Here is a 56,846-nt window from a genome sequence, read left to right on the forward strand (position 1 = left end):
TTCCGATTTCCCCCCGCCGGGTCATGACCTTCAAGGCATCGAACGTGCTGAAGACGCGCATCCTCAAGTCGCATGTTGCTCGCAAGATCAAGCTGAAGCCGCAGAATCCGGCTCCCTGATAATTGGCTTCCCGTTTCGGAAACGGCTTTTTTTCTCCCTCGCACTCTCCATCCTTGTGCGCAACGTCAAGACATGACTTGAATTGTCGGCGCCAAACCGTTGAAATATGATGAGTCGCCGTAGGATCGAGCCGCGAGGTCGCGTAACAGCATGACGTTGGACAAGAGCCCCGATGCCTTTCGCACCATCAGCGAAGTCGCAGACGATCTTGATCTGCCGCAGCATGTGCTGCGCTTCTGGGAGACGCGTTTTCCCCAGATAAAGCCGATGAAGCGCGGCGGCGGCCGTCGCTACTATCGGCCGGAAGATGTCGACCTCCTCAAGGGCATCCGGCATTTGCTCTATGATCACGGCTATACGATCAAGGGTGTGCAGAAGCTTCTGAAGACCAACGGCAACAAGTTCGTCATATCGGTCGGTCATGGCGACCTCGCCAGCGTCGAGGCGCTAGCGTCGGGCGTGCAGGACACGGGTGCCGGGGAACCGCGCGTCGGCTTGGCCGACGAAGACCAGATCGTCGGCCGCGCCAAGCCGCCGATCACCCGCCGGTTCTTCAATTTCGTCGCCGGAGACGACGAGCAGGAAGTCTCGATCGGCAAATCGAGCGTTGGCAAGGAAGACAGGGCGCTGCTGCAGGAGGCGCTCTATGACCTCCTGGAATGCAAGCGTCTGCTCGATCAGGTGCGCTGAACAGGAACGTCAGGCTTCGGTAAGCCGCTTCATCGCCTGTTCGAGTTCGCTGAGCTGGAAGGGTTTTTGCAGCACAGGCAGCGTGCTTGGGCTGCTGCCTTCAGGTGCGGTACCGTATCCCGTCGCATAGAGATAGGGTTTTCCGCGTTCATCGAGCAGCTTTGCGACCGGCAGCGAACTCTGCCCTGCAAGCGAAACGTCGAGAATTGCAGCGTCGAACTCCGTATCCCTGGCGGTTGTCAGCGCCCGTTCCAGATCGGGCGCGCTCGCGCACACCCGGTAGCCCAGATCGGCGAGCATGTCCTCGAGCAGCATGGCAATCAGCGTGTCGTCTTCGACGATGAATATGTCTTTCATGATCCGGTTCACCCATTGCCCCCTTGCTAAAGCATGTCGCGCAAATTGTGAGCGGTTTTGCGATAACGACATGCCTAAAAACAAAGACCTAAAGCGCAAGGAGCGAATCTGAAAGATTGCGACACGCTTAGGCATGGAGGTTTATGTGGACTGCTTGCACGGCTCGTCAAGACGCCGTGGTCGGCAGTGCGAGAAACAGCATATTGCCGGTTGAAATTCGATGTGCAAAAGCTGGATGCCGTCTTTGCAACGGCTCCTGCATAATTCCTTAAATCGGAATCGATTTATGGAGAAAATTATGCAGCAATTCAAAGTATTGCAGCGTCTTTTGCGGCTCTCGAAAGACGCGCGGCGCTGTAAGAAGGGGTGTCGGATGGATTTGCTGAGTGCCACGGATTGGCTGCGTCACAGGCCGGGTTATACATATCCGCTGGCCATTGCCTTCGTTGGCCTGACGTTTCTTCTGAGGCTTGCCGCCAGCGACTCTCTTTCCGGATTTCCCTTCCTGAGCTTCCTTCCGGCGATATTGCTCGCGAGTTTCATAGGCGGCGCCGGGCCGGGCTTTGTCGCGACATTGGTTGCCGGTTTCATTGTCCAGCAGTTTTTCGTCGAGCCGCATAATGTTTTCTGGCCGGCCAGCGCCGGCCAATGGGTCGGCCTTTCCACCTATCTTATCAATGCCGTGATCATCGTTGGCCTGATGGAGATGATCATCATCGCCCATGGCAGGCAAAGCCGCCTTCGCAGTGAACTGAACAGCTTCAACACGCGCCTCGAACAGACAGTGGTCCAGCGCACTGCCGAGCTCAGGCACGAGATGGAAGAGAATGCTGCCGCTCAGGCGCAGGTCCGCCAGTTGCAGAAGATGGAGACGATCGGCCAGCTGACCGGCGGCGTCGCCCATGATTTCAACAACATGCTGGCAATCATCATCGGCAATCTCGATCTCGCCCAGCGGCGCCTGACCGGCAGCGAGGATCCTCGCCTGCCATACTCCATCCAGAATGCCAGAGACGGGGCGCAGAGAGCGGCGGTGCTGACTGCGCGTCTTCTCGCCTTCTCGCGCCAGCAGCCGCTCGCCCCTGAGATGATCGACCTCAACAAGCTAGTCGGCGGCATGTCGGAGCTGCTGCGTCGCACGCTCGGCGAGCACATTCGGATCGAGACTGTGCTTGCCGGCGGCCTTTGGCCGAGCTTTGCCGATTTGAGCCAGCTCGAGAATGCCATCCTGAACCTTGCCGTCAACGCTCGCGATGCCATGCCGGGCGGCGGAAATCTGACGATCGAGACCGCCAATACCGAACTCGACGAGCGATATTCGCGCATGCATTCGGAGGTCGAGGCAGGCCAATATGTGATGATCAGCATCACCGACACCGGCACCGGCATGTCGCCGGAAGTGATCGAACGAGCCTTCGACCCGTTCTACACGACCAAAGGACCCGGTAAAGGCACCGGTCTCGGCCTCAGCCAAGTTTACGGCTACGTCAAGCAGAGCGGCGGCCACATCAAGATCTATTCAGAGATCGACAGGGGCACGACGTTGAAGATCTATCTTCCCCGTCATGTCGGCGCGGCGGACGCCCGGTTGAATGTCGCCGGCGCCCAGCCGCTTCCTCAGGGCAGCGTCAAAGATACGATCCTGGTAGTGGAGGACGATGAGAACGTCCGCACCATGACCGCCGAAAGCCTGCATGAACTCGGTTACACCGTATTGCAGGCGGCTAGCGGCATGGAAGCGCTTATGCTTCTGGAGCAAAATGCGGCAGTCGACCTGATCTTCACCGATATCGTCATGCCGCAGATGAGCGGACGTCAGCTTGCCGATATCGTCCGGGAAAAATGGCCGGCGATCCGGATCCTCTATACGACCGGCTACACCCGCAATGCCATCGTTCACAACGGGGTGCTCGATCACGGCGTTTCCCTGCTTGCCAAGCCCTTCAGCCTCGAGCAGCTCGCCCACAAGATCCGCGAACTTCTGAATGTACCGGCGAGGATGGAAGATGAGAGGACGTGAAGCCGAAATACGGCCGCACGTCCATAGTTCAAGATCGGGTTATTCCAGGACCTGGATGATGCGATGCGTCTTCGGCTCGACGATCACGCGTCGCTCGTTGACGACGGTATAACCGTAGCCGTCAATATCAGGCACGGTATGCACTTCGACGGTATCGGGCAGCGTCGTGCCGACCGCGATGTCGCCTTCATAGACGACGGAAGGTGTGTTTTGCTCCATCACATAGGTGCGCACCTCGCCGGGCAATACGACTGAGCCGGTCGGTGCGGGATCGGTGACGATGACGGTGCTCTGCGCGAAGGCGGCAGAGCTGATGGTCAGCATGGCGGCCGCAGCCAGCATGGTCTTGCGCATTGGATTTCTCCTTTTCCTACCTAAGACATCAAGGCAACGCTGGCCATGCGGCATAGTTCCCCGCGGCCTTTCGCAACAGCAGTGACAGACGCAATGAGAGCATTTAAGTTGTTACTAAATTAATTTTTGCATCATACGGTTGATCTGCCTGAACAGCGTTCGAAAAGAGCCCAGATGGTGATGTTAGAGCTCGCTTGTTTACTTTTCGCTAACCATGTTGGACGTTTATTCTGAACGGACGACCAACCGGTCGTTGATTCGACGATCCGTCGCGTTTCGGCTTGCGAATGGATCTCTAGAAAGACGATTGCGGCGGCTCGAGACATGCGCTTGCGGAAAACAATATTGCTGGTGGCCGTGGCGGGCATGATGGCCGGCTGCACATCGACAGGCGGTGTGCGCCAGCCTTCCGCGCCGGAAACCGTGGCGCCTGAAAAGGCGCTCGTCCTGCCGCCGCCGGGCGGCCCGTCGATCGTCAGCGTCGTCGAGCGCAAGCGCGGCAACGGCGTCGAGCAGACGATCTCGCTGTTTACCTCATCCTCCGTGCCCGGTCAGAATTCCCTGAAGGTCCAGTTCTTCGGCGCTTCCGGGGCCAATCCCGGCGCCGGCAATGCCGGCTTCAGCAAGATCAATGAGAGCGGCATTGCCCGCGAGGTGGCCCGTTCGGCCCCCGGCGTGCCGATGGCGACGTCGGCGACCTTCCTGCAGAACGCCTATGGCCCCTTCGGTTATGCCTCCGGCCGCAGCCGTGCCGGCGACACCTGCGTCTATGCCTGGCAGCAGATCCGCTCGAGCACCAACGCCAATACCCAGGCGCGTAATTTCGGCATGATCCAGCTGCGCCTGCGCCTTTGCGATGCGAGAGCGAGCGAGCGCCAGTTGCTCGGCATCGTCTATGGCTACACCGTCACCGGCACCTTCGACGGCGAGGTCTGGAACCCTTACGGCAATCCGCCGCCCGCCGACGTGGCGCTCGGGCGCACCGGCGCACCGATCTATCCCGACGAAGGCGGTTATCGCGCCAGCCCGATGCCGATCGGCTACGAGCCGGCGCCTGCCGTTGTCGGCCGGCCGCGGGCCGCTGCCGTTCGCAGCGCCTCGACCGCGCAACCAGCTCAAGGCGTCGCAGCGGTGCCGGCGCCTATCGGCCCGCGCGTGCCGCTGCCGGGAGAGGCGCCACTGACGAGCGCAAGGCCGGATGCGGCCGCCGCGCCAATCGAACAATCGGTAAGGGCGATCGGCGTCACCGTGCCTTCGCCGGACTGCATAGGCGACGCGGCCATGACGGCCGCCTGCCAGAGATAATGAGCATGCCCGCGGGCGCCAGATGATGCCCCGGTTGAGCAATTTCGAAGGAACGTCCATGCGCAAAGCCCGCAGTGTCATCATATGGGCCGTGGTTTCGCTCTGCATGATCGTGCTGATCACGCTGCCGGTCAACCTGCAGACCCAGCTCATCACCAGCATCACCGTCGTGACAGTCATGGCGCTGATCAAGGTGCTGAAGGGCGAGGGGACCTGGCGCCTGGTGGCGCTCGCCTTCGGTACGTCGATCGTGCTGCGCTATGTCTACTGGCGCACTACCAATACGCTGCCACCTGTGAATCAGCTGGCAAATTTCATTCCCGGCCTGCTGCTCTATCTTGCCGAAATGTATAGCGTTGCGATGCTGGCGCTCAGCCTCTTCATCGTTGCCACACCTTTGCCGTCACGCCCTTCGCGTGCCGCCAAGAATGAGCGTTTCCCTCATGTCGACGTCTTCGTACCATCCTATAACGAGGATGCCGGCCTGTTGGGAAACACGCTGGCCGCCGCCAAGGCCATGGATTATCCGGCCGAGAAGTTGCATGTCTGGCTGCTCGACGACGGCGGCACCCTGCAGAAGCGCAATTCCGGCAAGCTGCTCGAAGCCCAGGCGGCTGCCGCCCGCCATATCGAGCTGAAGCAGCTCTGCGACGATCTCGATGTCCACTACCTCACGCGCGACCGCAACGAGCACGCCAAGGCCGGCAATCTCAACAACGGCATGAAACATTCGACCGGCGAACTCATCGCCGTCTTCGATGCGGACCACGCGCCGGCCCGCGATTTCCTGCTGGAGACGGTGGGTTACTTCGAAGACGATCCGAAGCTCTTCCTTGTCCAGACCCCGCACTTCTTTATCAATCCCGATCCGCTGGAACGCAACCTGCGCACCTTCGACAAGATGCCGAGCGAGAACGAGATGTTCTACGGCATCATCCAGCGCGGCCTCGATAAATGGAACGCCGCCTTCTTCTGCGGCTCGGCCGCGGTTCTGAGCCGCAGGGCGCTCGAATCCCAGAACGGCTTTTCCGGCATCAGCATCACCGAGGATTGCGAGACGGCGTTGGCGCTCCATGGCAGCGGCTGGAACAGCATCTATGTCGACAAGCCGCTGATCGCCGGCCTGCAGCCAGCCACCTTCGCAAGCTTCATCGGCCAGCGCAGCCGCTGGGCTCAGGGGATGATGCAGATCCTGCGCTTCCGCTTTCCGCTTCTGAAGCGCGGCCTGACGATCCCGCAGCGCTTCTGCTACATGTCCTCCACGCTTTTCTGGCTCTTCCCATTCCCGCGCACGATCTTCCTGTTTGCGCCGCTCTTCTACCTGTTCTTCGATCTGGAAATCTTCACCGCTTCGGGCGGTGAGTTCCTCGCCTATACGCTTGCCTATATGCTGGTGAATCTGATGATGCAGAACTACCTCTACGGGTCGTTCCGCTGGCCCTGGATTTCCGAGCTCTACGAATATGTCCAGACTGTGCATCTGCTGCCGGCCGTCGTCTCCGTCATGCTCAATCCGAGGAAACCGACCTTCAAGGTCACTGCCAAGGACGAATCGATCGCCGTCAGCCGTCTGTCGGAAATCAGCCGTCCGTTCTTCGTCATCTTTGCGGTGCAGATCGTCGCGCTCATCATCACCATCTACAAGATTTATGCCGAGCCCTATAAGGCCGACGTCACGCTCGTCGTCGGTGGATGGAATGTCATCAACCTGATCATGGCCGGCTGCGCGCTGGGTGTCGTGTCGGAGCGCGGCGAGCGCGCCTCGTCCCGTCGCGTCAGGGTCAACCGGCGCTGCGAATTCGGCGCCAACGGCAAGTGGTACACGGCTTCGATCGAGGACGTCTCCGTCCACGGCGCAAGGCTTCACATCTTCAACAAGCAGCTCGACGAGATGCTGGTCGGCGCCGTCGGCGAAATTCGCTTCCGGCCCTATAGCGGCGCGGATCTGGAAACCCTGCCGCTCATCGTCCGCAATATCGAGCCGTCGGGCGACATCAGCAATGTCGGCTGTCAGTACGTCCCGAAAAGCGCGCTCGACCATCGCCTGATCGCCGACCTGATGTTTGCCAATTCCGGCCAGTGGACAGAGTTCCAGGCCTCGCGCCGGCGCAATCCTGGCCTGATCCGCGGCACTATCTGGTTTCTCGGCATGTCGTTCTACCAGACGAGCCGCGGCCTCGTTTACTTCTTCCGCAGCATGCGGCCGGAGCGAGAAGCCCAGCAGCAGGCGGCAAAGGTCAACGCCGGATGAGAAGCATCGTAGCCGCCTCGCTTCTCCTGCTGAATGCCTCCGCCTTCGCCCAGGCGCAGACGGCACCCTTCGACATGTCCGGCGAGCGGCCGCCCGGTGCGTCCGTTACCCCGAGATTGACGTCGCCCACGCCGCCCGCAGCAGCCACTGCGCCGGTTCCCGTCACGCCTCCGGTTTCCGTCATACCCGCACCTGCAAGCCCGGCTGCTCCTGCTCCCGTTCCTCCGCCGATCGCCGCCCAGCCACCGCAGTCGCCGTCGCCCGCGCCACAGCCTGCCGCCACGGCAAATAGCGTTGCGCCGCCGCGTGCCGGCGACGTCCGTCGCTTCGTCGTGCCCTTTTCGAAACTCGGCCTCGGCGGTGAATACGACCGTCGGTCATGGTCGGTCTATCTGACGCCGGAGCAGGCGGCGGCCAAGGCAAGCTTCACCTTCGCCTACCAGAATTCCATCGTCGTCGCGCCAGAGGCCTCCGCGCTGACCGTCTATCTCAACAACCGCCCGATCGGCCAGCAGCGCGTCGGCTCGCCGGATGGCTCTTCGGCCGTCACCTTCGAGGTTCCGCCCGGTCTGTTGCAGCCGGGCGCCAACCTCGTCACCTTCGAAGCCAATCAGCGCCACCGCACCGATTGCAGCATCCAATCGACTTATGAACTGTGGTCGAATATCGATCCGGCCGGAACCTATCTGAGTTTTGCCGGCAGGGATGCCACCCAGCTATCGAGCGCCGACGCAATCCGCGCCATCGGCGTCGACGGCGCTGGCAAGACGGAGTTCGACATCGTTGTCCCGGCGCTGGAGCAGCCGGGAACCACCAAGCCGCTGCTACGGCTGGCGCAGGGCCTGTCGGTGTTGAGCAGCATGCCGAACCAGATATTCGCCTTCAACACCGCTTCGCTTCCGGCTGGCGGGCCCGGCAAGCTCAGCGTGCTCGTCGGCACCGCGGCGGAGCTGCGGCCGCTCTTTCCCGGCCTGCCGCCCGGCGCCGAAAGTGCGGCACTCGCCGCCTTTGTCACCGATCCGCGCAGCGGCTCGCCGGTGCTTCTGATCAGCGGCCCCTCCTGGCAGGCGGTCTCGTCGGCGATCGATACCATCGTCTCCCCGACGGACCGGTCCTCGGATGTTCGTCGCGACGTGCTGACCACCGAGCGCTGGAGCGCGCCGAACGCGCCGCTGGTGTTTTCCGACACGAACATCGCTTTGTCTCAGCTCGGTGTGAAGACCACAGAATTCTCCGGCCGGCGGTTGCGCACCAGCTTCAATATCGCCGTGCCGGCCGATTTTTATGCCAATGCCTATGGCGAGGCGAAGGTGCTGCTCGACGCCGCCTATACCGATAACGTGATGCCCGGCAGCCACATCGATATCTACGTCAACGACAACATCGCCTCCACCGTGCCGATCACCACAACATCAGGCGGCATTCTCCGTCATCTGCCGATCCGCGTGACCATGCGTCACTTCAAGCCAGGTCTCAATTCGGTGGCGATCGAGGCGATCCTGATGACCAAGGACGATGCCGTCTGCGCGCCGGGCTCGACCGCCGGCGCCACCCCGCGTTTTGCCCTGTTCGATACCTCCGAGCTGCAGATTCCGGATTTCGCCCGCGTCGGTCAGCGTCCGAATCTGGCCGCAATGGCCGGCACTGCCTATCCCTATGGTCGGGCCACGGAGCCGACGCCGCTCTTCATCGATCGCATCGATGCCGATACGCTTTCGGCCGCCGCCACGCTGCTCGGCCAGATGGCGATCACCGCCGGCCATCCGATCGCCGTCGAAACCGTCGCCTCGCCGAATACGATCGGCGATCGTGACGCAATCTTCATCGGCTCCATCTCGCAGATGCCGGCAACCGCGCTGTCGCAGACCAATATCGCCACGGCGAGCCAAGCCTCATGGCGTCCCGTGCCGGATACGCAGGTGGGCGTCGTCGATACCGGTACTGCCTTCGAGGAGTGGAATTCCAAGGTCAGCGGCGGTGTCTTGCGCAACCGGGTCACTGCCTTCCGCGAGTGGCTGTCGCGCAATTTCGATATCTCCCGCAGCTCGCTGCAATTCATCCCCGGCGCCGAGCAGATTTTCACGCCGGCCAACGCCGACACGCTGCTGGTCGCCCAAGGCTCCAGCCCCGCGGGAGCCGGCGCCTGGACCGTGGTGGCGGCGCCATCGGCGAAGGACCTGCGCGAAGGGCTCGAGGTTCTGACCGCGCAACTGAACTGGCCGCAGATATCAGGCCACATCACAACCTATTCGAGTAAGACAGGCAAGATCGAAACCGTGCCCGTCACCCGTTTCGATTTCGTGCCGTCCACCCCCTGGTCGATCGCCAATTACCGCCTGATCGCCGCCAACTGGCTATCGACGAATATCCTCTCCTACGCCTTCCTGCTGGTCGTCTTCGTGCTGCTGATCGGGATCACCACCTCGAGCATGCTCAGAAAACTGGGCCGGTCCAAATGAGGCGGTGGCGCGCGCTCCTGCTGGCGGCAACGGTCGCGCTCGCGGCGGCGAGCCCGCCTGCCGTTGCCCAGCAGGCGATGATCAATGCCGGCGCATGGGCGGCCTACAAGGCGAAGTTTCTCGATGCGACCGGCCGCATTATCGATAACGGCAACGGCAATATCAGCCATAGCGAAGGGCAGGGTTATGGCATGCTGCTCGCCTATCTCTCAGCCAGTCCCGCCGATTTCGAACAGATCTGGTATTTTACCCGCACCGAGCTGCTGCTGCGCGACGATGGCCTGGCCGTGTGGAAATGGGATCCGAACGTCAGGCCGCACGTCACCGACACAAACAATGCCTCGGATGGCGACATGCTGATCGCCTATGCGCTGGCGCTTGCCGGCACGGCGTGGAAACGCAACGACTATATCTTCGCGGCCTCCCGCATGGCGCAGGCGCTGCTTGCCGAAACCGTTGTGCACGCGGCCGGCCACACGCTCCTGTTGCCGGGGAGCCAGGGTTTTGCCGCTGCCGACCGTAAGGACGGTCCCGTCGTCAACCCGTCCTACTGGATTTACGAGGCGATCCCGGTGATGGCGGCGCTCGCTCCGTCGGATGCCTGGCAAAAACTGTCGGATGATGGCCTAACGCTGTTGAAGACGATGCAGTTCGGCCCGCGCAAGCTTCCCGCCGAATGGGTGAGTCTCAGCGGCCAGCCGCAGCCGGCGCAGGGTTTCGACGCTGAATTTGCCTATAACGCCATCCGCATCCCGCTCTATCTCGTTCGCGGCGGCGTCACCGACAAGGCGCTGCTGATCCGTCTGCAGCAGGGGATGTCGCAAGACGGCGTTCCAGCCACCATCGATCTGACCACCGGCCGGACGAAGACCGTGTTGCCGGACGCAGGTTATCGAATTGTTAACGATGTTGTGGCCTGTGTAGTCGATGGGACCAAGTTGCCGGTCTCGGCCCTGCAATTTGCGCCCGCACTCTATTATCCGTCCACGCTTCAGTTGCTGGGGCTGGCCTATATTGGGGAGAAGCATCCGGAGTGTCTGTGAAGTCTTCTCTCGTGGCGGTTTCAGCGGCAGTCGTGGTGGCAACCCTCGTCACCGGGCTGAAAGATCGTGCCGCTCTGCAGGAAAAGTTCGGCCTTGGGTCTGCCGGCAAGCCGGCGCCGGAGCTGATGATGATGGGCCGCATCAAGCCGGAGGTTCCTGCCGGCAATTCCGAATTCAATGCGCAGCTCGTCGCCGACAAGATCGAGGCGATCACTTCGCCGTCGCCGTCAGCACCGGACACGTCCGATTCGGATGCCGCTGAATCGCAGCCTGCGGCACCTCAGACGGCTGCTCCGCCGGCTCAGACCGTCGCCCAGCCGGCACCAGTGACACCCCCAATCGTTTCCGCGCCGCCGGCTCCGCAACAGGCGGCCGCGGCGCCGCAGCCTGCCGTCGATGAAAGTGCGCTTCGTTATTTCGCCAGCCGCGGCGACAAGGTGCGCCTGCAGGCCGAGATCTCCCGCCTTCAGGCGCTCTATCCGAACTGGGTCCCGCCGGCCGATCCGCTCGCCGTGCCGCAGAATGGCGACAAGCAGCTCGAGGCCATGTGGCAGCTCTATTCGGATGGCCGCTATGCGGAGCTGCGCAAGGCCGTCGCCGACCGCCAGGCAGCCGATGCCGGATGGCAGCCGCCGGCCGATCTGCTCGACCGGCTTGACGTCGCCGAGGCCCGCGCCCGCCTCGTCAATGCTTCGGACCTCAAGCAACATGCGACTGTGGTCGATATCGCTGCTGCAACACCGAGCCTGCTCACCTGCAGCGAGATCGATGTCCTCTGGCGCGTCGCCGAAGCCTTCATCCAGACGGAGAGGGCGCAGCGCGGCCAGGACGCCTACGCTTATATCCTGAAGAACTGCACCAATCCGGCCGAGCGGCAGGCGACGGTCGAGAAGGCCTCGACGCTGCTTGCCTACCAGCCGATGCAGGCGCTGCTCGCGCTGGAGAGGCCTGCTGCCGACGGCAGCAAGGAATTCAATGCGATTCGCGACAACCTCGCCCGACGCTTCATGGCCGAGGGCGATGACGATCCGAATCTCGCCATCGCGCCCGATTATATCGCCCGCCTCGAAAAACTCGCCGGGACGGAGGGGCTTGCCTCCGATGCGCTGCTGCTCGGCTGGTACCAGCTTCGCCGCAACAATGATGCCGATGCCGAGAAATGGTTCCGTGCCGCTCGAGCCAAGCAAGATTCGGCGACCGCTTCGCAGGGGCTGGCGCTGGCGCTGATCGCCCGCAAGGCGCCTGAGGAAGCCGAGGACGTGATGTTCCGCTGGCGCGCCGATTCCGATGACGCGACATCAACCTATCTCGCCGCCACCGCCAACCTGATGGCGTTGCAGCCGCCGGCCGATCTGGCCGAAGACGTGCTGCACCGCATCGCTACCGAGGTCATCGCCCGGAAATATGTGCCGACGGCGCAGCAGTTCGGCTGGTATGCCCGCTCCCTTAACCAGTTCCAGACCGCCGCACGCTGGTTCGAGACGGCGCTTGCCTGGAAACCCGATGACGAACCGTCCGCCTATGGCCTTGTCATCACCCGCGAGCAACTGAGCGACCGCAAGGGCGTGCTCGACCTCCAGCGTGCCTGGACCGGCCGGTCGAGCCGGATCACCAATCTCGAAGACACGTCGTCCCTGATGCCGAATGCCGTCACGCAGCCGCCGGAGAAGGGGGGGCTTGCCGCACAGCAACCGGCTCAGCCGACGCAGCGTCCCCCGGCCGAGCCGCTTCCGGCCGAGCGCCGCGTCACCCTGCAGCCGGGGTCGGAAGTAGTCGTTCGCGCGGCAGGGCCATCTATGGAGACGGTCAACGTCCCACGCGGTCCGCGCCAGACGCGCGGCTGCTCGACGACAATCGATGCGGGGCAGCTTAAGCCGGCCGACGCGCTGTCGCGCGGCTGGTGCCTGATGGATATCAACCGGCCGATGGAGGCGATCTCGGCCTTCGAGGCGGCATTGCAGAGTCCAGCCCGCAAGGTCCGCGAAGACGCAGCCTATGGCCAAAGCCTTGCCTATCTGCGCGCCGGCCTCTCCGGCAATGCCGCCGTTGCAGCCACCAAAGCACCGCAGAACCGCCAGCGCGCCGCCGAGCTTCAGGTGGCGATCCTCGCCGACCGTGCGCTTTCAGCCTTCGACGCCGGCCGTTACCGCGAAACCCTCATCTATCTTGATCAGCGTGCCCAGCTGCAGCAGGAGCGCATCGACCTGATGGTTCTGCGCGGCTACTGCTACCTCAATCTCAAAATGTACGGCGATGCGACCCGTATCTTCGAAGCCGCTGCCGCGACCGGCAGCCGCGACGCCGCCCGCGGTCTTGCCGACGTCCGTAACGTCACCCACCCAGACACCAACAACTGACGTTGACGCCGTTTCCGCTCTCCGCTAGTCGCTTGCGTAGCTTCTAAATACCACAGCGTCCCTTTGCACGTCTTCAAAGACGCGCGGCGCTGTGACCCGCAAGGAAACGCCCCGTGCCCGCTCTCCATGACATCCTCAACAGATCCTATGACGCCTTCCTTTTCGACATGGACGGAACGCTGCTGAATTCTATTGCGGTCGTCGAACGCGTCTGGAGTGAATGGGCAAGACGCCATGGCTTCGAGCCGGCGGTCTTCTTGAAGACGATCCATGGCATCCGCGCCTCCGATGTGATCCGCGGACTCGGCCTGCCCGGCGTCGATCCGGCCCATGAGGCGGATCTGCTGCTCGCCGAGGAAATGGAGGATGTCTCCGGCATCGTCGAGATCCCCGGCGCCGTCCGCTTCCTCTCCGCCATCGCCGAGGGCCGATGGGCAATCGTCACTTCGGCGCCGATCGAGCTCGCCAGGCGCCGCATGGAAGCCGCCGGCATTCCGATGCCGAAGGTCATCGTCAGCGGTCAAGAGGTCAAATCAGGCAAGCCCAGCCCCGAAGGATATCTGCTCGGCGCAAGCCGCCTCGGCGTCGATCCGAAAAGATGCCTGGTCTTCGAAGATGCCGTCGCCGGCATTCTCGCCGGCGAAGCCGCCGGCGCCGACGTTACCGTCATCACCGAAACGCACGCCACGCCCTTCGAAACACCGCATTTTTCTATCGCCACCTACCAGGCATGGCAGCCCATCCAAACCGCCGAAGGTCGGCTGAAGCTCGCCGCGATCTGAGCATTGCGGCAAACTACTCCCTTTTTGTTGGAGGCAAGGTTTTTCCGCTTGCATTGCACGCGCTGAAAAACTAAACGAAACAAGCCGTTTCGGCAGGTCGGGGCGTAGCGCAGCCCGGTAGCGCACTTGACTGGGGGTCAAGGGGTCGCTGGTTCGAGTCCAGTCGCCCCGACCATTTATCCCCTTGAAATCCCAGTCAGAATGTCACTTTTTCGTCCCGCTGCCGGCGGAGAAGGGGACGAGGCATTGGCAGAAATGCTAAAACGGGAGCCGAACGCCCCGAACGAAAATGTCATTTGTTCATGTTGTAGACGAGCTGTAGCGCCGCCATTGCAAACGGCGGCGGGGCTTCGACCACTTTCAGTGCGGTTTTTGAGCGATTGCGATCATCGATTTGGCGAGCAGCGGAATCCTCCCGACATATTCGAAGTCGACGGCTTCGAAGCCTGTTTCGACCAGGAGTGTGCTGAGCGTTCCGGGAGACCAGAATTTGATATGGCCATGGTCCTTCAGAGGCATGAAATGGTCGTCCATCTTTCCGCTGACGGCCAATGCCAGATTTTTCCAGTAGCCGTGAAAAGGCGTCGACATAACCGCGATGCCGCCAGGCTTTACCAGATCATACATGGTGGCCGAGAAAGCCTTAGGATCATAAACATGCTCCACCACCTCGAGGCTTATCACCGCATCGAAGGTCCCATACCGGCTGGAAAGATCTTCGTATCCGGAGCCGATTTCCAGCGGAAGATCGGGGTGGGCCGTTCTCGCTTTTGCGATGCCGTCCTGGGAGGGATCGACGCCGACGACGTCATAGCCTTTTTCCGCAAGCACGGCTGCAGCACCGCCGGTGCCGCAACCGAGGTCGAAGACCGCTGTTTCTTTTGCCTCCTGGAAACTGTTCTCGAGAACATCGACAACGGCCGGCAGAATATAGGAATGGGCGGTCGCCGGTTTGGCGTGTATATAGGTAGTAGCGTCCAGTTCGATAGACATTTTACCTCCTGAAAACCTGAAGAAGTGAGCCGCCAAGGGTACGGCGGACTTTGACGGGAGTGTGGTGTCGTTGTGGTATTACGGTGATTAACGCCGAAGGCGTTCGTGGCGACTAAGCGTCACTGCCGATTGGCAGCACCGACAGCGCGAGACATTCTCCAGCACGCCCGACGCTCGCCCGCCGGATCCCGAAGCTGATTGACAGGGTGCCCTGAAGATGCTGAAAACGGCCCGCGTTCAGCTTTGCCGCATTTTCGTGGTTCAAAGCGCCGCTGCATCCGGCTCCGCCCGCTTCGACCATTTAAACTAAATAATGTGATGAAATACCCTTTGAAGGCGCATCGCAAATAAATCCTTTAGTTCTTTTTGGTACTGCCTCAGTTGGGAGAGGTGGTATTTGTTGCCTTTTGTTAAGATTATACCCAGTTTTGAAGTTAACAACCCAATTTTGGATTGAAAAAAACCTGAAGCCTCTTCGCATTCTCGGGAATATGTGTAGATTAACATTGTCCCTGTCACAGATAGCCTAGTCGAGCATGACGGATATGAAGCACAATCTAACTTGCAGGCAGAGCCTCGCCAGCGCGTTCCAGGCTCTGTCGGACGAGGCCGTCAAAGCCGGCTGGTCGGAAGGCGATGTCGCCCTCGCGCTTGCCGAGCTCGCCGAGGAGCGGGTAGTCGAGATTACCGCCAGGGTGATCATGGAGGGCTCCATCCATCCCCAGTTGGTCGCCGCTGGCGGCCGTAACGGCTAACCGCTCTTACACCAGCAGTCCCGCCGTCTTCGCTGCCGTGATGAAGGAAGCCTGTGCTGCGTCTGGGCTGCGCAGTCCATCGAGCGCATCCAGGCAGTGCTGGCGCGCAACGCGATAATCGCGCCCGCGCTTGCTCGGCCACCGTTTCAGATATTCGACGGCCTCCCAGACGGTGGAAACGATCAGGCTGCTGTTTGGAGAAACGACCCGGACGGGGGAGGGAAAGCGCTTTTCACTCACGTCTGCACTCACTGATTCCTGCTACCAAACGCGGCCAGAACGCGCGGGATAAAATTTTGTTCCATGATTTTGTTCCACAAGAATTTGCGTAGTTGCTAAAGTTCAGACCCTCGCGCATAATCACTTTATGGTCGGTTGCGGAGGGCGGCCGGCGATGCAAGCGTGGATGCGTTTGCCCTCGGAGGAGATGCGGCGTGATGTTACGATCATCAATTCATCCGCATGATTTGCCGTTATTTTCGGAAGATCTCGATCTGCTTTCGCAAGTGCTCGACAAGGTCTGCGACGAACGCGGCCTCGCCAGGACGACGCCGGAGGCCGAGCGGATCGGTGCGGTCATCATCCAGCTCTACAGGCAGGGCGTGAAAGACGGCGGCAAACTCGCCGACCTTGCAAAAACCTATCTCTAAAGATCAGTTCTGCTCGATCGAGACACCGTTCTTACCGATGCTCATCTCGATGCCTTGAGGCTTGCTTTCCTCGTGGAAGATATAGGCGCCGAGGCCGATGACGGCGACGACAAGAACACCGATGATGACGTAGAGACCATTGCTGCGGTTCAAGAAACTGCCCCCGATATGTTATAGGCCCCGATATGTTGTGGGACAGCGAAACGCGCGGGCGTCCGATTGGTTCCGTCAGTCGTCGTTGGCGGCGTTGAGATTTTCCGGCCGGATGCCGTCATCGCTGGAGGTACGTGCTCGTAACCGGATACCGGGGCCGCCTTCATCCTGATTGCCGCTCGACAGGAAGATGATGCCGTTCGCCTCGAGCGTGCTGCGCACGTCGAACAGCGCGTGCGGCTCACCCGCGAATTCGCCGTTTTCCAGCGCCATCACGGTCTCGACCGGCAGGCCGCTGGCGGCGGCGAGCTCTTCGATGCTCATTCCGATCATGGCGCGGGCGCCGCGTATCTGCGTTGCTGTTATCATGATAGAAAATCTAGCGCATTTCCAGCGCTTCTCAAGTGGCGGCGCTGCACGTTGGCTCTCAGGCACGCGCTCTTCAAACTTCCCTCAATTTTACACCAAATAGATCGTCATGCATGCGCTCAACCGCGATCCCCATTCCTCCCATCAGGGCGGCGCGGTTCCCAAAGCGACTGATCTCGATGCGCGGCGGATAAGGCGTACAACGCGGCAGGAAACCGCGGATGGCGTTGACGAGTTCCGGTCTTGCGCCGATGCTGCCGCCGGTGATCACCAGTTCAGGATCGAGAGCCGCTCCGATTGCAGCAATAGCGACTGCGACCAGCCGTGCCGTCTCTTCGATGGCAGCCGCAGCACTCGTTTCTCCTGCATTAAACGCAGCGAAGAGATCGGCCACGGTGGATGCGTTACGCCCGCCGAAACCGACGTAGCGGCGCAACATCGCGACGCTGCCGACCGCACTCTCAAAGGTTCCAAGCGTAAATCCGCCAGGATCAAAAGCGTCTCCGCCGATCGGAAGATAGGCGATTTCACCGGCCGCCCCACGCGCGCCGCGCAATAGCGTTCCGTTGGCGATGATGCCCATGCCGACGCCCGTTCCGAGAGCAACGAAAGCAAAATTGCTGGTTTCGATACCGTGTCCCCGCCATCTCTCCCCTTGCGCGGCCAGATTGACGTCATTTTCAACGATCACCGGTATCCCCATTCTGTCGCTGAAGACTTGCCGCAGATTTATGGCATCGATGCCGGGGATGCTTGGTGCTACGTTGATATGCCCGGTGGCCGGATCGAGCACACCGGGACTGCCCAGAACGACGAGGCGGAGTTTGTCGGCAGTCGTCCCCGCCGCAAACGCGAGTTCTACGATAAGATCGCTGAACTGATTGACGAGATGCATTCCGCCGCGCGGGTCGGTGGATATTTTGGTTTCAGCAACCACGTTCCCTAACAGATCGCAAATAGCCGCAGCAATCTTTGTGCTCCCCAGATCGATAGAAACCGCCAGTCCCGCTCTGGCATTGATTTCATAGGTGATCGCATTTCGGCCCGGGCGACCATCAGTCTGCCCGACTGGTTTCAGCCATCCGTCATCCTCAAGGTCGCGCACGACATCGGAAATCGTCTGTTTTGACAAGCCGGTTAGCTTGGCAATATCGGCGCGAGAGATCGACCCGTTCGCGAACACGGTTCGGATGACGGCATTGGTTGAAATTTTTCGTGCGATCGGAGTCTGTGCGACAGAAGATGTCATTGCCATCCGGCTAGCTCAGTCCAATTAGTTCGGAGCGCATACTTAATGGGGGCGATATTGGATCACAACTATCGCGACTAACCAAAATTCAATACATCGAAGCAGGCAATTTGTCTATGTCCTTGACAAATGAGGGGCCAACTGTAGGCTTGAATTAACGTGCGATGAAAATGCGCGATGAAATAAAGAGGGTCGATGAGAAGTATGCGCCATACGTATCGTCTGATTAGACGTGCGCCCGCCAAGATCGTCCAAAGAGGAACTGGCCTGGGCTTATCTGGCTATTTCCGTTTTCGCGTGCCGCCGACCCCTTAAACCCGGCTTCCGAGGATTTGCTCATGATGAAGCCCTCGACTGATGGACAGCTTTTCGCCGAGCAGCCAGTTTTACTGCCGATGATGGTGTCATGCCTTCAGGCCGACGTTCATCCGGATGGGCACGCTGACGTCACCGTGTGGGGAGCAGGCAGCTTTGGGCGTGTGAGATTTTCTCCAATCAAGGGTGCTCACATCCATGAGACGGGGCCTTTCTGTGCTTCGGAGAAGCCAGGAAATGCTTCAACCCAATCCTGCATCGATCCGCATTGCGAAGGCGACCGAGCCATCCTGCTCGAATTCGGAAAAACCGAGGTGACGGTAGAAACCCCTGGCGCGTTCGTTGTTTGGGTCGACCCCGAGATGCACGCCGCCGACCCCGTGATTTCGAAGCGCCTGAAGCTCCGTGCCGATCATCCTGCGCCCCCAACCGCTCGCCTGGCGTCCGGGAAGGATGTTGATGTGAAGATGCGCCGGGTACTGGTCTTGAAGCCACGCCGTTCCGCTACGCGGATTTTGAATTCGTTCCATCACGTCGGCGTCGCGCGGACGGGTGGGTGCCAGTCCCGCAATCTGCTGGCGGACGAACGGCCACCAGTTTGTCTGCAAGTCTCTGTCGAACCTGCTGGTGTCCGGCACCCCTACGACATAGCCGGCCGGCCGGCCGTCCTGAACGAGAACAAAGGCAAAGTCCTTGGCGAATTTGAGGTAGGGTACCGACCAGATGTAGCCGGGCAGATGCGGGTCGCTGTAAAGCGCGCCGGCATCCTCACCGCCATTCGCGGTTTTCAGGCAGATGTCGAAAAAGGCATCGATATCCGCTTCAATCGCGGGGCGGATGAAGCAGCTGGTGTCCATCACTTTGCCACCTCCTGCGTGGCGCTTTGTCATTTTGGGTCGCGAGAGGAGCGGATGCATTGACGATTACCCCAGATTCGCCAGCCAGGCAAAGCTCTGGGGGAAGAAAACGTTCGGCCGCTGCTTGGCGCAAGGCCTGAGCGGGGAGTGGAAAATAAACCAGATGAGGTGGAGCAGATGACAAGAACCGTGAAATCGATCAGCATACTGCCGGCATACGGATTGAAAGCAGCTGTCGCGCTTGCTGGCGCGGCGCTTTTGAGTTTTGGCCTTTCGACAGCCGCGCGCGCCGACGACCTGGCCGTGTGGGATGACCAAACCTATGAAGGTCAGAGTGCGGTCATAGAGCAGCTCAACAAGGAGTTTGAAGCTGCCCATCCCGGCGTCACGATCAGGCGCACCGCCCGCACCTTTGATGACATGAAGTTGACGCTGAAGCTTGCGGTTTCGGCAGGTGATGGCCCTGTCATCACGAAAGTCAATCAGGGTGCCGGTGACATGGGGGCGATGGTCAAGGAGGGATTGCTTCTGCCGGTCGACGACGACATCAAAAAATATGGCTGGGATAAACTCCAGTCGGATTCCGTGCTTGCTCGAGACCGCTGGGAGGATGGAAAATTTGGGGTCGGTAAGACCTACGGCATATCAGGTCTCGCCGAGATCGTTGGCCTCTACTACAATAAAAAAATCCTCGCCGATGCGGGAGTAGCGCTGCCGCAAACCTTCGAGGAGCTGTTGGCCGGTCTCGACAAGCTGAAGGAAAAGGGCGTTCCGCCCTTCATGATGGGCTCGGCAAAGCAACATCTGGCCCTGCACATGATCGGCGCCATCGACCAAGCGCATATCGACGCCAGCAATCGCGCCGAGCTTGACGATCTGATTTACGGCCGTGGCGGCTCCTGGAACACCAAGGGGAACATCGAATCCGCCAAACTCGTGCAGCAATGGGCACAGGGCGGTTATTTTTTCCCCGGTTTCGAAGGCATCTCGGGTGACGACGCCGTCCAGCTTTTCATTTCCGGGCAGGGCGCCTTCCTGATCTCCGGGACCTGGTATTTCGGTGACATGCAACACAATCCGGATATCGGCTTCATGGCAATTCCCGCCCCGAAGGGTGTTTCCAAACCCATGAGTGTCGGGGGCGTGGATCTTGCCTGGGCGATAACGAGCCTTGCCAAAACCAAGCCAACACAGGACCTAGCCGGCGCATATATCGATTATATGGTCTCAGAAAAGGCTGCTGAAACCTGGGCCAGTGCTGGCTATCTTCCGGCAACTTCGCTCGCGGCTGACGCAAAGCCAAAGCTCACGCCGCTCCTCACTTCCGGCATCGAAATGTGGAAGACACTCAACGCAAACGACGCTCTCGGCCATTACCCCGATTGGTCGAGCCCAACGATGCTGAAGACAATAGACGACAACACGCCGCTTCTTCTGTCCGGCAATATCACGCCCGAAGCCTTTGTCGATGCTATGGACAAGGATTATCAGGCGTACCTGAAGGACAAGAAATAAAGATTGCGGGTGCTGGTCACGACCGTCCCTGGCGGTCGTGGCCTCAGTCTGGTCGATCCAAATAAATGAGCACTGCGATCGGCTTGCTGCGCGATGACCACAGCTTTGGCTTTATGGGGTAATGGATGAAACGCTCCGCACTTGACGGCTCCCAACAGACCAATTTTATCTATTTATTGCCTGGGTTGTTGTTCTACGCGGCTTTTGTCCTTGGACCGATCGTCGCGGCTTTGGGTTTGAGCCTGACCAGATGGGACGGCTTGAGCATGCCCAAGTGGGTTGGCCTCGGCAATTACGTCGATCTCTTTTCTGACAGCCGTTTTTACATTGCCTTGCGCAACAATGCCGAGCTTATGATCTTCTATTGTGTCCTGCCGCTCGTGCTCGGCATAACTCTCGCCGCTTGCGTCTGGAATCTGAAGCAGCGCGAACAACTCGCACTGCGCACCTTCCTGTTCCTGCCTTACATCATGCCGACTGCCGTGTTGGGCATTATCTGGGCATGGCTCTACAATCCCGCATTTGGCCCGTTTAATCAGTTTCTGAGAGCGGTGGGGTTGGGCGCCTTCGCGCTCCCGTGGTTGGGCGATTTCAATTTTGTGCTTCCCGCGGTCGGGATCGTTGCCACTTGGTATTTCTTCGGTTTTTGCATGGTCATCTTCCTGACCGGAATTCAGCGCATCGACCCGTCTCTTTTCGACGCTGCCAAGGTCGATGGCGCTTCGGGGCGAAAAACCTTTTTCTGGATAACGCTGCCGCTTCTCTTGCCTGAAATAAGGGTGGTTTTGCTGCTGACGGTCATCGCGTCAATCAAAAGCTTCGACCTAATTTTTACAATGACCCGGGGCGGACCCGCCAACGCGACGCTCGTCCCGAACATCTACATGTATCAGCTTGGCTTCGAGCTTAATCGGTTCGGCGCTGCGGCGGCCATCGCCATTGTCGGCGCTATACTCACATTCGTCATCAACTACGCAATTCACCGGCTGGTGGGCTCGCAGAACAAAGGACGGGCTTGATGAGCCGTTGGTCTAACATCCCCGCCGGTACGCTATTCCTCCGCATTGTCCTCTGGCTTCTTGCTTTCGTGACGATCACGCCGTTCCTGCTGCTGCTTCTAACCTCAATAAAGAGCAAGGCCGACGTTCTGCAGGGTGCGTTCGCGCTGCCGGCATATCCGCATTTCGAAAATTACGTCGATGCCTGGAATGCCGGACATTTCAATATCTACTTCTGGAATTCGATCATCGTTGTCATACCCGTCGTTGCTGCAAGCGTCTTTCTAGGCCTGCTGACCGGTTTTGCCTTCGCCTACCTGTCATTTCCGCTCCGGCGTACGCTGTTCGCTATTCTGACGCTCGGCATGATGGTGCCGGCGGAAGCCTTCATCATCCCGCTTTATTATGAAATGAGGTATCTGGGATTAATCAATACCTATGCGGCTGTGATTTTGCCGCAGATCGCGATGTCGATACCGTTCTCGACGATCTTCCTCGCCAGCGCGATGCAGCAACTGCCGGAAGAAGTTCTCGAAGCGGCGGTTCTCGATGGCGCCGGACGCTTCTATATCCTCCGCAAGATCGTTATCCCACTCATGGTGCCGGCAATGTCGACACTGGCGCTGTTCCTGTTCATATGGACCTGGAACGAGTTTCTCATTCCGTTCATTCTGGTCAATGACGACGCCTATCGGACGCTGCCCCTCGGCATGTTGTTTTTCCAGGGACGTTACACCGTCAACACGCCGGTTCTGACCGCCGGCGCGGTGATTGTCATTTTCCCGCTCATCGTGACTTATCTGGTTTTCCAGCGACGGTTCATTGCCGGCCTGACGGCAGGAGCGACGAAATAGACAGCCGATTCGGTCGGCGGCAAGACCCTACGCCGCTCCCCTCATTCTTCGTTCGCGCTTGTGGCGCACTTCCAGCGCCGCGCAGCCCCAGACCGTGCCAAGCAGCAGATAGACATGGCGCCAGTGGTCGATATCGATGACGTTGCCGATTGTCGCATGGCCGAGAACCGAGATCCAGGCGATCATCAGGAACGGCTGCCACGGCCGGTCGAGCAGCAGGTTTCGGAAGCCGAGAGCCAGCGTCCAGACAAGCATGCCGACATAGCTGACGAAGCCGAGCCAGCCATAGGAGGTGAGCGATTTCAGCCAGATATTGTGCTCGTCCTCGGGAAACATCGTGCCGAACACCAGCGGGCCGATGCCGAGCGGCCGCTCCATCATCATCGTGAAGCCGATCCGGTGGCGCTCGAAGCGACCGAGATGTTCGCCGTCATATTGCTGTACCAGCTGGGCGCGCGCCGAAAACAGTTCGGCGACCTTCGGGATCTGCAGCGCCACCAGCAGCGACGCGATCAGCATGATGATCGCCGCCAGCGACAGGACCAAGACGCGCAAGCGAAAGGCGCCGCTGCGCTCCTTCAACAGCATGATGAAGATCAGCAGCACCACGCCGAGCGCAAAGAGCCCCCAGGCGGCGCGAGAAAAGGAGAGGAAAATGCCGAGCGCAAGCACCAGCAGGGCGGCGGCCTTCAGCGGCGATTTCTTCAGGTCGCCGACCAGGATGCCGTGGACGAGATAGAGCGATGGCGGCACCAGGAAGGGGCCGAAGACGTTGGGGTCCTGGAAGGCGCCCTTGGCACGGTCGTAGAGCGTGAAGATTTCCGCGCCCGGAAAGGCGTGGAAATAGCCGAGTATGCCGAGCGCGGAGGTGGCGACGGCGGCAAAGGTCCAGGCATTGAAGATCAGCGGCAACCGCTTGTGGCTGTCCTCGATGATTGCCGCGTAGAAGACCGCCGTCAGCGCCAGGAAGGTCGACACCGCGATATACATCGGCGCGGTTGCCAGGTCCTTCATCTGCGTCAGCGACAGCATGCCGCCGATATTGAAGGTCAGCAGCAGGGCCAGCAGCGGCGCCACGCCGCGCGAAATCCTGAGGCCCAGGATGAACCAGAGGCCGATCAGCCCCGCCATCCAGAGTTCATAAGGTGCCGGCTCGTCGATCACGAAACCGGAAAGGAAGACGCCGAAGGCGACGAAGGCCGAGCCGATCAGGCGCAGCGTCATCCGCTGCGGTTGGGCGACACGGGGATATGTCGCCTCGATCGCGGTCAATAGGCGTTTTCCGTGTTGAGCAGCCGGATCGGTGTCAGGAACAGGATCTTGAGATCGAACCAGAGCGACCAGTTCTCGATGTAATAGAGGTCGTAGGCCGTGCGGAACTTGATCTTCTCGTCATTGTCGACTTCGCCGCGCCAGCCGTTGATCTGCGCCCAGCCGGTGACGCCCGGCTTGACGCGATGGCGGGCGAAATAACCCTCGACGACATCGCCGAAGGCGCGGTCGCGCGCCTGAGCGAGAACGGCGTGCGGACGCGGGCCGACGAGCGAGAGATCTCCCCTCAGCACGTTGAAAAGCTGCGGCAGTTCATCGATCGAGGTCTTGCGGATGAAGCGGCCGACGCGGGTGACACGCGGATCGCCCTTGGTCACCGCTGCCTTGCCGGTGGGGTCGGCCATGTTGGTGTACATCGAGCGGAACTTGAAGACGTTGATGATTTCATTGTTGAAGCCGTGGCGCTTCTGCATGAAGAAGATCGGGCCTTCCGACGTTGCCTTGATGGCGATCGCGGTCGCGACCATGATCGGCCAGAGCAGCGCAAGTGCGACGATCGTGAAGAAGATGTCGAAACCGCGCTTGGCGACGGAATCCCAGTCGCGGATCGGCTTCTTGAAAATATCGAGCATCGGCACCGAGCCGACATGCGAATAGGCGCGAGGCCGGAAGCGCAGCCGGTTGGCATGCGCGGCAAGGCGGATATCGACCGGCAGAACCCAAAGCTTCTTCAAAAGGTCGTAGATACGGGCCTCGGCCGACAGCGGCAGGGCGATGATCAGCATGTCGATGCGCGTTAGCCGCACGAATTCGACGAGTTCGGCGACGGTGCCGAGCTTCGGATAACCGGCGACCATGATCGGCGAGCGTTTCTCGCCGCGGTCGTCGAAGATGCCGCAGATGCGGATGTCGTTGTCGGCCTGCTGTTCGAGGACGCGGATCAGATCCTTGGCCGGCTCGCCGCCGCCGACGATGACGGCACGGCGTTCCATGATGCCGTTGCGCGCCCAGTTGCGGATGCCGTAGGCGACGAGGAAGCGCTCGGCCGCGAGGAAGAGAGCGCCCGCAGCAAACCAGACGATATAGGCATCGACCATCGCCGATGTCGTGCCGCGAAGAAGTGCGAACAGGCCGGTGGTGAGGACAAACGCGATCGTCCACGCAACGAGGATGCGCGGTATCAGACGCAGCTTGGAGCGAAGTGCCGGAATTGTGTAAGTATCGGCAAGCTGCAGGCTGATGACGGTCAAGGCCGAGGCAATCGCCGCCATGCCCGCCCGCATCAACGGGGAATCGCCGCCGTCGCCTGGGCTGAAATAATAGGTGATCAGAGCTATCGCAAAGAGCGCCAGGAATTCGAGCAGCCGCAATTGCCCGATGATGATCGTTGGCGAACGGGTTCCGTCACGGAACTGTTCGGCGATCTGCCGGGCATAGGGGTTGATCTCAGTCTCGGATCGGAAGGCTTCTCCTGACCCGCTTCGCCGCGCACCTCGATGTCGGAAACCTGCTTGCGCAGTGCGTCCACGTCGAATTGATCGCCTTTTTCCAGCTTGTTCATGGGGTTTCATCGCTCGTTGTTACCCAAGCGAAATAGCAGAAAGCCCCTAAGAAACATTTACGAGGCCACAGGCAATACTTGGCCGGCAGCGGGATTGACGAGCTCTTGGTACAATTTCAGGACATCACGCGCCATGACGGCGGAGGAAAACACCGCCTTCACCGCCTCGGGCTTCGGCATCGTCCTGGCGTGCCAGTCGGGCGTGCTCAGCGTTTCAGCCATGACGCGGGCGAGATCGTCGGAATTGCCGGGCTCCACCAGTGCTGCGCTTTCGGCGCCGAGCACCTCTGGAATGCCGCCGACACGGCTTGCGATGATCGTCTTGCCGGCGCCTAGCCCCTCGAGCACAATATAGGGCATGGCTTCGGCGCGCGAGGGAACGACGAGGTTCTGCGCCATGGAGAAGGCTTCGTGGACCCGCATTGCCGGCAGCATGCCGATGCGTTTGCCAAGGCCGCGTTCGACCATCATCTCACGGTAGCGGTCGCGATCCGGCCCGTCGCCGATCATCAGCGCCGACAGTGGCCTGCCGAGCAGCCGTTCGGTCTTGGCGAAGGCATCGACAAACAGATCGGGACCTTTGAGGTCCCGCAGCATTCCCACATAGATGAAATGCACGGCATCCGAGCGGGTCGGGATCGGCTCGAAATCGCGCTCGCCAATGCCGTTGTAGATCAGTCTCGTCTTCGTCCGCGGCTTACCCACCTTGCGCGCATAGATGTCGCGCTCATATTCGCAGATGAAGACCAGCGCATCGGTGAAATATTCCTGCAGGCGCTCCATCCTGAGGACGAACTGTCCGCTGAGCGAGGAGCGCGAATAATGCAGGCTTCCGCCATGCGCGGTATAGAGGCGGGCTACGCGATACCTGTTCACCCGCAACGCTGAGCCGGCAAGTCGCGCGAGCACACCGCCCTTGGCGCCGTGCCCGTGCAGCACATCCGGCCGCAAACTTTTGATTTTCTTGTATGTATCCCACATCGTCGCAATATCGGACGGGCTGATCGACCGCCGGATCGGCACGCGTGTCAGGCCGAGCGAGAGATAGGGACGGATATCGTCGAACAGGCTGTCCTCGTACTCGCCGCCGGTCGAGCTGTCGCAGAGGATGCCGATTTCATGGCCGGCCTTGCTGTGTTCCTCGACGAGATCGCGGACATGGCGGAAAATTCCGCCGACCGGCGACCTGAAGCAATGGAGGATGCGGAGCGGCTGCTGTTCTGCCATCGCTCAGAAAAGCCGTTCGCGAACGTAGATCGTGTCACCTGCGATGATCGGTCCCGATATGTTGATGCGGCCTGTCAGCACCTGTCCGTTGATCTTGCGGGTAACATCGACCATGCGCTGGTTGGCGCGGCTGGTGAAGCCGCCGGCAATCGCGATCGCATTCTGCACCGTCATGCCGGGAACATAGGCATACTGGCCGGGCTGGCCGACTTCACCCATGATGAAGACCGAACGGTAGCGATCGACATCGATGGTGACGTCGGGATCGCGAAGATAGCCTTGCTGTAGTTTCTGGGCAATCTGGCCTGAGAGTTGCTGCAGGGTTCGGCCGCGGGCAGGGACCTGGCCGATGAGCGGGAAGGCGACATAGCCGGCCTGATCCACCGTATAGGTGTTGGTCAGGCTTTGCTGGTCGAAGACGGTGATGCGCAGCCGATCGCCGCTATCCAGTGTATAGGGCTGGATGGTGGCCTCGTTGAAGGCCTTCGGCGCCGGCTTGTACGTCGTGCAGCCGCCCAATGCTGCCGTCATGGCTGCAAGGCTTAGGGCCAAAAGGATCTTGGGCTGGACGACAGACATCCGCTTGTGCTCACAAAAATGAACTCGGTGCAGTCGTTATCGATCCGTTAGGGTTAATGCCCGGTAAAGGGTGCGTGCAATTTCCCGGTTTCCTTCATCGATCATCGCTCTTTGCCGGTGAGATCGCCATTAACCGTTGAGTTACCATGGTCGTTTACGCTTACGGCACCTTTGTTGTGGAGTAAGAGCATGTCCGGCGTAGCTCGTGATCAGGATGTGGACATCGACCTCGGCCAGTTGGTCCGTGCGGTCTGGGCGCGCCGTCTGCGGATTTTGACAATCACCCTCGTGGGGGCGGGCGTCGCCTTTGCCGGCGCCAAGATCATGTCGCCGCAATATCGCACCGAAACACGTATCCTCATCGAACCTCGGGCGCCGGCCTTCGCCAGCACGCAGCAGATCAACGACGCCAGCGCCGGCCCTCTGATGGATGAGCTGAACATCGCTAGCCAGGTGCAGCTTCTGCAATCGGCCGATCTCCTCAAGAAGGTCATCAACGATCTGAAGCTCTATAACCTGCCGGAATTCGACGATGCCGCCAGCGGTTCAGCCATGAGCAGCATCCTGGTGAAGCTGCATCTGAAGAAGAACCCGCTGGAAAATCCGCCGGAAGAGCGCGTCATCGACGCCTTCGTCGAACGCCTGCAGGTCTATCAGGTGCCGGGTTCACGCGTCATCGGCATCAATTTCACCTCCAAGGACCCGAAGCTCGCCGCCGCCATCCCGAACGCGATGGCGAATGTCTATCTTTCGACCCAGAGCGGCGCCAAGCTCGATTCCAACTCCGAGGCGACCCGCTGGCTGGAGCCGGAGATCGAAGGCCTGCGCCGGAAGGTCAGTGAAGCCGAGAAGAAGGTCGCCGAATACCGTACCGCGCACGGGCTGTTGCAGACGAACGGCACGACCACTTTTCCGGCCCAGCAACTGAACGATATCTCCGCCGAACTGACACGCGTGCGGGGCGACAAGGCCAATGCCGAGGCGAGGGCGCAGGCGGTGCGCAATGCGTTGTCTTCGGGCGAAGCCTCCGATACGCTGCCCGACATCATGTCCTCCCAGGCGATCCAGCGGCTGAAGGGGACGGAATCCGGCCTGCAGTCGCAGATCTCCGATCTGCAGACCAGCCTTCTCAACAACCATCCGCGGCTGAAAAGCCTGCGCGCCCAGCTCTCCGATATCCGTACCCAGATCCGCCAGGAGACGCAGAAGATCCTGGCGAGCATCGAAAACGAGTCCAAGGTCGCGGATCTCCGCGCGAGCGAACTCGAGCGCCAATCGGACACGGTGCAGGCCACCAGCGCCCGCGCCGGTGAGGACGAGGTCGGTCTCAACGCGCTGGAGCGTGAGGCGAACGCCCAGCGCCAACTGCTCGAAACCTATCTGGTGCGCTACCGCGAGGCCGCCTCCCGCGCCGACAGCAATTCGAGCCCAGCCGATGCCCGGATCGTTTCCAAGGCCGTCGAGCCGGTCGATCCTTATTTCCCGAAGGTGGTGCCGATCGTCGTCGTCGCTGCCGTCGCGACGCTGATCATGAGCGCCATCGTCATCATGCTAGCCGAACTCTTCAGCGGCCGGGCGCTCCGCCCTACAGATCTGGCTTCAGAGACAATCGAGGCAGAAGCGGTCGTCGAGGAAAAACATATACCGCAGGCCACTCCGATCGCCGCTACCGCCGGAAAACCCGTTCAGCCGAGTATGCTCGCCGTCGTCGCGGAGGAAGAGGATACGATCGAGGACGTGAAGGTTGCCGATGAGGCGCCAGAGGACGAGCCGGAGGATGACAACGAATTCTCCGTCGCCTCAGTTGCGGATTATCTCACCGGCAGCCGCGCGCCGCTGGCAATCGCCATATCTCCGACTGGTGACAGCGGCTCGGCGGCGACGGTTTCGCTGACCCGCATGCTCGCCGATGCCGGTCACCGCGTCATCCTGATCGATATGACCGGCTCCGGCTACCCCACGGAACTGATGGCCGAGGACCCGGCCGCCCTTGGTGTCACCGATCTGCTTTGCGGCGAGGCTGCCTTCGGCGATACGATCCACGGCGACCGCCTTTCCGATGCCCATCTCATTCCCCAGGGCCAGAGCGACGTGCGCCGCGCCATGCGTGGTGTCGACCGACTGTCGTTGCTGCTCGATGCACTCGCCGCCGCCTATGACCTCGTGGTGGTCGAATGCGGTTCGGCCGATGTCGCCGGCGTCTCGCGGCTGACGCGCAGCCGGGACGTCGAGATCATTCTCTCGCTGCCTGAGGTCGAGGAGACCATTTTCGTTGCACTGATGACGGAATTCCAGGCTGCCGGCTATGAGCGCGTCGTGCTGATGTCGGGCGGCGAAGCGGCCGAACAGACCCTCGGCCGGGCTGCTTGAACGGCTAGCCGATCCGTGCCCGGATGCCTTGGGCGAATTTATAGAGCTTCGGGCGCGCCTTGATGTGCGCCTTGCCGTGGGTGACGATCCGGTGAGCGGCGCCGGCGACGACGCCGAACGGCGATACCGGCAGCACCACGTCATAATGCGCGGTCTCGACCGGCGCCCAGGAACGCTTGTAGGTCTGGTCGCCGAGGCCGAAATCGAACAGTGCGACACCCTTGCCATGCAGTCCCGAGATGGTCTGCCAATAGAGGAATTCGCCGGGGCTAGTATCCGGCACGAGCTCTTCGTCGATCGCGCCGAACTGGCAGATGATATGGTCACCCTTGCGCGAGATGCCTGATATCGCGGCGATCTTACCCTCAAGTTCGCCCTTGAGCCGGAGCATATGCATCTGCAGCCCGAAATACTGCCTGGTGTCGTCCCGCTTGTCGATGAGACCGTGCAGGAAGGTCTGCGTCTCCCTATCGGCAAAGACGTCGGGCAGGCCAAGGCTGGCGAAACGGGCGCTTTTCAGGCGGAAGAAGATATCGAGCAGGCCGTGCTGTTCTTCCGATGTCCGAGGAATGAGGTATTCGAAGCCGCCGGCCGCCTCGAGCCGCTTCGACTGAACACGGAATTTCTTGCGCCGGTTCTTGGCGTTGAGCTGCTTCAGCGTGTCCTCGAAAGCGGGAAGGAACGGCAGCTGATAGGCGTGATTCTGGTTCTGCACCACCGGCAGCCCGGCGAGCGGGCTCTCGCGCCCACGCCATTCCAGCGGAATGTTCTGCAGCAGCAGCAGATCGGCGCGGCCCTTCAGCGCATGCCGGAGCCGGCCGGCGAACTCATGGGGGGCGATGGTCCTGCCGGCTTCGGCAAAGCTCTCTGCGAATAGGCCGGTATTGATATTGCTGTGATCGGCGGCGATGAATTTCGCCGTCGTGAGCCCGCGAGACTTGACGATCTCGGCCGGCAGAATGAAGGCGGTCTGACCCGCATAAGTGCCTTTGAGGATCGCAAGCGGCCGCTGGAAGGCGCTCACCCAGGCGGCGCACCAGTCGTAGCTCTGATGCAGGGACTGGAGATTGTCGCGCTCCAGCGCCCGCCACTCATCCTCCAGCGGCTGCATCGTATCGAAGACTTCGATGTCGATTTCAGCCATGGCGAGTTTCATGCTCAGCTGGCGCAGGCGCGAAATGGCCGTATCGGCCAGCGCCACGTCGTCGGACGGCTGTTCATGGACATCGAGCTTTTGCGTCTGCACGATTTTCTCCGGTCAAGAATGCTGAACGGGAAGGTAGGTATGCCAGACGTATATTTGGTTTAACCGCACGCGCTGGGCGAGGTTTTCCGCGGATCACGGTTATTCGGCCGTTAATGGCCCTAAAGCATGTCGCGCAAAAGTGTGCCGCGGTTTTGCGACAACGACATGCGTAAAAACAAAGACCTAAAGCGCGACAAGCGAATCTGAAAGATCGCGACGCGCTTTAGCGCAGCGGGGGGCCGGCCATCCATTTGATGATAACCATCGCCGGCAACACCCAGAGCAGGCCGGTGAGCAGGAAATAGAGCAGATGTCCCCACCAGGGCGCGTTGCCGAGCGTCGCCACCGCGATCGTATTCGCCACCAGCGCATAAACGAGCACGAGCACGATGATCAGGATCGTGCCGATGAATTTGCGGAGGCGGACGGGCATCGGTTATCTCTCGGCATGGAGGGGCGAACCGGCGCGACGGCATGCCGCAAAGGTTCGGGGCTTGTTTTGCATGAGCCGGTGGGGCAAATCAACTGCCGGATAGAAGGAGACATCATGGCCGTCGCAAACCTGACCACGGAACAGGCGATCCTGAGCGAAATGCGCAGGCAGAATCGCGACCGCCGCGCCCTGCGCTTCTGGCTGGGCTTCGTGCTTTTGGCGCTCTTCTGTCTCGTGCTCGTCGGCGGCGCCACGCGGCTGACCAATTCCGGCCTGTCGATTACCGAGTGGAAACCGATCCACGGCGTCATCCCACCGCTGTCGGCTGCCGAATGGGAGGAGGAATTCCGCCTCTATCAGCGCATCCCCGAATTTCAGCAGTTGAACAGTTCCATGACCGTCGATGAGTTCAAAGGCATCTTCTGGTGGGAGTGGGCGCATCGGCTGATCGCCCGCGGCATCGGCGTGATCTTCGCGCTGCCGCTGATCTATTTCTGGCTGACGGGGCGGATCGAAAAGCGTCTGCGCTGGCCGCTCGTCGGCATCCTGGCGCTCGGCGGCCTGCAGGGTTTTATCGGTTGGTGGATGGTGTCCTCGGGCCTTTCCGTCCGCACCGACGTCAGCCAGTACAGGCTGGCGACGCATCTCGTCATGGCCTGCCTGATCTTTGCCGGCTGCATGTGGATCATGCGCGGTCTCTCCAGACATTCCTACGATCCGGCGCCGACCGGAAGCTCGCGCGGTTTTGCCGCGGCGATCGCCATTTTCGCGCTATTCCAGATCTATCTTGGCGCGCTGGTGGCGGGGCTCGACGCCGGTTTCTCCTACAATACCTGGCCGCTGATGGATGGTGCCGTCATCCCCTCCGATCTGCTGATCCAGCAGCCCTTCTGGATCAATGCCTTCGAGAACCCGAAGACGGTGCAGTTCATCCACCGCATCGGCGCCTATACGCTCTTCGCATTGACGCTGATCAACATGCTGATCGCCCTTCGCGCAGCACCTTGGACCACCCACGCACGCCGCGCCATCGTGCTTTTCGCGCTGGTGACGTTGCAGGCGGCAATCGGCATCGCCACGCTGCTGATGCAGGTGCCGCTTCACTGGGGCCTGCTGCATCAGGCCGGTGCGCTGGTAGTTTTCGGTTTCGCCGTCGCCAACTGGCGCGGTTTTTACGGCGAATATCCGCGTGGGACGATGATCGCCGAGCGCGATTGAGGCGAGTGGCCGTAGCTCGGGGGATCTACCGCAGTACGCTGTCGAGCAGCGGCATGCCGATGATGGCGGCGGCGGCGATCAGGACGTAGCAGGCGATGCGGAAGGTCCGTTCTTCGGCAAGCCCGAACAATTTCGAGCCGCCATAGAGCCCGACCGCATAACTCGGCAGAATGACGGCGGTGAGCGCGAAGACGGCAGGCACGAACAGTCCGCCGAAATAATAGCTGATGGCGCTGAAGACGGACGAAATCGAGAAATAGAGCACCACATTCGCCCGGACGCGGGTGAAATTACTCTTGCCGCCGAGCCAATAGGCGACAACCGGCGGCCCGCCGAGCTGCGCAGCGCCGCTGAAAAGCCCGGCAATCAGCCCGACGCCGCTGGTGAGTGGTGCGGACGCCTCCCCGTGATAGCGCCATCCCGATACCAGCAGCGCAAGCAGGCAGATGGCGATGATCGTGATACTCCAGCGCAAGAGCAGCGGATCGAGCAACGTCAGGATCGCCGTGCCGGCTGGGATGCCGAGCGCAGCACCTGCCGCCATGACGAAAACCTCGGGTCGGTTGGCGCCGCGCCAGGCCGGCGGGATCATCCCGAGTGACGCAATGCCGTCGATGACGAGCAGGATCGGTGAGATCAGCTTCGGGCCGACGATCGCGCCGCCGAGCGGAACGAAGATCAGCGCGGCGCCAAAGCCAGAAAAGCCGCGGGCAAGCCCGGCGATGAAAGCAAAGGCCATCAGCGCATAGATGCCGTGGTCGGGCAGGGCAGCCGTAAACCATGCGTGCACGCCATCGACCAGCGCATCGAGCGTCATGACATCAGGCTCCGTGATTCGGGAATGGCGGGCAAGGAAGGTCTGCTCTCATAGCCCAATCGTCGCCGATGATCGAGCCGAAAGCGATGCTGCGGCCGCCGAGGGAGGCGGCCGCGGGAAAGATCATGATGAAGACATCGACACAAAGCTCGAGCGGCATCACGTCGATGCCGTCGTCTGCGCCTTACGAGGCGAGCATCAGGTCCATGTTCTGGACGGCGGCGCCCGATGCGCCCTTGCCGAGATTGTCGAGCAGCGCCACGAGGTTCACCTGCGAAGCGCCTGCGGTGCCGAAGACGAAGAGCTTCATCGTGTCCTTGCCTTCGAGCTCGATGGCATTGACGCGGGGCAGAGCCCTGCTTTCTGTCAGCGGCACGACACTGACGATATCCTGGCCGGCATAATGGGCAACGAGGGCCGCATGGATGCTTTCCATCGTCGTGCCTTCGGCGAGATCGTCGAGATGCAGTGGCACCTGCACGATCATACCTTGAGCAAACTTGCCGACGGACGGCGAGAAGATCGGCGCGCGGTCGAGCAGGCCGTGCACGGTCATTTCGGGCACATGTTTGTGGGTGAGCGGCAGGCCGTAGAGGAAATGCGGCGCGGTGATCGCATCCGGGTGATCCGGGTTTTCCATCTGCGCAATCATCTGCTTGCCGCCGCCGGTATAACCGGAGACTGCGTTGACCGTAACCGGATAGCCGTCCGGCAGGATGCTGGCGGCGCGCAGCGGCCGGATGAGGCCGATCGCTCCGGTGGGATAGCAGCCAGGATTGGCGACGAAACGGGCGGCCCTGATCCTGTCGGCCTGGGCGCTGTCCATTTCGGCAAAACCATAGGCCCAGCCGGGATTGATGCGGAAGGCGGTCGAGGTGTCGATGACGCGCACATTGTTGTTGGCCGAAACCATCTGCACCGCTTCCTTCGACGCATCGTCGGGCAGGCAGAGAATGGCGATGTCGGCGCCGTTCAGCATATCCTCGCGCAAGGCGGCGTTGCGCCGCTCGGCTTCGGGTATGGACAGAAGTTCGACATCGCGGCGGCCGGCCATGCGCGTGCGGATCTGCAGACCCGTCGTGCCGTGTTCGCCGTCGATGAAGATTTTCGGTGCCATGTTAAACCTGCGCTTTCAATGGGTTCTGAAGGTTTCCGGATTCAGTTTGAGGATGATAGGTCAGCCTTGTGACACGGCGATGGCGCGTCGCTCGGCATGAAGCCCCAGCATATACATCGCCACCGTTGCCCCCGCAATGGCGGTGATATCGGCGTGATCGTAGGGCGGCGATACCTCGACGACGTCGGCGCCGCGAATATCGAGCTGGTGCAGACGCTGCAGCACCGAGAGGATCTTGGCGCTCGAAGGTCCGCCTGAAACCGGCGTGCCGGTGCCCGGCGCAAAGGCCGGATCGAGGCAATCGATATCGAAGGTGAGATAGGCCGGCGCCCCGCGCGTATGGGAGATGATCGCCGAGGCGATATCGCTGGCGCTCATCTCCTCGACCTGATGACCGTAGAGAATATTGACGCCGCAATCCTCTGGCGCATGGGTGCGGATGCCGATCTGGATCGACCGGTCTGGATCGATGATGCCTTCGCGGGCGGCTCGCGCCACGAAAGAGCCATGGTCGATGCGCCGTTCCTCGTCGAACCAGGTGTCCTGATGGGCGTCGAACTGCACGAGCGCGAGAGGGCCATGTTTTGCCACATGGGCTTTCAGCAGCGGCCAAGTGACGTAATGATCGCCGCCAAGCGTCAGCAGGAAGGCGCCGCTATCGAGGATGACATTCGCCTGGTGTTCGATAGCGGCTGGCGTGTCCTGATGATTGCCATAGTCGAGCAGGCAATCGCCGTAGTCGATCACCGCCATGTCGGCGAAGAGCTCGCGGTTGAAGGGGTATTGCGCATCATTGTCGAAGATCGCCGAGGCGCGCCGGATCGCCTGCGGCCCGAAGCGTGTGCCCGGCCTGTTCGATGTCGCGGCATCGAAGGGAATGCCCCAGACGGCGACGTCGACGCCGGCGAGCTCCTTGGTGAAGCGGCGGCGCATGAAGGACAGGGCGCCGGCAAAGGTCGGGTCGCTGGCAGCGGAGGTGAGGCTGGTCGCCGTAAAGGCGTGGTCAATCGATCTGTTCGCCAAATCATGCTCCTTTTTCGGTCGCAAAATCATAGTCGCGTTCGATACGGACGCTGCATTGCAGGATCGCCGTTCGACGCCAGAGCGTCGGGTCTCTTGCGAAGGAATTGGCCGATCCCCCGCGCGCAGAAAGGCGTAGGCGAGGTGCGGACGGATTTCAAGCAATCGTTCGGACGACGGCCGCTCGTTATCGTCGAGCGACCGTCATTCGCTCGCTGCCTATCGGACCGGCTCCCGCAGGCACCACAATCCAGCCAGCGTCGTCAGCGCGGTCGCTGAGACATAGCCCACGAGTGGCCAGGCGCTGTCGCCGCCCGTATAAACCCAGAAGGGAAGACTTGTAAGGATCGCGCGGAGAGCGATCTTGGCGGTGACGGCAGGGCGGGTTTCGTGCCATCGCATACCGGCGTTGAAAAGCGCGGCAACCGAAAGGAGGCCGATGACGAGGAAGATGGCGCGCCAGCCGAAGCGATCCGCGATCGCGGCTCCGATGATCGGGCCGAGTGCGGGCACGAAAGAGAGGATGGAGCCGAGAAGGCTATAGATCGTGCTGCTTTCGGGACGCCCGGCGTAGACGTCACGCACGGTTGCGAAAGTTGCGACGAGGGTCGCCGACGCGCCGACTGCTTGCAGCAATCTCAAGACCACGAAGATCGGGGCTGACGAGGAGCCGGCAAGCAGGAAGGATGACGCGGCAAAGAGTGCAGCACCGCCAAGCAGGACAGGCCGTCGTCCGATAATATCGGAAATTGGGCCGAAGACGATCTGGCCGACACCGAGCACGAGCATGTAGAGGCTGAGGGTCAGTTGGATGACCGCCGGCGAAGTGCCGAGCGCCTCCGGCATGACCGGCACGATCGGCAGATAGATATCCATGGCGAGCGAAGCCAGGATGTCGAAAGGTGCCATAAGCAGCAAGGCTGCCGGCAGGGAATAGGTCCATTGCTGGATTTTGGGACAAGACATGGGAAAGAACCCGCTCAAATGATTTCATTCGGCGGCGATCTGTCTCTTCATCAGTATCGGGATTGACCGGACAGACGCCGCAACAACAGGGCAGAGTTGTTGCGGCTTATTTGTCTGCGGACTTGGTTGTTCCCATGATTCGACCCTGACTGCGGCTTCGCTCATTTCCGAAGCACTTTGCCAAGTTTCTACCAGCGGAGCTGGAATGCGACAATGGCATGCCGGCACGCTTCCGATTGGTTTAAACAGCGCAAAACAAAAAGGCCGGGTTGCCCCGGCCTTCGTAAATTCCGTCTGTCCGAAGCGATTAACGCTTGGAGAACTGGAACGAGCGGCGGGCCTTTGCCTTGCCGTACTTCTTGCGTTCGACGACGCGGCTGTCGCGGGTCAGGAAGCCGCCCTTCTTCAGTACCGCGCGCAGGCCCGGTTCGAAGTAGGTGAGCGCCTTGGACACGCCATGGCGAACCGCACCGGCCTGGCCGGAGAGGCCGCCGCCGGCAACGGTTGCGACGATGTCGAACTGGCCGTCACGGGCAGCCGCAACGATCGGCTGGCGCAGGATCATCTGCAGCACCGGACGTGCGAAATATTCCGCGAATTCCTTGCCGTTGACGGTGATCTTGCCGGAGCCCGGCTTGACCCAGACGCGGGCGACGGCGTTCTTGCGCTTGCCGGTCGCATAGGAGCGGCCGAGCGAATCGACCTTGCGGACGTGGGCCGGAGCAGCAGCTTCGGAAACCGTGCCGAGATCCTTCAGGGAGGAGAGGTCAGCCATATCAGGCGCTCCTTACGTTCTTTTTGTTGAGCGCGGCAACGTCGAGGGCGACCGGCTGCTGGGCTTCATGGGGATGGTTGGAGCCGGCGTAAACGCGCAGGTTCTTCATCTGGCGACGGCCGAGCGGGCCACGCGGAACCATGCGTTCGACGGCCTTTTCGAGGACGCGCTCCGGGAAGCGGCCTTCGATGATCTGGCGTGCGCTACGTTCCTTGATGCCACCGGCATAACCGGTGTGCCAGTAGTAGACCTTGTCGGAATACTTCTTGCCGGTGAAAACGACCTTTTCGGCATTGATGACGATGACGTTGTCGCCGTCGTCAACGTGAGGCGTGAAGGTTGCCTTGTGCTTGCCGCGCAGGCGCATAGCGATGATGGAAGCGAGACGGCCAACGACCAGCCCTTCGGCGTCGATGATCACCCACTTCTTCTCCACCTCTGCAGGCTTCTGGGAGAAGGTTGCCATAGTGAATACTCTCTTTTGGGACCCTTGGCCCGAAGGCTTGAAGGGCGTTTCTTGTTGCTTGGATTGGCAGGCACGAGGCATGCCAAAAAGAAAGCAGCCCGGATAGGCTGCGTTCTGGCGCGGTGTATAAAGGGAATGTGATATCGGGTCAATATCGATTTCCCGAAGGTTTAGAAAAATTTTGTAGCAAAAACAGATACTTAGATATGTGGTATTTTGATACCTCACATTTCCGCGGTCGCGGACTGCTGCGCTTGACGTTTTTCACGTCGTCTCTGCCGGTTTGAAATAGCATCCGACGGTCGAAAGCGGCTCTTAACCTTTGAACGCGCGCAGACACTTCATCATTTCGCGAAGGCCGCGTGTCAGATGTTTGTCCCGGCGCAGCACCATGCCGAGGCGGCGCGTGAGCCGCGGGTTCAGCGATGAAGTCGTCACCAGGCCGGCGCGGTCGCGCTTCAGCGCCAGCCCCGGCAGGATCGACCAGCCGAGCCCCACGGCGACCAGCTCTTTGATCGCCTCGATGCTGCCGAACTCCATCGCAGGCCGGATCCTGGTATCCGGTGCAGCCAGCCACGCGTCGATTGCGCGCCTGGTATTGCCGCCCTCATAAAGCAGCAGCGTCCTGTCGCGCATGAAGGCGGCGTCCGGTCCGTTTTCGGGCATCAGGCTGCCCGCGGGGGCGACGGCCAGCAACTCCTCCTCGTAGAACGGCTCGATCTCGAAGTTCCGTCCCGATGCCGGCAGGGCGACGACGGCGATGTCGAGGCTGTTGGCCTCCAGATCGCGCAGAATGTCGTCGGCATCGCCGATGCGCACGGTGATTTCGAGGCCGGGCATGGATTTTCTGGCGACGGCGATGGCGCGAGGAAGCAGATGGATCGACGCCGTGCCGCCGCTGCCGATGCGCACGTGGCCGCTGGCGCCATCTCTATACGGCATCATCGCTTCTTCCGCGGCAGCCGATTCCTGGAGCAGGCGCCTTGCATGCACGAGCAGGTCGAGGCCTGCCGCGGTCGGCTGCGCCCGCCGCCCGACGCGCTCGATCAGCCGGACGCCTAGCCGCTGTTCGAGCCCCTTGACCTGCAGGCTGACGGCCGGCTGAGTCAGGCCTTCCTTGTCGGCCGCAGCCGTAAAGCTTCCGAGATCGGCGACATTGACGAAGGCGGCAAGCTGATCGAGATGGAGAGGCATACAAAAGAAATCCTTATGCATATCATAATATCCATAAGCTTCTTTTGCTGCATCTTCCAGCGCATCTTTCACCCGCTGAAGAAAGGAAGAAAGACATGGCCCTGGAATTAAGCGGGATCCCTGACACACCTCGCAATATCGTTCGGTCGAGACTTCGCGGGATGGCGCGATGGAGCCGGCGGCTGCTGATGACGGTCGAACATCACCTCGAAAAGCGCCGCAGCCGTCGCACGCTTTCGGAACTCACCGACGACGAGCTTTGCGATGTCGGTCTGACCCGTACGCAGGCGAAGGCCGAGACATCGAAATCGTGGTTCTGGTCCTGACGGCGGTGGTCTGTGCGGAAGAAGGATCCCGCTCGAAATTGCCGGCGCCTTGTGGCAGAAAGGCGATCTGGAATCGAGCGCAGGGAGCAGCACATGGCCGAAATCGTATCCTTCCGGAAGGACGCCGGAGCGGAAGAGGGCGGCTTGCTGACCCGCTCGCTGCGCGACGGCGTGCTGCGGCTCGTGCTCAACAACCCGCCGGCCAATGTGCTTTCGATCGCGCTTCTCGAAGCGCTGCTGGAAGAGCTGGAGACGGCCGGGACGGAGCCGGGTGTACGCGTCGTCGTCATCGCCTCGACCGGCAATGTCTTTTCCGCCGGGCATGATCTCAAGGAACTCAAGGCCCATCGCGCCGATGAAGACCAGGGCGCCGGTTTCTTCGAAAAAACCTTCCGGCTCGCTGCCGATCTGATGCTGAAGATCGCGCATCTGCCCAAGCCTGTCATCGCCGAGATCGACGGGCTTGCAACGGCTGCGGGCTGCCAGCTCGTTGCTTCCTGCGATCTGGCGATCTGCACGGACAGTTCGACATTCTGCACCCCGGGCGTCAACATCGGCCTGTTCTGTTCGACGCCGATGGTGGCCGTTTCCCGTGCCGCGCACCGCAAGCAGGCGATGGAGATGTTGCTGACCGGCGAGACGATCGACGCCTCGACCGCCAAGGATTTCGGCCTCGTCAACCGTATCGTGCCGAAGCAGTATCTGGCGCAGGTGGTTTCCAAATATGCGGCCGTGATCGCCAGCAAGTCGCCGCTGACGCTGAAGATCGGCAAGGAAGCCTTCCACCGGCAGCTCGAACTGCCCGTGGAGGCGGCATATGATTATACCGCCAGGGTGATGGTCGAGAACATGCTGACTGAGGATGCGCAGGAAGGGATCGGCGCCTTCCTTGGCAAGCGCAAGGCCGAATGGACAGGCGAGTGATCACGCCAGTCTCAGAAGCAGCCCGCCGATCGCGATGACGACGCCGGCGACGTAGCGCCAGATGCTGGCTTTTTCCTTGAAGACGGTGATCGAGATCACCAGCGCAAACAGGATTGCGGTTTCGCGCAAGGCTGCGACGGTCGCGACCGGGGCTTTCGTCATCGCCCAGAGTGCCAGCCCGTAGGAAGCGATCGAGCCGGCGCCGCCGATAAGGCCGCGCCACCAGTTGCGACGAACGTGACGCATCACAGCGAAAGCGCCGCGCTGGGACGCTGCCCAGGAAAACAGCAGCACCGGCGGCAGCAGCGACATCCACAAAGTGTAGGAAATCGCATTGCCGGAGATGCGCGCGCCGATTCCGTCGACATAGGTGTAGCTGGCGATGACGCAGGCATTGGCAAGCGAGAGGATGACGGCCCGGCTGCCGCCGCGCCGCGCCTCCAGGGCGAGTGTCAGCACGCCGGCCGAGATCGTCATCGTGCCGGCAAGGGCGCCGCCGGAAAGATTTTCCTTCAGGATGAAACCGCTTGTCGCGGCGATCAGGAGTGGCGCGCAGCCACGCATCAGCGGATAGACAAGGCCGATATCGCCAGCCCGGTAGGCGGCGGCGACCAGTTGAAAATAGGCAAACTGCAGGATGGCAGAGGCGCCGATGAACGGCCAGGCCGAGGCGTCCGGCAACGGCAGGAATGGCAGGAACGGCAGTGCCGAAACCGCGCCGCCGGCCGAGATCAGCGCCGCATCGAGGGACTTATCGCTCCCCGCCTTGATGATGGCGTTCCATGTCGCGTGCAGCAGTGCGCCGAAGAGAACGAGCAGGATGACGTCGAGAGGCAAGGGAGTAATCCGGAAAGGATGAGAGGAAGAGGAACACACCTCGCCTTCGGCGTTTCAAATTCCTGAAAAGACAACTTGGATTTGCACGAAAATGCGCGGCGGCGGTCGCTTATGCATTCATATGTCGAATAGCATTCTTTCAGTATGTGAACAATGGCGACTCAATTTAGCAATTTTTACGTGCGCGCGACATGCGTTCAATCCATGCGATCCTTTCAACTATGAGCTGTTTCTAATGGATGCGGGAACAAAGAGCGATGGTATCGCGAACAAAAAGAGAAAATCTCTAGAGGAATGCGAGAACCGTTTATTCTATGGTACTGAAATATAGATATTATTCTATAACTTTGATATACGGGAAAATTAAAGCTCCTGATTGTGCAATCGTTACGAAATCGCACCGCGGGATTGATCACAAACCTTTCGCAACCGCGAAAGGCGCGCAGTTCCTGCGTCCGCCATGACGGCGAAAAACATCAGAGCTGATGATTGGGAACGAAGAGCATCCCGTCAAGGTTGTCGATGTTCTGGCAGTTCAGCACTTGGCAGCGAGGAGTGTCTTTCGAAGGGATATGCGTCCATTCCGCATAATCGGTCGCGTCGCAATAATTGCTGTTGCGGACATAGCGATCGTAGAGCGGCAAGCCACGGGGAGACTGGTAGCGGAAGATGACCGCGCCCTGATTGTGGATGGCGGCACGCACGCTGGCACAGCTCATGGTGAGCGGATTGTAGCGCGAGATCGCCGACGCCGGCGATGCGGCGAGCACGAGCATGAGGGCAAGAGCGATTTTTTTCATCGAATCATCCTCAGGAAGTATCCAATTCATATATACGGGAAAGACAGCAGCCGGTTTCATGGAAACCCAAAAAAACATGCCGGCCGTGCCGAAGGGCTCTCGGGAGTTGGAGAAGCGGACATGAATCACGACGCCTACACGGATGATTACCTCGCCGGAATCCTGCATTCGATAAAGACCATAGCGCTGACCGGCGCCTCGCCCAATCCGGCCCGGCCGAGCAACGGCGTCATGGGCTATCTGCTGTCGCGCGGCTACGAGGTCATTCCCGTCAATCCGGGGCAGGCGGGCAAACAGATCCAGGGCCGCACCGTTTATGCCCGGCTCGCCGACATTCCCGTGCCGATCGACATGGTCGACGTATTCCGCGCCTCCGAATATCTGGATGGGGTCGTCGAGGAGGCACTGGCGCTGAGCCCGCTGCCGAAGATCATCTGGTCCCAGCTTGGTGTCCGCGACGATGCGGCTGCGGCAAAGGCGGAGGCTGCCGGCATCCAGGTGGTGATGAACCGCTGCCCGGCGATCGAGTATCCCCGTCTTATTGCCTGAGTTGCGGTCCGCGGAGACGGATTTTCCACGGAACGCCCATGGGTTGAAACGGATCGCGATTAACTTTCGTTCGCGAGAGGCTATGATCCTCCCGTCAGCAGTAACGGGAGGACGACATGGCCAAGAATGATCCGGGATTCAACACGTTGGCGATCCACGCCGGCGCGCAGCCCGACCCGGCGACCGGCGCGCGGGTAACGCCGATCTACCAGACGACCGCTTTCGTCTTCAATGATTCCGATCATGCCGCCGCCCTCTTCGGTCTGCAGGCTTTCGGCAACATCTACACCCGCATCATGAACCCGACGCAGGCGGTACTCGAGGAGCGTGTCGCAGCGCTCGAGGGCGGCACGGCAGCCCTTGCCGTCGCCTCCGGCCATGCGGCGCAGGTGATCGTCTTCCACAATATCATGCGTCCTGGCGAGAATTTCATCGCTGCCCGCCAGCTCTACGGCGGCTCGATCAACCAGTTCGGCCACGCCTTCGAGAATTTCGGCTGGCAGGTGCGCTGGGCCGATGCCGCCGATCCGGCAAGCTTCGAAAGCCAGATCGACGACAAGACGCGCGGCATCTTTATCGAAAGCCTGGCCAATCCCGGCGGTACCTTCGTCGATATCGCCGCCATCGCCGACGTCGCGCATCGCCATGGCCTGCCGCTGATCGTCGACAACACGATGGCGACACCCTATTTCATCCGTCCGATCGAACACGGCGCCGACATCGTCGTGCATTCGCTGACGAAGTTTCTGGGCGGCCACGGCAATTCCATGGGCGGCCTCATCGTCGACGGCGGCACGTTCGACTGGTCGAAATCCGGCAATTACCCGATGCTGTCGAGCCCTCGGCCGGAATATAACGGCATGGTCCTGCACGCCACTTTCGGCAATTTCGCCTTTGCGATCGCTGCCCGCGTGCTCGGTCTGCGCGATCTCGGGCCGGCGATCTCGCCCTTCAATGCCTTCCTGATCCTGACCGGCATCGAGACGCTGCCGCTTCGGATGCAGCGCCACAGCGACAATGCGATCGCCGTTGCGAAGTGGCTGAAGGCGCACAGCAAGATCGCCTGGGTGAACTATGCCGGGCTCGACGATGATCCGAACCACGCCCTGCAGCAGCGCTACTCGCCGAAGGGCGCCGGCTCCGTCTTCACCTTCGGCGTCAAGGGCGGTTATGAGGCGGGCAAGACGCTGGTCGAGGGGCTGGAGCTCTTCTCCCATCTCGCCAATATCGGCGATACCCGTTCGCTCGTCATCCATCCGGCCTCGACGACGCACCGGCAGTTGACCGACGAGCAGAGGATCGCTGCCGGCGCGGGGCCTGACGTGGTTCGCCTTTCCGTCGGCATCGAGGACGTCAAGGACATCATCGCCGATCTCGAACAGGCGCTCTCGAAGATCTGAGATCAACGAAGTCTATGGTGACCATGACAAACTTTCTCACCTTCAGCATCGACGGCGTCGAACCCGAGTTCGGCGCCCCTGAAGCCGATCGGATTATCTCCGGCGATCCGCATTTCCGTACCTGGAATCTGGAGGAGGCAGAAGGCGGCCTCTATTCCGGTATTTGGGAGGCGACACCGGGCAAGTGGCGGATCGTCTACGAGGAGTGGGAATATTTCAGCCTGCTGTCCGGCCACTCGATCGTGACGGAGGACAGCGGTGAGCCGGTTCATCTGAAGGCGGGCGACCGGATGATCCTCAGACCCGGCTTCAAGGGAACGTGGGAAGTCGTTGAAACGACTCGCAAGGACTATGTGATCAAGGTTTGAGCGGGCCAGCAGACCGACGCTGACGATGGCGGACGGTCCCGATTTGCGGTGATGACGGCCCGTTTCTGCGAATGGCGGCGCCTCTTTCCCGGATAGCACGCTTTTAACCAAACCCATTAATCGGGCCTACATCGGCAAATGCTAAACCTTATCTGCAGCGCATTGCGGACATGATGTCTCCTGCCGTCCCACAGACATGGCCTTGCAATTAATCTTTGCGGAATTTGCATGTCGTCGAATCTTGCAGCCAGGCACGTTCGGACTCAAACGTCTTCCATCATTGCGACAACCGTCTGTTTCCTTGTCGTCGCCCTCGTATTGACTGGCCTGATGGCGCATGTCGTTGTCACCATGACCCGCTCAGTGAACGAGATCGACGATGCCAGGGCCAGTCGCGCCGCCCGCGCGGCGGTCGCAGCCTTTGTGGCTCGCCTGAGCGGGACAACGACGGACAATGCCATATGGGACGATGCTTATAGTGCGGTCTCATCTCCGGCCGCTGCGGATTGGGCCTATGAGAATTGGGGAAAAACCAGCGAGGATTATGCGCTTTATGACGGCGCGATCGTGACCGGCCCTGACCGGTCTTCGATCGTCTCGGCCTATGCCAAAGGCAAGCCCTTCCAGCCGAGCACGTTTTTCGGGGAAGCTTTTTATCAGCAGATCAATGCTGCTGCCGCTCCGGCGAAGGCGCCGGTGGTCAATTTCATCAAGACCGAAAGCGGTATAGCGCTGATCGCCTCGCAGGCGATCCAGCCGTTCGAGACCGCCGCCGAGGTTCCGAAGTTCAGCGTGCTGAGTTTCTATAAGGAGTTTACGTCGGAGGTTCTCGACACTCTCTCCAACGAACATGAACTCGAGGGGCTGAGCCTCGAGACGACCCCCAAGCCGGGATCCCTGAACACGCCGATCACCGACATGAAGGGAGCCGTCATCGGCTATCTCGTTTGGCCGAGCAAAGCCCCCGGAAGCGCCGTGTTTCATCAGGTCTATCCCTATGTTGCAGCTTCTACCGTCATCCTTTCACTATTCTTGATCGGCGTTCTGTTGGTTGGCGCATCCGAGGCGCGGCGCCTGCGCCAACTGGCGCAAACAGCTCGCTTCGAAGCGAGCCATGACAGCTTGAGTGGCTTGTTGAACAGACAGGGGCTTCTCCGCCTGCTGGAGGATCTGGAGAGCCGGGATCCTTCATCGCCGCGGCTTTACTTGGTTGACCTCGACGGCTTCAAGGCGGTCAACGATGCTTGGGGACATGCGGTTGGGGATGATTTGATCCGGATCGTCTCGAACGCGCTGATGACCAGTCATCCCGAAGTCCTGGCCGCGGCCCGGCTGGGAGGCGATGAATTCGCGCTGGTGCACGTTGGATCCACTGCAGGCGAAGAGATCGAAGAGGCGATTCTGGCGCTGTTTGCCGAGCCCTTCAAAATTGACGGGCGAACGATCGAAGTTGGCGCAAGCATCGGAGCTGCGGCGCGCGATGGAGACATATCGCCTTTGGAGCTTCTTCGCAGAGCCGACATGGCCCTCTATCGTGCCAAGGCAAATGGCAAAGGTCAGGCGATTGAATACGACCCCGAACTGGACCGGGAACGCATACGGGTCGCCGAGCTGGAAGGTCTCTTGAAAAACGCCATCGTCAGCGGCGCAATCGAAGCCGTTTTCCAGCCTCTCGTCTCTGCTTCGACCGGTGCTGTCACCGGTCTTGAAGCACTGGCGCGCTGGAAAACTGCAACGGGAAACATCAGCCCGGAAATATTCATCCCTCTTGCTGAAAGATGCGGCCTCATCGATGCCCTTGGCGTCCATATGCTGAGAACGTCGATCGGGCATGCCAAGAGCTGGCCCGGTCTGACTTTGTCGGTGAATGTTTCGCCGATCCAGCTCTGCAATCCGGAATTTGCTGCCCAAGTGATCACGATCCTGCAGGAGTTGGATTTCAATCCAAACCGCCTGACACTGGAAATCACTGAGGGCGTTCTGATGACAAATCCGGATCAGGCCCGTCGGTCGATAGACCAGCTCAAGCGCGTCGGCATAAAGTTTGCTCTTGATGATTTTGGCTGCGGCTACGCCAGCATCGGTGCATTGCGGCAGTTTGGGTTTGATCGCATGAAGATCGACCGCTCGCTGGTGTCCGCTCTCGATGAAACCGCAAATGGCGCCGATATTCTTCGGGCAACCATCTCCCTGGCGACTGCTCTGCGGATTCCCGTGACCGCGGAAGGTATTGAGAATAGCCGTCAGGCGGCGATCTTGCGAGACGCCGGCTGCGACCAGCTTCAAGGCTATATGCTCGGAAAACCCATGTCGGCATGCGACATATCCAGCAGGCTGCGAGAAGAGTCGGCCGCGTGATCTCGTAAAGGCCATCGCACGAATTCGGTATCGGGCACGAGCGGCCGCCCCGCACTTTGAAATCCTGAAAACGACATTTCCAGGCATCGCTGCGGCAATCCACCACAGCCATGCGTCAATCTATCCCGATGTTTTTGCTAAGGCTTTGTTAAATCCGCGATTCAATGAAAAGGCCGTAACTGCAGCATTCGCGGCACGGCCCCACGGTTGGTTGCGACCGTCAAATTCCGTCATCAAACTGTAATAAAACGCGCCTAGCCCGCCTGCTGTGACGGGAATTTCAGCGCCCCAGACAATGGACACCCCCTCCATGGCGCTGGTCCCGTTGTTTTTCAAATCCATTAGGGAAGCGCTTCATATGCTCAGCAATAAACTTCTTTCGGCCTGCCTCGGCGCCGGCCTGGTTGCCGCTCTGGCGGTTTCGGCGTCCGCCGCCGACATCACCGGCGCCGGCTCCACCTTCGTCTATCCCGTCCTGTCCAAATGGTCTGCGGACTACAACAAGCAGACCGGCGACAAGCTGAACTACCAGTCGATCGGTTCGGGCGGTGGCATCGCCCAGGTCAAGGCTGCAACGGTTGACTTCGGCGCGTCCGACGCTCCGATGAAGCCGGAAGACCTGACGACTGGCGGCTTCGGTCAGTTCCCGCTCGTCGTCGGCGGCATCGTGCCCGTCATCAACGTCAAGGGCATCAAGGCGGGCGAACTGAAGCTCACGGGCAAGGTTCTCGCCGACATCTACCTCGGCAATGTCACCAAGTGGAACGACAAGGCCATTGCCGATCTGAATCCCGGCCTGAAACTGCCCGACAGCCAGATCGCCGTCGTCCACCGTTCGGACGGTTCGGGCACCTCCTTCAACTGGACCAACTACTTCTCCAAGGTCAACGAAGACTGGAAGAGCAAGGTCGGCGAAGGGACCGCCGTCAACTGGCCGGTCGGTATCGGCGGCAAGGGCAATGAAGGCGTTGCCGCTTACGTCACCCGCGTCAAGGATTCGATCGGCTACGTCGAATACGCCTACGCCCTGCAGAACAAACTGCCCTACGTTCTGATCCAGAACGCCGCAGGCCAGTATCCGAAGCCGAATGCGGAAAGCTTCTCGGCTGCTGCCGCCAGCGCCGAATGGACCAAGGCTCAGGACTTCTACCTGATCATGACCAATGCTCCGGGCGAAAAAGCCTGGCCGGTGACCGCCACGACCTGGGCGATCATGTACAAGGAGCCGAAGGATGCGGCGCGCTCCAAGGCTGCCTTCGCCTTCTTCAAGTGGGCGCTCGAAAACGGCCAGAAGGAAGCCTCTGCCCTCGATTACGTTCCGCTTCCGGAAACTCTCGTGAAGCAGATCGAGGATTACTGGACGGCCTCGTTCAAGGGCTGATCCTGACGAAACTGCGGTCGGGGCGGGAAGCGAGGCTTTCCGCCCCGAATGTCTTTGACACCCCTCAAAGCATCAGAGCGTACGGATATGAGCGAAGCAATGGCATCGCTGCCCGCCACAACCGCGGGCGCGAAGCGCCGCGACGGCGCCGCAGGCGATCGTATTTTTTATTGGATAGTTTTCGGCTGCGGCCTGTTTGTTCTTGTCGCACTGTTCACAGCGGCGTTCTCCATGGTCTGGGACGGGTTTCTCGCGTTCCAAACCTTCGGCTTTGGCTTCCTGACCGGCATGGAATGGGATCCGGTTGCCCAGCGGTTCTCGGGCCTGGTACCGATTTACGGCACGCTGGTCACCTCGGCGCTCGCCATGATCATCGGCGTTCCCGTGAGCCTCGGTATCGCCGTTTTCATTACCGAAGTTGCGCCGCGCTCCATTCGCGGCCCGATCGGCGGTGCCATCGAGCTTCTCGCCGGTATCCCCAGCATCATTTACGGCATGTGGGGTCTCTTCACTTTTGCTCCCTTCATGTCGGACTACGTCCAGCCGGTGCTGATCGACTGGCTAGGCCCGATCCCGGTAATCGGCGCATTGTTCACTGGCGCCCCGCTCGGCATCGGCATGCTGACGTCGGGCATCGTGCTGGCAATCATGATCATCCCCTTCGTCTCCTCGGTCATGCGCGACGTCTTCCTGGTCGTCCCAGCGCAGTTGAAGGAATCGGCCTATGCGCTTGGTTCGACCAAGTGGGAAGTGGTGCGCGACATCGTGATCCCGCACACCCGCACCGCGGTCGTCGGCGGCATCTTCCTTGGTCTCGGCCGCGCGCTCGGAGAGACCATGGCGGTCACCTTCGTACTCGGCAACACCCATAACATCGCGGTGTCGCTGATGGAGCCCGGCACGTCGATCGCTGCGACGCTCGCTAACGAATTTGCCGAAGCTTCGGATGACCTCTACAGGTCGTCGCTCTCGGCGCTCGGTCTCATCCTCTTCGTGGTCACCTTCATCGTTCTGGCGGCCGCCAAGCTCATGCTGGTGCGCATGGCAAGACAGAGGGGAGAGTAATCATGACCACTCATTCGGGTTCCCTATACCGTCGTCGCCAGATCGGCAGCATGATCGCACTGTCGCTCTGCGGCATCGCCACCGTGGTCGGCCTGGTCTTTCTGGTTTGGATCCTCTGGACGACGCTGATACACGGCTTGTCCGCGCTCAGCCCCAGTCTCGTCACGGAAATGACGCCGCCGCCCGGCGAAGATGGCGGCGGTCTCGCCAACGCCTTCATGGGCAGCCTGATGATGGTCGCTCTCGCTGTTATCATCGGTACGCCGATCGGCATGCTGGCCGGCACCTTCCCGTCGGAGTTCAGCCGCGGCAAGAAGATTGGCGAGGCAATCCGCTTCGTCAACGATATCCTGCTTTCGGCGCCGTCGATCATCATCGGCTTGTTTGTCTATGAACTGGTCGTCCGCCCGACGTCACGCTTCTCCGGCTTTGCCGGCGGCATCGCCCTCGCCTTCATCTTCCTGCCGGTCGTGGTGCGCACGACCGACGAGATGCTGCGGCTGGTTCCTGATGTCATGCGTGAGGCAGCACTTTCGCTCGGCATCCCGCGCTGGAAGGTAACGGTCAACGTACTCTACCGCGCCGCCTCCACAGGCATCTTGACCAGTATTCTCCTTGCGATCGCCCGCATTTCGGGCGAAACCGCGCCGCTCCTTTTTACGGCTCTGAACAACCAGTATTGGAGCTTGGACATGTCGCAGCCGATGGCGAATATTCCCGTCGTCATCTTCCAGTTCGCTATGAGCCCCTATGAGCAATGGCAGAATCTTGCCTGGGCAGGTGCCTTCATCATGACGGCGATCGTGCTTCTCCTCAGCGTGGGCTCCCGCGCCATCCTCAACCGCAGGAATGCGAAATGATGCTTGAGAACAAAGCCTTCGAACCTCGTCCCGCCCACCTGGCCACAAGAGTCGACAAGATGGCGCTGACCGGCGTCAACTTCTATTACGGCGAAACCCACGCGATCCGCGACGTCACCCTGAGCTTTCCCGAGCGTCAGGTCTCTGCTCTCATCGGCCCGTCCGGCTGCGGCAAGTCCACGCTGCTGCGCATCCTGAACCGCATCTACATGCTCTACCCGAAGATGCGCGCCACCGGCTCCGTCACGCTCGACGGCCAAAACATCCTCGACCCCCGCTATTCGATGAACGAACTGCGCGCCCGCGTCGGCATGGTCTTCCAGAAGCCGGTGCCGTTCCCGATGTCGATCTACGACAATATCGCCTACGGTATCCGCCACCACGAGCGCATCTCCAAGGCCGAGATGGACGTCCGCGTCGAGCAGGTGCTGCGCTCGGCAGCGCTCTGGGAAGAGGTCAAGGACAAATTGAAGGGCAGTGGCCTCGGCCTTTCCGGCGGTCAGCAACAGCGCCTTTGCATCGCGCGTGCCGTGGCGCTTCGCCCCGAGGTGCTTCTCCTCGACGAGCCGACCTCCGCCCTCGACCCGATCTCGACCGCCAAGGTGGAAGAGCTGGTCGCCCAGCTGAAGACGAAGTTCACCATCGTCATCGTCACCCACAACATGCAGCAGGCAAGCCGCATCTCCGACAACACCGCCTTCATGTATCTGGGCGAGCTGATGGAATACGGCCCGACCGCCGAGATTTTCCAGTCGCCGAAGGTCAAGCGCACGGAAGATTACATCACCGGCCGTTACGGCTGATCTGCGACCCCGGGGGAGGAATGGATCACCATTGCAGATCCAGCCGGTCCAGCCCGTGGAAATGGTAGACATCCTTGACCACAGGTGTCTTTGCCAGCCTCAGACCGGCCAGCCGTTCGAACAGGATCGGCAGCACGACGTTGAGCTCCAGCCGTGCCAACGGCGCGCCGATGCAGAAATGAATGCCGGCGCCGAAGGAGAGGTTTGCCGCCTCGTTGCGGTCGGGCTTGAAGGTGAGGGGATCGGTGAATTTCGCCGGGTCGAGGTTGGCGGCGGCGAGGATGAGGCTCACCTTGTCGCCGCGCTTGAAGGAGACGCCGTCGATTTCGGCAGGCTCCAGGGCCCAGCGCTGGAAGATATGAACAGGCGCGCAGATGCGCAGGGTTTCCTCGACGGTGCGCTCGGTCGTCGCCTCGTCCCGGAAGAGTTCCGCCGGATCGCCGCCGCTCTCGAGGATGGTACGGACGGAGTTGCCGATCTGGTGCACGGTCGCCTCATGCCCGGCATTGAGCAGCACGATCGTCGTCGACACGAGCTCCTCCTCGGTCAGATACTGGCCCTTGTGCTCGGTGTGGATCATGTGGGTCAGCAGGTCGTCGCGCGGTTCGGCGCGGCGTTCGGCGATCACCGTCTTCACGTAGTCGGAAAATTCCTTCGATGCCCGTTCGGCCTCTTCCTCCTGCCCGCGCGTACGGCCGAACATGTACATGCGGACATAGGCGTGCGACCAGGTAAGCAATTGCGGTCCCATCTCCTCGGGGATGCCGATCATCCGGGCGATCATCGTCACCGGGATGATGTCGGCAAAGGCCGAGAGCAGCTCGACCTCACGCTTCTCCGCGAAGCCGTCGATCAACCGGTTGGCGAGTTCGGCAAGCTCCGGCTTCATCTTCTCGACATGGCGGGAAACGAAGGCGCGGTTGACGAGCGTGCGCAGCCGCGTGTGCTCCGGCGGTTCGAGTTCGAGCAGGGAATAACGTTCCGAAAGATCAAAACTGGCAAGATGCGGCATCGGCTCGGCAAGCCCGAGCTCCTCGCGGCTGGCGATATGCAGGATCTGCCGGCCGAAGCGCCGGTCGCGCAGCAGTCCGTTCACATGGTCGTAACCGGTGAAGAACCACTGTTTTTGCTCGCTCCAGTAGAAGGTCGGGCAGTGGGCGTGAAGTGCGGCATAGACGGCGTTCGGGTCGCCGTAGAAAGCCGGGTTGCGGCTATCAAGCGAGACATGACGGTTGGCGCGGTCGATCGAGAGAAAGGATGGGATCATCATGCCCCGAGCCTTATCGGATTTGCCGGACCTCGGAAAGATGTGAGGCGCGAGGGATCCCGAACTACCCGGCCCGTGACAGCGTGCCCATGCGTCGTAGCGCCTCGACCTGGTCGTCGACCGTCGGCACAAGTTCGCCGGCAGTGCTGCTCGGCGTGGCCGGTGCAGGGGTTGCGGCCTCCGCTTCGCCGAAGGTGACCGTGCAGTTGCGACCGGCGGCCTTCGCCGCATAGAGCGCCCGGTCGGCGGCCGAGATCAGCTTGTCGATATTGGCTTCGATCGAGGAGGCGAGCGCGATGCCGATGCTGACCGTGACCGGAACGATCGCTTCGCCGGTGCTGACGGGAAGACGGCAGAATTCGGTGCGGATCGCTTCGGCGATCGCCTCGGCTTCCGTCTGGTCCGCGACTGCGGCGAAGGCGGCGAATTCCTCACCGCCCATGCGGCCGAAGATGTTGTTTGGAATATACTGGCGGGCCATGCGCGCAAAGGCGGTCAGCACGGCATCGCCGGACTGGTGGCCGAAACGGTCGTTGACGCGCTTGAAATGGTCGAGATCGAAGAGAATCACCGCGACCTGGCGCTGCTCGTTATGAGCTCTTTCCTGGATGCCGTCGAAATAGCCGAGCAGGCCGCGGCGGTTGAGCACGCCGGTCAGCGAATCGGTCAGGGTGAGGGCACGCAGGTGCCGTTCGGAACGCTCCATGATCAGCCGGCAGGTGAACGCGAAGGCGATGGTCAGCAGGAAGGCGCTGGCCATGGCGGAGGCGCCGCCGAGATTGGTCGCCTCGATATCGCTCGGCAGCGTCAGCGCCATCGTCACTGCCGAGCCGAAGCACAGGCAGCCCTGGATGACGAACACGCCCATCAGCTTGATGCGGGTACGCTCACGGCGCATGTCGCCGGCGGCGACCGCCATCGCGAGTGCCGTTGCACCCGTCGCCGAAGCAAGGTTGTAGAGCACCACCCGGTTTGAATAATCGCTGTTGACCCAGGGCAGGAAGACCCCGGCGAGCCAGATTGCCGGCGGCAGCAGTGCCCACCATTCGATCCGCTTGCGGTCGAGCGCCAGAAAACCCGCCGCCCAGGCGCTCTGGCCGAGCAGGGCGATGGCATTGCCCGCTTCTATGGAAAGCACGCTGGGGATTTCGCCGCGCAGCGCGACCATCGCAAAGCCGATGCCAGTCAGGAGGAAGCCCAGGCCCCAATAGAGATAGGCCTCGTTCCTGACGTTGTGGCGCCAGGCGACGAACAGCACCAAAGCGAGCGTCATGGCCTCGGAACACCAGATGGCGAGACCTGTAGCGATATTGAACACGGCAGCAACCCCTTGTCTGTCAGTTCGCATCCTTGCCGAGGAAGCTCGCCAGTTCCTTAATGCTGCTGCGCTGCGGCATTGTTTTAGGCCGATATCTGCCGGTAGGCTTTCCGTTGGGTAAACGTGTATGAGCACAGTCGAATAGAGTAAGCCTTCCTTCATCCTGTCATGGAGAAAAGCCGGGGGAGACCGCGCTAGGGTCTCGCCGTTAACAGGCGTTTGAGGGAAAGAGGCTACCAGGAGCCGAAGTTCAATGCATATCGCCCGGAAGTGTGCCGCGGTTCCGGGATAACGACAGCATGAAAAGAAGGAGCTTAGCCGCCTTGCCCCGCCTTCTTAACGTTATCCTCATGCGTGTCTTGAAGAGGAGGGCCGGGACACTCTATGTAGGGGTAAGATATTTTTTCTTTGATTCCCGGCGTCGGCCGGCGAGACGTTGACAAAGGACGCACATGAGAAACCCAGTCGATACCGCAATGGCCCTCGTTCCGATGGTCGTGGAACAGACCAACCGCGGTGAACGCTCCTACGACATCTATTCCCGCCTGTTGAAGGAACGCATCATCTTCCTGACGGGTACCGTCGAGGACCATATGGCGACGCTCGTCTGCGCCCAGCTGCTTTTCCTCGAGGCCGAAAACCCGAAGAAGGAGATCGCCCTCTACATCAATTCGCCCGGTGGCGTCGTCACCGCCGGTATGGCGATCTACGATACGATGCAGTTCATCAAGCCCGCGGTTTCGACGCTCTGCATCGGCCAGGCCGCGTCCATGGGCTCGCTGCTGCTGGCGGCCGGCCACAAGGACATGCGCTTCGCCACGCCGAACTCCCGCATCATGGTGCATCAGCCATCGGGCGGCTTCCAGGGCCAGGCGTCAGACATCGAGCGTCATGCCCGCGACATCCTCAAGATGAAGCGCCGCCTGAACGAGGTCTACGTCAAGCACACCGGCCGCACCTACGAGGAAGTTGAAAAGACGCTCGATCGTGACCATTTCATGGATGCGGACGAAGCCCAGAGCTGGGGCGTGATCGACAAGGTTCTGACGTCGCGCCTCGAAATGGAAGGCGAACAGGCCTAGTAATTAATAGGGATGGTGTTTTCCTCGCCACAGTTCTATCCCATTTGTGATTGAACAAGGGCTTTCATACGGCGACGAAGACGCTAATAGTAGCTATTAATGCTATGTTGAATTTTTATGACATAGCATTCGGCATTCGAAGGGGAGTTCGTTGCCGCCGGGACCAGGACATGATTGGTTGGGCCCGGTTCGTAGCCCCTGAAGCCCTTCTCGGCAAAGGCTCCGGAAACGGAGTGCCGCCAGGAGCTGATAGAGTGGACCGCGATTTCGCCTTGAAATGCGGCGTGCTGGAAGGAAAGTGATATGAGCAAGGTCAGCGGCAGCAACGGCGGGGACTCCAAGAACACTCTTTATTGTTCGTTCTGCGGAAAGAGCCAGCACGAAGTCCGGAAACTGATTGCCGGACCGACCGTCTTCATCTGCGATGAATGCGTCGAATTGTGCATGGACATCATCCGCGAGGAGAACAAGTCCTCGATGGTCAAGTCCCGCGACGGCGTTCCGACGCCCCAGGACATCATCAAGGTCCTCGACGAATACGTCATCGGCCAGCGGCAGGCGAAGAAGATCCTGTCGGTTGCCGTTCACAACCATTACAAGCGCCTGGCGCACGCCTCCAAGAACGGCGAAGTCGAGCTGGCGAAGTCGAACATCATGCTCGTCGGCCCGACCGGCTGCGGCAAGACCTATCTTGCTCAGACGCTCGCCCGCATCATCGACGTTCCCTTCACCATGGCCGACGCGACGACGCTGACCGAGGCCGGTTATGTCGGCGAGGATGTCGAAAACATCATCCTGAAGCTGCTGCAGTCGGCCGACTACAACGTCGAGCGTGCGCAACGCGGCATCGTCTACATCGACGAAGTCGACAAGATTTCGCGCAAGTCCGACAACCCGTCGATCACCCGTGACGTCTCGGGCGAGGGCGTGCAGCAGGCGCTGCTGAAGATCATGGAAGGTACGGTCGCTTCCGTTCCGCCGCAGGGCGGACGCAAGCACCCGCAGCAGGAATTCCTGCAGGTCGACACGACGAACATCCTGTTCATCTGCGGCGGCGCTTTTGCCGGCCTCGACAAGATCATCTCTGCCCGTGGCGAGAAGACCTCGATCGGCTTCGGCGCCTCGGTCAAGTCGCAGGATGACCGCCGCGTCGGCGAGGTCCTGCGCGAACTGGAGCCTGAAGATCTGGTCAAGTTCGGCCTCATCCCTGAGTTCATCGGCCGTCTGCCGGTTCTGGCGACGCTCGAGGACCTCGATGAGGACGCGCTGATCCAGATCCTGTCCGAGCCGAAGAATGCGCTGATCAAGCAGTATCAGCGCTTGTTCGAGATGGAAGACGTGGAACTGAACTTCCACGAGGACGCTCTTCGCGAAATCGCCCGCAAGGCGATCGTGCGCAAGACCGGCGCCCGCGGCCTTCGCTCGATCATGGAGAAGATCCTGCTCGACACGATGTTCGAACTGCCGACGCTGGAAGGCGTGCGCGAGGTCGTCATCTCCGAGGAAGTGGTGCGCGGTTCGGCCCGTCCGCTTTACATCTATGCCGATCGCCAGGAAGAAAAGGCCAACGCTTCGGCGTGAGCTTGGGCTTTCGTGTGATTATTTTGGGGGCTTGCCATTGGCAGGCCCCTTTCTATTTGAAAAACCATGCGAAGCGCTGTTAGTATTTGCCGGTGGGAACCGAAATTGCCTTTGCCGATGTTGCGGAAGGGGTCGTGCTTGGCAATGATGCAATGATCCGTAAGCCTCTTGCTGGCGTTTGCATTTTAGCCGGGTCGGAAGTGGTAAGCGCCGGTCCAGCCACGCGCTTCATAGTGTTGGCGTTCCGTTGTAATAAAGCTGTCACATCCGAGGGACGCGGGCGTTAGCGTGGCTTGAAAAGCGTAGTCAGAACCTCCACTTGTAGCAACAAGTGAGATTGCCGGCCGGTCCCAAGCGGCCGTGCAGAGAGCCCGGCAACGGGACGATGGAAAGGACATAAAATGACGAAGAAAACGTCTGTAGCGAGCAGCACCGCCTACCCTGTTCTGCCCCTGCGCGACATCGTGGTTTTCCCGCATATGATCGTGCCGCTGTTCGTCGGACGGGAAAAGTCGATCCGTGCGCTCGAAGAGGTCATGGGTTCCGACAAGCAGATCATGCTGGTAACGCAGATCAATGCTAGCGACGACGATCCGGATCCTTCCGCGATCCACAATGTCGGCACCGTGGCGAACGTGCTGCAGCTCTTGAAGCTGCCCGACGGCACCGTGAAGGTTCTGGTGGAAGGCCGCGCCCGCGCCGAGATCGACACCTATACCAGCCGCGAGGATTTCTATGAGGCGCTCGGCCATGTGCTCGAGGAGCCGCACGACGATCCGGTCGAACTGGAAGCCCTGTCGCGTTCGGTCGTCTCCGAATTCGAGAGCTATGTGAAGCTCAACAAGAAGATTTCGCCCGAAGTGGTCGGCGCCGCCAGCCAGATCGACGACTATTCCAAGCTCGCCGATACGGTTGCCTCGCATCTGTCGATCAAGATCACCGAGAAGCAGGAGATGCTGGAGACCACCAGCGTCAAGCAGCGCCTCGAAAAGGCTCTCGGCTTCATGGAAGGCGAGATCTCGGTCCTGCAGGTCGAAAAGCGCATCCGTTCGCGCGTCAAGCGCCAGATGGAAAAGACCCAGCGCGAATACTACCTCAATGAACAGATGAAGGCGATCCAGAAGGAACTCGGAGACGGCGAAGAAGGCCGCGACGAGATGAGCGAACTGGAAGAGCGCATCTCCAAGACCAAGCTGTCCAAGGAAGCCCGTGAAAAGGCC

53 protein-coding genes, 1 tRNA gene and 2 pseudogenes (2 of these 56 only partly in view) are annotated in these 56,846 nt (G+C 60.7%); 30 read left to right on the forward strand and 26 right to left on the reverse strand.

Annotated elements, in window-relative coordinates; translation table 11 throughout:
* Both AC245Y_RS06510 and AC245Y_RS06515 read left to right on the forward strand, forming a co-directional pair.
* Positions 1–119: the end of an integration host factor subunit alpha gene (locus AC245Y_RS06510; protein WP_003558352.1), read on the forward strand. Its footprint begins 220 nt before the window's first position; 119 of the gene's 339 nt are visible here — the last part of the coding sequence; the start codon falls outside the window, past its left edge; its stop codon occupies positions 117–119.
* Positions 120–270: 151 nt separating this feature from the next.
* Complete coding sequence (locus AC245Y_RS06515) at positions 271–810, forward strand: MerR family transcriptional regulator (protein ID WP_012756904.1); 540 nt, start codon at positions 271–273, stop codon at positions 808–810.
* 9 nt (positions 811–819) lie between these two features.
* Here AC245Y_RS06515 and AC245Y_RS06520 read toward each other — a convergent pair whose 3' ends face one another.
* Entirely contained in the window at positions 820–1,167 is a 348-nt protein-coding gene (locus AC245Y_RS06520) for a response regulator (RefSeq protein WP_017993577.1), read from the reverse strand.
* A 373-nt stretch (positions 1,168–1,540) separates the two neighbouring features.
* Here AC245Y_RS06520 and AC245Y_RS06525 point away from each other — a divergent pair, with 373 nt between their 5' ends.
* Positions 1,541–3,187: an ATP-binding protein gene (locus tag AC245Y_RS06525; protein WP_017993578.1), complete on the forward strand. Its 1,647-nt coding sequence runs from the start codon at positions 1,541–1,543 to the stop codon at positions 3,185–3,187.
* 39 nt (positions 3,188–3,226) lie between these two features.
* On the opposite strand, the gene AC245Y_RS06530 is transcribed toward AC245Y_RS06525, so the two are convergent.
* On the reverse strand, positions 3,227–3,541 hold the full coding sequence (locus AC245Y_RS06530) for a DUF1236 domain-containing protein (protein WP_012756907.1): 315 nt from the start codon (positions 3,539–3,541) through the stop codon (positions 3,227–3,229).
* 324 nt (positions 3,542–3,865) lie between these two features.
* Here AC245Y_RS06530 and bcsN point away from each other — a divergent pair, with 324 nt between their 5' ends.
* The 7 genes from bcsN (at position 3,866) to AC245Y_RS06565 (ending at position 13,913) form a co-directional block, all read left to right on the forward strand.
* A complete protein-coding gene (bcsN, locus tag AC245Y_RS06535; protein ID WP_026157311.1) occupies positions 3,866–4,846 on the forward strand; it encodes a cellulose biosynthesis protein BcsN in 981 nt (326 codons plus the stop codon).
* A 58-nt stretch (positions 4,847–4,904) separates the two neighbouring features.
* Positions 4,905–7,097 carry a UDP-forming cellulose synthase catalytic subunit gene (bcsA, locus tag AC245Y_RS06540; protein ID WP_012756909.1) on the forward strand — a complete coding sequence of 731 codons (2,193 nt, stop codon included), beginning with the start codon at positions 4,905–4,907 and terminating at the stop codon, positions 7,095–7,097.
* The gene (locus AC245Y_RS06545) at positions 7,094–9,556 is read left to right on the forward strand and encodes a cellulose biosynthesis cyclic di-GMP-binding regulatory protein BcsB (protein WP_017993581.1); all 2,463 of its coding nucleotides are present in this window, start codon (positions 7,094–7,096) and stop codon (positions 9,554–9,556) included. Before bcsA ends, AC245Y_RS06545 begins: the two co-directional genes overlap by 4 nt.
* Positions 9,553–10,599, forward strand: a complete 1,047-nt coding sequence (locus tag AC245Y_RS06550; RefSeq protein ID WP_017993582.1) for a family 8 glycosyl hydrolase — start codon at positions 9,553–9,555, stop codon at positions 10,597–10,599. The genes AC245Y_RS06545 and AC245Y_RS06550 overlap by 4 nt, the downstream gene beginning before the upstream one ends.
* The gene (locus AC245Y_RS06555) at positions 10,596–12,956 is read left to right on the forward strand and encodes a cellulose synthase (protein ID WP_026157313.1); all 2,361 of its coding nucleotides are present in this window, start codon (positions 10,596–10,598) and stop codon (positions 12,954–12,956) included. The genes AC245Y_RS06550 and AC245Y_RS06555 overlap by 4 nt, the downstream gene beginning before the upstream one ends.
* 113 nt (positions 12,957–13,069) lie before the next feature.
* Positions 13,070–13,738, forward strand: a complete 669-nt coding sequence (locus AC245Y_RS06560; RefSeq protein WP_017993584.1) for an HAD family hydrolase — start codon at positions 13,070–13,072, stop codon at positions 13,736–13,738.
* Positions 13,739–13,836: 98 nt separating this feature from the next.
* Positions 13,837–13,913 (forward strand) — tRNA-Pro (locus AC245Y_RS06565).
* A 185-nt stretch (positions 13,914–14,098) separates the two neighbouring features.
* On the opposite strand, the gene AC245Y_RS06570 is transcribed toward AC245Y_RS06565, so the two are convergent.
* Entirely contained in the window at positions 14,099–14,731 is a 633-nt protein-coding gene (locus tag AC245Y_RS06570; protein ID WP_017993585.1) for a class I SAM-dependent methyltransferase, read from the reverse strand.
* A gap of 536 nt (positions 14,732–15,267) precedes the next feature.
* Between AC245Y_RS06570 and AC245Y_RS06575 the strand changes: the two genes are divergently transcribed.
* On the forward strand, positions 15,268–15,486 hold the full coding sequence (locus AC245Y_RS06575; RefSeq protein ID WP_020486948.1) for a hypothetical protein: 219 nt from the start codon (positions 15,268–15,270) through the stop codon (positions 15,484–15,486).
* Positions 15,487–15,492: 6 nt separating this feature from the next.
* On the opposite strand, the gene AC245Y_RS06580 is transcribed toward AC245Y_RS06575, so the two are convergent.
* Positions 15,493–15,726 carry a DUF982 domain-containing protein gene (locus tag AC245Y_RS06580; RefSeq protein ID WP_017993587.1) on the reverse strand — a complete coding sequence of 78 codons (234 nt, stop codon included), beginning with the start codon at positions 15,724–15,726 and terminating at the stop codon, positions 15,493–15,495.
* Between the two features lie 197 nt (positions 15,727–15,923).
* Here AC245Y_RS06580 and AC245Y_RS06585 point away from each other — a divergent pair, with 197 nt between their 5' ends.
* Positions 15,924–16,136 carry a hypothetical protein gene (locus tag AC245Y_RS06585; RefSeq protein WP_029872887.1) on the forward strand — a complete coding sequence of 71 codons (213 nt, stop codon included), beginning with the start codon at positions 15,924–15,926 and terminating at the stop codon, positions 16,134–16,136.
* Between the two features lie 3 nt (positions 16,137–16,139).
* Here the strand turns inward: AC245Y_RS06585 and AC245Y_RS06590 are convergent, their stop codons facing one another.
* The 4 genes from AC245Y_RS06590 to AC245Y_RS06605 form a co-directional block, all read right to left on the reverse strand.
* Positions 16,140–16,289, reverse strand: a complete 150-nt coding sequence (locus AC245Y_RS06590) for a hypothetical protein (protein ID WP_012756918.1) — start codon at positions 16,287–16,289, stop codon at positions 16,140–16,142.
* 75 nt (positions 16,290–16,364) lie between these two features.
* Positions 16,365–16,658, reverse strand: a complete 294-nt coding sequence (locus tag AC245Y_RS06595) for a helix-turn-helix domain-containing protein (protein WP_003547265.1) — start codon at positions 16,656–16,658, stop codon at positions 16,365–16,367.
* A 73-nt stretch (positions 16,659–16,731) separates the two neighbouring features.
* Positions 16,732–17,913: an ROK family transcriptional regulator gene (locus AC245Y_RS06600; RefSeq protein WP_017993588.1), complete on the reverse strand. Its 1,182-nt coding sequence runs from the start codon at positions 17,911–17,913 to the stop codon at positions 16,732–16,734.
* Between the two features lie 551 nt (positions 17,914–18,464).
* The gene (locus AC245Y_RS06605; RefSeq protein WP_020486949.1) at positions 18,465–19,079 is read right to left on the reverse strand and encodes a GNAT family N-acetyltransferase; all 615 of its coding nucleotides are present in this window, start codon (positions 19,077–19,079) and stop codon (positions 18,465–18,467) included.
* 177 nt (positions 19,080–19,256) lie between these two features.
* On the opposite strand from AC245Y_RS06605, the gene AC245Y_RS06610 reads away from it, so the two are divergent.
* The 3 genes from AC245Y_RS06610 to AC245Y_RS06620 all read left to right on the forward strand — a co-directional run bounded on the left by AC245Y_RS06610 (position 19,257) and on the right by AC245Y_RS06620 (position 22,446).
* Positions 19,257–20,594 (forward strand): extracellular solute-binding protein, encoded by a 1,338-nt coding sequence (locus AC245Y_RS06610; RefSeq protein ID WP_017993590.1) that lies wholly within the window; start codon positions 19,257–19,259, stop codon positions 20,592–20,594.
* Between the two features lie 125 nt (positions 20,595–20,719).
* Positions 20,720–21,613 (forward strand): carbohydrate ABC transporter permease, encoded by an 894-nt coding sequence (locus tag AC245Y_RS06615; protein ID WP_017993591.1) that lies wholly within the window; start codon positions 20,720–20,722, stop codon positions 21,611–21,613.
* Positions 21,613–22,446 carry a carbohydrate ABC transporter permease gene (locus AC245Y_RS06620; RefSeq protein ID WP_020486950.1) on the forward strand — a complete coding sequence of 278 codons (834 nt, stop codon included), beginning with the start codon at positions 21,613–21,615 and terminating at the stop codon, positions 22,444–22,446. Before AC245Y_RS06615 ends, AC245Y_RS06620 begins: the two co-directional genes overlap by 1 nt.
* A 27-nt stretch (positions 22,447–22,473) precedes the next feature.
* Here AC245Y_RS06620 and AC245Y_RS06625 read toward each other — a convergent pair whose 3' ends face one another.
* The 4 genes and pseudogenes from AC245Y_RS06625 to AC245Y_RS06640 form a co-directional block, all read right to left on the reverse strand.
* Positions 22,474–23,718: an O-antigen ligase family protein gene (locus tag AC245Y_RS06625; protein WP_012756923.1), complete on the reverse strand. Its 1,245-nt coding sequence runs from the start codon at positions 23,716–23,718 to the stop codon at positions 22,474–22,476.
* Positions 23,715–25,279, reverse strand: a pseudogene (locus AC245Y_RS06630) (undecaprenyl-phosphate glucose phosphotransferase). Before AC245Y_RS06630 ends, AC245Y_RS06625 begins: the two are co-directional and overlap by 4 nt.
* A 57-nt stretch (positions 25,280–25,336) precedes the next feature.
* The gene (locus AC245Y_RS06635; RefSeq protein WP_012756925.1) at positions 25,337–26,506 is read right to left on the reverse strand and encodes a glycosyltransferase; all 1,170 of its coding nucleotides are present in this window, start codon (positions 26,504–26,506) and stop codon (positions 25,337–25,339) included.
* A 3-nt stretch (positions 26,507–26,509) separates the two neighbouring features.
* The gene (locus tag AC245Y_RS06640; protein ID WP_012756926.1) at positions 26,510–27,085 is read right to left on the reverse strand and encodes a polysaccharide biosynthesis/export family protein; all 576 of its coding nucleotides are present in this window, start codon (positions 27,083–27,085) and stop codon (positions 26,510–26,512) included.
* Positions 27,086–27,274: 189 nt separating this feature from the next.
* On the opposite strand from AC245Y_RS06640, the gene AC245Y_RS06645 reads away from it, so the two are divergent.
* Entirely contained in the window at positions 27,275–29,455 is a 2,181-nt protein-coding gene (locus tag AC245Y_RS06645) for a GumC family protein (protein WP_017993593.1), read from the forward strand.
* Between the two features lie 4 nt (positions 29,456–29,459).
* Here AC245Y_RS06645 and AC245Y_RS06650 read toward each other — a convergent pair whose 3' ends face one another.
* The gene (locus tag AC245Y_RS06650) at positions 29,460–30,701 is read right to left on the reverse strand and encodes a GNAT family N-acetyltransferase (RefSeq protein ID WP_017993594.1); all 1,242 of its coding nucleotides are present in this window, start codon (positions 30,699–30,701) and stop codon (positions 29,460–29,462) included.
* A 223-nt stretch (positions 30,702–30,924) separates the two neighbouring features.
* The gene (locus AC245Y_RS06655; RefSeq protein ID WP_012756929.1) at positions 30,925–31,134 is read right to left on the reverse strand and encodes a DUF2842 domain-containing protein; all 210 of its coding nucleotides are present in this window, start codon (positions 31,132–31,134) and stop codon (positions 30,925–30,927) included.
* A gap of 114 nt (positions 31,135–31,248) precedes the next feature.
* Between AC245Y_RS06655 and AC245Y_RS06660 the strand changes: the two genes are divergently transcribed.
* Complete coding sequence (locus AC245Y_RS06660) at positions 31,249–32,352, forward strand: COX15/CtaA family protein (RefSeq protein ID WP_017993595.1); 1,104 nt, start codon at positions 31,249–31,251, stop codon at positions 32,350–32,352.
* Between the two features lie 25 nt (positions 32,353–32,377).
* Here the strand turns inward: AC245Y_RS06660 and AC245Y_RS06665 are convergent, their stop codons facing one another.
* The 7 genes and pseudogenes from AC245Y_RS06665 to AC245Y_RS06695 all read right to left on the reverse strand — a co-directional run bounded on the left by AC245Y_RS06665 (position 32,378) and on the right by AC245Y_RS06695 (position 38,728).
* Positions 32,378–33,169, reverse strand: a complete 792-nt coding sequence (locus tag AC245Y_RS06665) for a sulfite exporter TauE/SafE family protein (RefSeq protein ID WP_003558410.1) — start codon at positions 33,167–33,169, stop codon at positions 32,378–32,380.
* Positions 33,170–33,353: 184 nt separating this feature from the next.
* Positions 33,354–34,286 carry an N-acetyl-gamma-glutamyl-phosphate reductase gene (gene argC / locus AC245Y_RS06670; RefSeq protein ID WP_017993597.1) on the reverse strand — a complete coding sequence of 311 codons (933 nt, stop codon included), beginning with the start codon at positions 34,284–34,286 and terminating at the stop codon, positions 33,354–33,356.
* 60 nt (positions 34,287–34,346) lie between these two features.
* Positions 34,347–35,309, reverse strand: a complete 963-nt coding sequence (gene speB / locus AC245Y_RS06675) for an agmatinase (protein ID WP_026157314.1) — start codon at positions 35,307–35,309, stop codon at positions 34,347–34,349.
* A 297-nt stretch (positions 35,310–35,606) separates the two neighbouring features.
* Positions 35,607–36,272: pseudogene (locus tag AC245Y_RS06680) on the reverse strand (MFS transporter); the annotation flags it as partial.
* 307 nt (positions 36,273–36,579) lie between these two features.
* A complete protein-coding gene (rpsI, locus tag AC245Y_RS06685) occupies positions 36,580–37,047 on the reverse strand; it encodes a 30S ribosomal protein S9 (protein WP_003558419.1) in 468 nt (155 codons plus the stop codon).
* A 1-nt stretch (position 37,048) separates the two neighbouring features.
* The gene (gene rplM, locus AC245Y_RS06690; RefSeq protein ID WP_003558420.1) at positions 37,049–37,513 is read right to left on the reverse strand and encodes a 50S ribosomal protein L13; all 465 of its coding nucleotides are present in this window, start codon (positions 37,511–37,513) and stop codon (positions 37,049–37,051) included.
* A 315-nt stretch (positions 37,514–37,828) separates the two neighbouring features.
* Positions 37,829–38,728, reverse strand: coding sequence for a LysR family transcriptional regulator (locus AC245Y_RS06695; protein ID WP_017993600.1), 900 nt, complete (start codon positions 38,726–38,728; stop codon positions 37,829–37,831).
* 74 nt (positions 38,729–38,802) lie between these two features.
* On the opposite strand from AC245Y_RS06695, the gene AC245Y_RS06700 reads away from it, so the two are divergent.
* Both AC245Y_RS06700 and AC245Y_RS06705 read left to right on the forward strand, forming a co-directional pair.
* The gene (locus AC245Y_RS06700) at positions 38,803–39,033 is read left to right on the forward strand and encodes a DUF1127 domain-containing protein (protein ID WP_017993601.1); all 231 of its coding nucleotides are present in this window, start codon (positions 38,803–38,805) and stop codon (positions 39,031–39,033) included.
* A gap of 93 nt (positions 39,034–39,126) precedes the next feature.
* Complete coding sequence (locus AC245Y_RS06705; RefSeq protein WP_017993602.1) at positions 39,127–39,957, forward strand: enoyl-CoA hydratase; 831 nt, start codon at positions 39,127–39,129, stop codon at positions 39,955–39,957.
* On the opposite strand, the gene AC245Y_RS06710 is transcribed toward AC245Y_RS06705, so the two are convergent.
* Both AC245Y_RS06710 and AC245Y_RS06715 read right to left on the reverse strand, forming a co-directional pair.
* Positions 39,958–40,794, reverse strand: a complete 837-nt coding sequence (locus AC245Y_RS06710) for an EamA family transporter (RefSeq protein WP_017993603.1) — start codon at positions 40,792–40,794, stop codon at positions 39,958–39,960.
* A gap of 476 nt (positions 40,795–41,270) precedes the next feature.
* Positions 41,271–41,594: a hypothetical protein gene (locus AC245Y_RS06715; protein ID WP_026157315.1), complete on the reverse strand. Its 324-nt coding sequence runs from the start codon at positions 41,592–41,594 to the stop codon at positions 41,271–41,273.
* 120 nt (positions 41,595–41,714) lie between these two features.
* Between AC245Y_RS06715 and AC245Y_RS06720 the strand changes: the two genes are divergently transcribed.
* The 4 genes from AC245Y_RS06720 to AC245Y_RS06735 all read left to right on the forward strand — a co-directional run bounded on the left by AC245Y_RS06720 (position 41,715) and on the right by AC245Y_RS06735 (position 46,269).
* Complete coding sequence (locus AC245Y_RS06720) at positions 41,715–42,143, forward strand: CoA-binding protein (protein WP_017993605.1); 429 nt, start codon at positions 41,715–41,717, stop codon at positions 42,141–42,143.
* Positions 42,144–42,259: 116 nt separating this feature from the next.
* Positions 42,260–43,543, forward strand: a complete 1,284-nt coding sequence (locus AC245Y_RS06725; RefSeq protein WP_017993606.1) for an O-acetylhomoserine aminocarboxypropyltransferase — start codon at positions 42,260–42,262, stop codon at positions 43,541–43,543.
* Between the two features lie 23 nt (positions 43,544–43,566).
* Positions 43,567–43,911, forward strand: a complete 345-nt coding sequence (locus AC245Y_RS06730) for a cupin domain-containing protein (RefSeq protein WP_026157316.1) — start codon at positions 43,567–43,569, stop codon at positions 43,909–43,911.
* A gap of 228 nt (positions 43,912–44,139) precedes the next feature.
* Positions 44,140–46,269, forward strand: a complete 2,130-nt coding sequence (locus tag AC245Y_RS06735; RefSeq protein WP_017993608.1) for a bifunctional diguanylate cyclase/phosphodiesterase — start codon at positions 44,140–44,142, stop codon at positions 46,267–46,269.
* Between the two features lie 120 nt (positions 46,270–46,389).
* Here AC245Y_RS06735 and AC245Y_RS06740 read toward each other — a convergent pair whose 3' ends face one another.
* Positions 46,390–46,611, reverse strand: a complete 222-nt coding sequence (locus tag AC245Y_RS06740) for a hypothetical protein (protein ID WP_157628320.1) — start codon at positions 46,609–46,611, stop codon at positions 46,390–46,392.
* A 16-nt stretch (positions 46,612–46,627) separates the two neighbouring features.
* Between AC245Y_RS06740 and pstS the strand changes: the two genes are divergently transcribed.
* From pstS to pstB, 4 genes are all read left to right on the forward strand, one after another.
* Positions 46,628–47,650 carry a phosphate ABC transporter substrate-binding protein PstS gene (gene pstS, locus AC245Y_RS06745; RefSeq protein WP_026157317.1) on the forward strand — a complete coding sequence of 341 codons (1,023 nt, stop codon included), beginning with the start codon at positions 46,628–46,630 and terminating at the stop codon, positions 47,648–47,650.
* Positions 47,651–47,737: 87 nt separating this feature from the next.
* Positions 47,738–48,715 (forward strand): phosphate ABC transporter permease subunit PstC, encoded by a 978-nt coding sequence (pstC, locus tag AC245Y_RS06750; protein WP_017993610.1) that lies wholly within the window; start codon positions 47,738–47,740, stop codon positions 48,713–48,715.
* Between the two features lie 2 nt (positions 48,716–48,717).
* Positions 48,718–49,575 carry a phosphate ABC transporter permease PstA gene (gene pstA / locus AC245Y_RS06755; RefSeq protein WP_017993611.1) on the forward strand — a complete coding sequence of 286 codons (858 nt, stop codon included), beginning with the start codon at positions 48,718–48,720 and terminating at the stop codon, positions 49,573–49,575.
* Positions 49,572–50,378: a phosphate ABC transporter ATP-binding protein PstB gene (gene pstB / locus AC245Y_RS06760; RefSeq protein ID WP_017993612.1), complete on the forward strand. Its 807-nt coding sequence runs from the start codon at positions 49,572–49,574 to the stop codon at positions 50,376–50,378. The genes pstA and pstB overlap by 4 nt, the downstream gene beginning before the upstream one ends.
* Positions 50,379–50,403: 25 nt before the next feature.
* Here the strand turns inward: pstB and AC245Y_RS06765 are convergent, their stop codons facing one another.
* The gene (locus AC245Y_RS06765) at positions 50,404–51,648 is read right to left on the reverse strand and encodes a cytochrome P450 (protein ID WP_017993613.1); all 1,245 of its coding nucleotides are present in this window, start codon (positions 51,646–51,648) and stop codon (positions 50,404–50,406) included.
* Positions 51,649–51,709: 61 nt separating this feature from the next.
* Entirely contained in the window at positions 51,710–53,125 is a 1,416-nt protein-coding gene (locus AC245Y_RS06770) for a GGDEF domain-containing protein (protein WP_017993614.1), read from the reverse strand.
* A 290-nt stretch (positions 53,126–53,415) separates the two neighbouring features.
* Between AC245Y_RS06770 and clpP the strand changes: the two genes are divergently transcribed.
* The 3 genes from clpP to lon all read left to right on the forward strand — a co-directional run.
* Complete coding sequence (gene clpP / locus AC245Y_RS06775; protein WP_012756949.1) at positions 53,416–54,045, forward strand: ATP-dependent Clp endopeptidase proteolytic subunit ClpP; 630 nt, start codon at positions 53,416–53,418, stop codon at positions 54,043–54,045.
* 303 nt (positions 54,046–54,348) lie between these two features.
* A complete protein-coding gene (clpX, locus tag AC245Y_RS06780; RefSeq protein ID WP_003547337.1) occupies positions 54,349–55,626 on the forward strand; it encodes an ATP-dependent Clp protease ATP-binding subunit ClpX in 1,278 nt (425 codons plus the stop codon).
* 401 nt (positions 55,627–56,027) lie between these two features.
* Positions 56,028–56,846, forward strand: partial view of an endopeptidase La gene (gene lon / locus AC245Y_RS06785; protein ID WP_012756950.1) — the beginning only. 1,599 nt of this gene lie beyond the right edge of the window; 819 of the gene's 2,418 nt are visible here — the first part of the coding sequence; it begins with the start codon at positions 56,028–56,030; the stop codon falls past the right edge of the window.

The organism is Rhizobium sp. SRDI943 (genome assembly GCF_057653695.1).

Coding starts and splice junctions, on each gene's coding strand:
- pstS (WP_026157317.1), top strand. CDS start 46,628: ATGCTCAGCAATAAACTTCTTTCGGCCTGCCTCGGCGCCGGCCTGGTT.
- AC245Y_RS06665 (WP_003558410.1), bottom strand. CDS start 33,169: ATGACGCTCGATGCGCTGGTCGATGGCGTGCACGCATGGTTTACGGCT.
- AC245Y_RS06730 (WP_026157316.1), top strand. CDS start 43,567: ATGACAAACTTTCTCACCTTCAGCATCGACGGCGTCGAACCCGAGTTC.
- AC245Y_RS06640 (WP_012756926.1), bottom strand. CDS start 27,085: ATGTCTGTCGTCCAGCCCAAGATCCTTTTGGCCCTAAGCCTTGCAGCC.
- AC245Y_RS06765 (WP_017993613.1), bottom strand. CDS start 51,648: ATGATGATCCCATCCTTTCTCTCGATCGACCGCGCCAACCGTCATGTC.
- clpP (WP_012756949.1), top strand. CDS start 53,416: ATGAGAAACCCAGTCGATACCGCAATGGCCCTCGTTCCGATGGTCGTG.
- pstB (WP_017993612.1), top strand. CDS start 49,572: ATGATGCTTGAGAACAAAGCCTTCGAACCTCGTCCCGCCCACCTGGCC.
- AC245Y_RS06740 (WP_157628320.1), bottom strand. CDS start 46,611: ATGGATTTGAAAAACAACGGGACCAGCGCCATGGAGGGGGTGTCCATT.
- AC245Y_RS06595 (WP_003547265.1), bottom strand. CDS start 16,658: ATGATAACAGCAACGCAGATACGCGGCGCCCGCGCCATGATCGGAATG.
- AC245Y_RS06525 (WP_017993578.1), top strand. CDS start 1,541: ATGGATTTGCTGAGTGCCACGGATTGGCTGCGTCACAGGCCGGGTTAT.
- AC245Y_RS06735 (WP_017993608.1), top strand. CDS start 44,140: ATGTCGTCGAATCTTGCAGCCAGGCACGTTCGGACTCAAACGTCTTCC.
- AC245Y_RS06770 (WP_017993614.1), bottom strand. CDS start 53,125: ATGAAGGAAGGCTTACTCTATTCGACTGTGCTCATACACGTTTACCCA.
- rplM (WP_003558420.1), bottom strand. CDS start 37,513: ATGGCAACCTTCTCCCAGAAGCCTGCAGAGGTGGAGAAGAAGTGGGTG.
- AC245Y_RS06610 (WP_017993590.1), top strand. CDS start 19,257: ATGACAAGAACCGTGAAATCGATCAGCATACTGCCGGCATACGGATTG.
- AC245Y_RS06615 (WP_017993591.1), top strand. CDS start 20,720: ATGAAACGCTCCGCACTTGACGGCTCCCAACAGACCAATTTTATCTAT.
- AC245Y_RS06655 (WP_012756929.1), bottom strand. CDS start 31,134: ATGCCCGTCCGCCTCCGCAAATTCATCGGCACGATCCTGATCATCGTG.
- AC245Y_RS06570 (WP_017993585.1), bottom strand. CDS start 14,731: ATGTCTATCGAACTGGACGCTACTACCTATATACACGCCAAACCGGCG.
- AC245Y_RS06645 (WP_017993593.1), top strand. CDS start 27,275: ATGTCCGGCGTAGCTCGTGATCAGGATGTGGACATCGACCTCGGCCAG.
- AC245Y_RS06660 (WP_017993595.1), top strand. CDS start 31,249: ATGGCCGTCGCAAACCTGACCACGGAACAGGCGATCCTGAGCGAAATG.
- AC245Y_RS06720 (WP_017993605.1), top strand. CDS start 41,715: ATGAATCACGACGCCTACACGGATGATTACCTCGCCGGAATCCTGCAT.
- AC245Y_RS06520 (WP_017993577.1), bottom strand. CDS start 1,167: ATGAAAGACATATTCATCGTCGAAGACGACACGCTGATTGCCATGCTG.
- AC245Y_RS06705 (WP_017993602.1), top strand. CDS start 39,127: ATGGCCGAAATCGTATCCTTCCGGAAGGACGCCGGAGCGGAAGAGGGC.
- AC245Y_RS06600 (WP_017993588.1), bottom strand. CDS start 17,913: ATGGCAATGACATCTTCTGTCGCACAGACTCCGATCGCACGAAAAATT.
- bcsN (WP_026157311.1), top strand. CDS start 3,866: ATGCGCTTGCGGAAAACAATATTGCTGGTGGCCGTGGCGGGCATGATG.
- rpsI (WP_003558419.1), bottom strand. CDS start 37,047: ATGGCTGACCTCTCCTCCCTGAAGGATCTCGGCACGGTTTCCGAAGCT.
- AC245Y_RS06715 (WP_026157315.1), bottom strand. CDS start 41,594: ATGAAAAAAATCGCTCTTGCCCTCATGCTCGTGCTCGCCGCATCGCCG.
- clpX (WP_003547337.1), top strand. CDS start 54,349: ATGAGCAAGGTCAGCGGCAGCAACGGCGGGGACTCCAAGAACACTCTT.
- AC245Y_RS06550 (WP_017993582.1), top strand. CDS start 9,553: ATGAGGCGGTGGCGCGCGCTCCTGCTGGCGGCAACGGTCGCGCTCGCG.
- pstC (WP_017993610.1), top strand. CDS start 47,738: ATGAGCGAAGCAATGGCATCGCTGCCCGCCACAACCGCGGGCGCGAAG.
- AC245Y_RS06725 (WP_017993606.1), top strand. CDS start 42,260: ATGGCCAAGAATGATCCGGGATTCAACACGTTGGCGATCCACGCCGGC.
- AC245Y_RS06635 (WP_012756925.1), bottom strand. CDS start 26,506: ATGGCAGAACAGCAGCCGCTCCGCATCCTCCATTGCTTCAGGTCGCCG.
- AC245Y_RS06545 (WP_017993581.1), top strand. CDS start 7,094: ATGAGAAGCATCGTAGCCGCCTCGCTTCTCCTGCTGAATGCCTCCGCC.
- AC245Y_RS06575 (WP_020486948.1), top strand. CDS start 15,268: ATGACGGATATGAAGCACAATCTAACTTGCAGGCAGAGCCTCGCCAGC.
- AC245Y_RS06515 (WP_012756904.1), top strand. CDS start 271: ATGACGTTGGACAAGAGCCCCGATGCCTTTCGCACCATCAGCGAAGTC.
- pstA (WP_017993611.1), top strand. CDS start 48,718: ATGACCACTCATTCGGGTTCCCTATACCGTCGTCGCCAGATCGGCAGC.
- AC245Y_RS06585 (WP_029872887.1), top strand. CDS start 15,924: ATGTTACGATCATCAATTCATCCGCATGATTTGCCGTTATTTTCGGAA.
- AC245Y_RS06530 (WP_012756907.1), bottom strand. CDS start 3,541: ATGCGCAAGACCATGCTGGCTGCGGCCGCCATGCTGACCATCAGCTCT.
- argC (WP_017993597.1), bottom strand. CDS start 34,286: ATGGCACCGAAAATCTTCATCGACGGCGAACACGGCACGACGGGTCTG.
- AC245Y_RS06695 (WP_017993600.1), bottom strand. CDS start 38,728: ATGCATAAGGATTTCTTTTGTATGCCTCTCCATCTCGATCAGCTTGCC.
- AC245Y_RS06605 (WP_020486949.1), bottom strand. CDS start 19,079: ATGGACACCAGCTGCTTCATCCGCCCCGCGATTGAAGCGGATATCGAT.
- AC245Y_RS06620 (WP_020486950.1), top strand. CDS start 21,613: ATGAGCCGTTGGTCTAACATCCCCGCCGGTACGCTATTCCTCCGCATT.
- AC245Y_RS06700 (WP_017993601.1), top strand. CDS start 38,803: ATGGCCCTGGAATTAAGCGGGATCCCTGACACACCTCGCAATATCGTT.
- bcsA (WP_012756909.1), top strand. CDS start 4,905: ATGCGCAAAGCCCGCAGTGTCATCATATGGGCCGTGGTTTCGCTCTGC.